A 57,671-nucleotide genomic window follows, 5' to 3' on the forward strand; every position below is an offset into this window, starting at 1 on the left:
TTGAACGTACTCGCCTACAATCTCACGCGAGTGCTGAGAATCCTGGGCTTTAAAAAGACAATGAAGGCGATGCGGCTGGTGGGTGCGTGAGAACCCCTTTAGGCCCTGAAAAAAGCCATAAACTCGTCTGGAACGCGTTGGAGAGGCTCGCAGTCTCGTCGTCCCATTGATGGCCGCAAAGGCAACCAAACGCACTGCGGCGGTCAGCAATCATGCGTCGCATTGCAATCTCCTCGGGTTTCCACACAGCCTGGGTCGATCACTGCCGGTTGCGTCGGCAGCCAGCGAGTGAACGGGCCGACGCAAGCTGACACCTTTGATGGCGCCATGCCGGCAGCAGGTTGTGTGAAACCATTTTGTCGCAAGATTTCTGGCTGAATCGCTGCGAAGTGGGTTTGTGTCGAACTTTATTTCTCCAGAGCGCAAGCCGTAACGCGTACGTGACACTGATCTCCGCGTGGTGTTCGTTGGCAAGCGCAACGCAGCGCCATAGTACCGACCAACCCTCTGCGCGCTCCCCAATTCGACACTTCAGAACACCTTGAAACGTCGCCACCCGCCGATCTTCATACTGACGTCATGGCAGTCCACACGTCCCTCACCCAAACGGGAGCCCGCCCATGGCGATTACCTGCTTCATCCGTTACCAGATCGATCCGTTCCAACGCGACGCCTTCGACGAATACGCGCGCAACTGGGGGCGCATCATTCCGCGCTGCGGGGGCCATCTGGTGGGTTATTTCCTGCCGCACGAGGGCACCAACGACATCGCGTGGGGCTTGATCGCGCTCGATAGTCTCGCCGCCTACGAGGCCTACCGCGCCCGACTGCGCGCCGATCCCGAGGCACGCGACAATTTTCGGCTCGCGCAGACGAAACGCTTCATCCTGCGTGAGGAGCGGACTTTTACCGAAGTGGTCGACGGCACGTTCGGAGTCGCGCCGCTATAACGCCTCGCCACGCGCCGAGTGCCGAGCGCCGAGCGCGACAGGCGGGCACGGCGCGCACCGTCCCGCCTATCGGCCTATCCGCCTATCCGCCTACCCGCCTACCCGCCTGCCCGTGCGCCCATCTGCGCGCCAAAGCCCCAAGACCGCCCCCCGCGCCGTCCACCAGGCCGGTTTTTTGCTGCCCGTGCTAGCCTGTCGGCTACCGCTTGTCGCCCGCCCGGCGTCGACGCCCGCCCAGCTTGCACAAGGCGGCCAACGACACCCGCCGCGAGGAACTTGTATGACCTGAACCGTGTCGGTTCAAGGTCACGCCGCCGAACCGGTCCACGCGTCCCGGCCCAGCCGTCCGCACCTGGAACCCGCCTTACACCCTATGCGCAAATTACTACTCGTCTGGTTGGTCCTCCTTTTCACCGTCGGCGCATCGCCGGCGTTTGCCGCTGCCGCGCAACCCGCGCCCGCCTCCTCGGCCTCCGGCGCCGGCGTCACGCTGACGCCCGAGCAGGCCCGCCAGGCGCTGGCCGTTCTCAACGATCCCAAACGCCGCGCGCAAGTCGCCGACACGCTGCAAGCCATCGCGGCCGCCGGCGCGCTCAGCGCGCCGCCCGTGGCTTCCGCTGCAACGGCCGCTTCGGCCCCGGCGGCGGCCAGTGCCGCCGCCCTCGTCCCGGCCGCGTTCCAGTCCAATGGACTCGCGTCGCAACTGGCTCGCCAGGGCGCGCATTGGGCGATCCATCTCGGCGGATCGCTGCGCGCGTCGGTCGCCGCGTTGCTCGATACGACGTCGGTGCGCGCATGGTGGAACTGGCAACTGACCAGCCCGCAAGCGCGCGCCGTGCTCGGTCATGTCGCGTGGTCGCTGCTGGCCGCGCTGGTGCCGGCGCTCGTCCTCGAATGGCTCGCGCGACGGCTGTTGCGCCGCGCTTATAAAGCGCTTGCCGCCCGCCGCGAACGAGGCACGGAAGACGAGTCGCCGCAAGCCGGCCTGCCGGTCGACGTGACGCCGCAACCCGCCGACGCGCCGAACGCCGCACCGCCGTTGCCCGTCATGCCGGTAACGGACCTACCGGTAAAGGACGCCGAGGCAAAAACCAGCGCGGCGGCCACAACGGCAAGTCCCGCCGCAGCATCATCGGCCAAAAGCAAACTCGACGAAGCGCAAGGCAAGCAACGCGCCGCGCATCACTGGACCCTGCTGCAGCGTTTGCCGCGCGGACTGTTGACGCTGGTGCTGCGCTTCATCCCGCTCGCGGTGTTCGTCGGCGCGGCCAGCGGACTGATGTCGATCGTCACCGACGACGGCACGCCGCAAGACCGCGCGCTCGATTCGCTGATCGACATCTACGTGCTCAGCCGCGTGATCGTGATCGTCGGCGGATTTTTCCTGCAGCCGGGTGCGCCGCGTTTGCGTCTGTTGCGCATGAGCGATGCGTGGGCCGCCTTCATGCAGCACTGGATCGTGCGGATCGTCAGCGTGGTGGCCGCCGGTTCGGCGATCGCGGAAATCGCGCAATCGCTCGGCATGAACGACGCGGCGCATCTCGCGCTGATGAAGGTGGTCGCGCTCGCCGGCCACGTGATGATCTCGATCCTGATCCTGCAATGCGCGACGCCGGTCGGCGAACTGATCCGCAAGCGCTTCGCCGCGCGCGAGTCGCTCGCGATGTTCGGCAACGCGCTGGCCGACCTGTGGGCGTGGCTGTCCGTGTTCGTCGTGATGGCGCTGTGGTTCATCTGGGCGCTCGACGTGCGCAACGGCTATCACGACCTGCTGCATCTCGGCGGTATTTCGCTGGCGGTGCTGGTCGGCGCGCGGATGGCGTCGATCGTGATCTTCGGCGCGCTGGCGCGGCTCTTCAACGTGCAGGACGAGGCCGACACGTCGCTCGTGCATCGGCACGCTTACCGCTATTACCCGCTGCTGCGACGCGTGGTGTCGTGGATCATCGGCGTGATCACCGTGCTGGCGCTGCTGCAGGTCTGGGGCGTCGACGTGATCGATCTGTTCCGCGCCGGCTCGATCGGCCACCGGCTGGCGTCCGCGCTGGTCACGATCGGCGTCGCGGCGGTCGTCGCGCTGCTGGTGTGGGAAGGCGTCAACGTGTCGGTCGAACAGCGTCTGGAGCGCTGGACCACCAGCGGCGACCTGGTGCGCGCCGCGCGCCTGCGCACCTTGCTGCCGATGCTGCGCAGCGCGCTGTTCTGCGTGATCGCACTAGTGGTGGTGCTGACCGGCCTGAGCGAACTCGGCGTGAACATCGGGCCGTTGCTGGCGGGCGCCAGCATCTTCGGCGTGGCGCTCGGCTTCGGCTCGCAGAAGCTGGTGCAGGATTTCATCACCGGCATTTTTCTATTGATGGAAAACGCCATGCAGGTGGGCGACTGGGTCACGCTCGCGGGCGTGTCCGGCACCGTCGAATATCTGTCGATCCGCACCGTGCGGTTGCGCGGCGGCGACGGCTCGCTGTACACCGTGCCGTTCAGTTCGGTGTCGACGGTCAACAACACCAACCGCGGGCTCGGCAACGCGGCGGTGAAGGTCAATATCGTGTTCGGCGAGGACGTCGATCTGGCGATCGGCACGCTCAAGGAAATCGGCGCGGCGCTGCGTGAGGACGAAAAATTCAAGGACGGGATCCTCTCCGACTTCAGCTTCTGGGGCGTCGACGGACTGGATGGATCGGCGGTCACGCTGGCCGGCCAGATTCAGTGCCGTGACAGCGCACGCTGGGGCGTGCAGCGCGAATTCAACCGGCGCATTCTGAACCGCTTCAGCGAACTGGGCATCGCGATCGCGAATCCGCAGCGCCATCTGCTGACGTGGGACCCGGAGAGCGGGCCCGCGCAGGTTGAAGCGGGCGGCGCGCCGACTTCCAATCCGCCGTCCGCAGCCGGGGCCGCCGCGCCGTCCGCTGAAACCGCCGAGGCCGCTAATGCCGCTGAGGCCCCTGACTCCGCCAAGGCCACGAAGCCCCCCGCTATCGATGCCGCCGCGCGCAAGGGCGACGCGCCCGTGGACGACCAGCTGCCCGTCGACCCTAAGCCGGCCGGCGGTCCAGGAACGCCAGCAAATCCTGGTTCAACCTCTCCGCATGCGTGAAGTAGAGACCGTGCGCGGCGTCTTCATACACATGGAGCGACGCGCCGGGGATCAGCCGCGCCGTGGGCCGCCCGGTCAGTTCAAGCGGCGCCGACACGTCGCGCTCGCCATGCACCACCAGCGCAGGCACGTCGACCCGCTTCAGTTCCTCGCGGAAATCGGTGATGGTCTGCAGATGCGCGAGTTCCAGCATGGCCTGATGCGAGGTCTGCAGCATCATCCGGATCGTCCAGTCGCACGGCGCGCGCGACACGCCCGCGCCGAAGTACGGCGCCGCGTTCGCTTCGATCCAGTCGGGGAACGAGCGGCGTAGCGCGGCGCGGCCCTGTTCGAACAAGACGCCGTCGATCCCGTTCGGGTTGTCGGCGGTTTTCAGCAGATACGGCGTGGCCGCGGGCGCCACGAACGCGACGCGGGCGATCCGCGACGAACCATGCCGCGTCAGATAACGCACCGCTTCGCCGCTGGCGATCGAATGCGTGACCAGCGTCACGTCGTGCAGATCGAGCGTACTCAACACGCTGTTCAGATCGTCGGCCAGCGTGTCGAAGTCATAGCCTCGGCCCGGGTCGCTCGAACGGCCGTGCCCGCGCCGATCGTACGCGATGCAGCGGCAATTCAACCGCGCCAGCGGTTCCATCTGATACGCCCACATGTCCGAATTCAGCGTCCAGCCCGACAAAAACACGATCGGCGTGCCTTGCCCCCAGTCGCGATAGAACAGACGCGTGTTGTCGGCTGCGCGAATGGTGTTGGGTTCGTCGGCGAGATGCGGTGCGGTTGCGTTCATGGCGGCCTCGTGGTCCGTGGAGGGGAATTCGTGATGCGATGGCGTCACTGTGCCGGGCGGCGGTACGCGCGTCGATTACGTGGCAGGTAAAGAAATTGGCTGCGGGACGCGTCCGCGAAGCGAGGCCGGTGTTAATGCGACGCGAGTTCGGAGTTCAATCCACCTGCCACCAGCGCGGCAGTAAGCGCCGCACCTCCGCACGCCGGTAGCGGTCGTCGATCAGATGCACCACGCCCCGATCCCGCTCCGTGCGGATCACGCGCCCCGCCGCCTGCACCACCTTCTGCAAGCCCGGATACAGATACATGTAGTCGTAGCCGCTGCCGAACTTCGCGTCCATCGTGCGGCGCATCTGCTCGTTGACGTCGTTGATTTGCGGCAGGCCGAGCGTCGCGATAAACGCGCCGATCAACTGCTGCCCGACCAGATCGACGCCTTCCGAAAATGCTCCGCCCAGCACCGCGAAGCCGACGCCCTCGTGGTGGGTGCGAAAGCGCGCGAGAAACGCGTCGCGCGCGGCTTCGTCCATGCCGGGCTCCTGCGCCCAGACCGGCACGTCCGGATGCCGTTCGCGCATCAGTTCGACCACGCGCCGCAGATAGTCGAAGCTGCTCAGAAAGCCCAGATAATTACCGGGCTGCCCCGCGTACTGCCGCGCGATCAGATCGACGATCGGCATGAGCGAGCGCTCGCGATCGCGCCAACGCGTCGACACGTTGCCGGCCACGCGCACCTGCAATTGCTCCGCGCGAAACGGTCCCTCGACGTCGAGCCATGAGGTCGACTCAGGCAAACCCAGTGTGTCGCGATAGAAGTGATAGGGATTCAGCGTGCCGGAGAACAGCACCGTGCTGCGCGCAGCGGCATAGCGCGGCGCAAGAAACGGCGCCGGAATCACGTTGCGCACGCACAGCGTGGCCGCGGTTTTATCGCGCGGCGCGAAACGATCGGCGCTGAGCGTGATGTCGAAAATGGAATGCTCGCCGAACTGCTCGGCCAGCGCGACGAAATGCATGGCGTCGAAGAAAAACCGCAGCGAGGCTTCGTCGATGGAAAGCGGCGCGTCGGCGAGTTGATCGGTCACCTCGCCGATCAGCTTTTGCGCCGCGAACAGCAGTTTGCTGGGAATCTCACCGTAGACCCGATACGTCTCGTCCTGCGCCCGTTTGAGCGCGTTCCATTCGCGCTGCAAGCGCTCCAGCGGCTTGCGCAACGCGGCCGGTGCGGTTTTGCGGGCGAGCCGCAACGCCGCCTGATCGAGCGATGCGGTGTACATGCCGCGCGCCCGGTCGAGCAGATTGTGGGCTTCGTCCACCAGCACGCCGACGCGCCACTGGTTGATCTGCGTGAGCGCGTACAACATGGCGCTGCTGTCGTAGTAGTAGTTGTAATCGCCGACCACCACGTCGGCCCAGCGCGCCAGCTCCTGCGCCAGATAGTACGGGCAGACCTCGTGTGCGAGCGCGACTTCGCGCACCGCCGCACGATCGAGTTTCGCGCCGGCCAGCGCCGCGCCGCGCGCTGCGTCGAGCCGGTCGTAAAAGCCGCGCGCGAGCGGGCACGACTCGCCGTTGCAGGCCTTGTCGGGATGCTCGCAGGCTTTGTCGCGCGCGACCAGTTCGAGGGTTCGCAAGGGCAACGCCGAACCGGCACAGCGATGTAATGTGTCGATGGCATCGAGCGCGAGCGCACGGCCCGGCGTTTTCGCGGTAAGGAAAAAGATGCGCTCGATCTGATCTTCCGCGCACGCTTTCAGCAGCGGAAAAATCGTCGCGAGCGTCTTGCCGATACCGGTGGGCGCTTGCGCCATCAGCGGCTTACCGTCGCGCGCGGCGCGATAGACCGACACCGCCAGCTCACGTTGGCCGCTGCGAAATTGCCCGTGCGGAAACTGCAACGCGCCGAGTGCGGCGTTGCGCGCGGCGCGATGCGCTTCTTCCTGCAAGGCCCAATCGAGAAACCGCTCGCATTGTTCGACGAAGAAAATCTCCAGATCGCGCGCGGTGTGAAACTCTTCCAGCAGCGTCTCTTTCTGGGTGCCGATGTCGAAGTACACCAGCGCAACCGTTAGCGCGGCAAGCCCGCGCGCGCGGCACAGCAGATGCCCGTACACCAGCGCCTGCGCCCAATGCAGCGTGCGATGATTGCCGGGCATTCGCGCAAGGTCGCCGCGATACGTCTTGATCTCTTCGAGCCGGTTCGCGAGTGGATAGAAACCGTCGGCACGGCCGCGCACGGTCAGCCCGCGATGCGTGCCGGTCAGCGTGATCTCGGTTTCGTAACCGCTCGCGCGACGGCCGGCCACCGCGACATGGCCCGCCATGCCTTCGAGCGATGTCGGCGCGGGCGTGAAGCGCAGGTCCAGATCGCCGCGCTTGGCGGTGAATTCGCACATGGCCCGCACGGCGACGACGTAGGTCATGTGAGGGACTCGGTGACGTGAATGCTGTCGAGTGTGGCGGCAGTGGCGTCATCCCCCGCCCAGCGCACGTCGACCACGCGCACTGGCATGCCGTGCTCCACGCAGTACGCGAGCCAGCGAATCTGGTTGTCCTGCAAACGGTCGCCCGGCCCCTTCACCTCGATCAACTCATAGCGGCGTTCGGCCGGCCAGAAGCGGATCAGATCCGGCAAGCCGCTGCGATTGCCTCGAACATCGCGCAACAAACGCTCGAACCACAGCTTCAGATGCGCGGCGGGCAGACAGTCGAGTGCGAGCGCCACCAGTTCCGGCGTCAGCAGTCCCCAGAACACGAACGGCGATTGCAGGCCGGCCTTGCTCTGAAGATGCCGCAGAATCGTCTCGCGATAGGCGCCGCTGTCGAGTTGCGCGAGACACGCGGCGAATTGCGCCGCGCGACGCGCGTGAAAATCCGGCGCGTGCAGATCGGCTGGACCGCGCTGGAACGGATGAAAAAACGCGCCCGGCACCGCGGCGAAAACCGGTTCCCAGCACAGCAAGCCGAATAGCGAGTTGATCAGCGCGTTCTCGACATAATGCACCGGCGCGGCTTCGCAGGTGAGATGGTCGCGCGTGACGTATTCGACCGGTAGCGCGTTTTCAGGTTTAGGCAACACCAGCGTGTTGCGCGCAACCGGACGCGCCGCCGTTACGCGAACCATCGGCTCGCCGAGCTTGCGCCGCAGACGCGGCATCATGCGCGCGACACGCTGCGCTTCCTCTTCGCTTTCCGGCGCGGCGCAGGCCTCGCCCGCCAGCGCGAACGCTTCGGCGAAACGCTCGCTGCGTTCCAGCACGCGCACCCGCCGATGACGCGCGCCCGGCCATGCGCAGGCCGCATAAACGGCGAGCGCGGCCGCCCAGTTCTGCCGACGCTCGCAATGCTGCCCGATCCGGAACAGCAGTTTCGCGCGACGCGTTTCGAGCCACGCGTTCGATGTCGCAATCGCGCGGATGGTCGCGACCAGCGTGCCGATTGCAGCGCTCTCGGCGTCGCCGTCCGGCAGCGAGTCCAACGCTTCACGGCACGCCTGCAGCGCGAGATAGACATCGACATCGGCCCGCTGCTGGAAGGCGCGCGACGACGGCGCGAACGGCACCTTTTCGTACTGGAACACGCCGAGGTCGGCGAGCACGAACTCCGACCAGTCCTGCTGCAAATTGCCGAAGAACATTAGCCGCAGACGCTCGCAGAGCGGCGCGATCGCGACGTGGAGAATGCGATCGGACGTGGCGCCGTGCCACGAGGAAAGTGGACGCACGGCCGGATTGTCGGCGTCGCCTTCAAGGTCGTTACCGCCATCGCCCGCATAAAACGGCCGCAACGTCTCCAGCAGATCGGCCTTACGCAACGCCTTCGCGCCGGGAATCAGCGCGATCGCCCCGGCAAAAATCTCCAGCAACTCAGGCCGTGTGGTCAGCGCGAACAGGTTATCGAGCGTGAGACCGGGTTCGGTATCGATCCAGCCGAACGCAGCCATTGGCGCGGCCGCTAGCAACGGGCAGCCGATTTCGTTGTAAGTGAGCCGGCTCGCGCGGAACAGCGTACCCTGGCGCATCAGCATGCGCACCAGCAGCGCACGCGACGCCTGCGGCAACCCCGCGAAAGCGCGCAGAAAGGCCTGTTCCTCGACGTCGAGCAAGTCGTCGTAGCGCTCGGCCAGCCACGCCAGCGCGCGTTCGAAGTTCAGCAGATAGTAAGGGACGTCAGACCGCGGATCTGACCGGGCGCCGGTTGCCAAGGTGCTTTCACGATACCTGTATGTTTATACAGTGATCATAGCAAAGTCCAAGGCGGTTTCACTACCTTCGTGTCAGCCGCCGACCTGGCTGAGCCGCAAGCGCAGCGGTTCGTGGGGCCTCAGCGACACGTTCAGCACGGGTCGCGGCGCTGTCATCCCGTGCGGCACGTTCAGCTCGAAGCGCTGCAACAGCATCGCCGCGATCACGGTCAGCTCGGTCATCGCCAGATGCTGTCCGAGGCACACACGCGGACCGGCGCCGAACGGCAGGTAAGCGCCACGCGGCGGCCTCGGCGCGTCCGGCCCGAAGCGTTCGGGCCGAAACGTCAGCGGCTCGGGAAACCAGCGCGGATCGTGATGCATCAATTGCACCGGCACCATGAACATCGTCCGGGCGGGTAATTGCCAGCGGCCCAGCGTGATCGCCTGCGTCGAGCGACGGCTGCTGAGCACCGGCACGGACGGGTACAGCCGCAGCGTTTCCTGCAGCGTTTGCGTCAGATACGGCAGCGACGTCAAGCTGTCCGGGTCGGGTTGGGCGCCCTGCAGCGCGCGCTGGACTTCGTCGCGCGCGGCCGTCTGCGTGGCCGGATTGGCGGCCATGCACCATGCCCACCAGATGAGTGTGGCCGCGCTCGTGTCATGGCCCGCGAGGAAGGTCGTCATGCATTCGTCGTGCACGGCTTGCAACGGCCACGCCGCCGGGTCGGACAGATGCAGCGTCAGCAGACGCGACAGCAGGTCGTCCGGCCACGCGTCGCGCGCAAGGCGCAACCTGGTTTGCAGATGACGTTCGATCAAACCGTCCAGCATTGCCTGCGCCTGCCGCGTGGCGCGCTTCCACGGCACCCAGCGCGGCGAACGCATCGGCCAGTAGAGGCCGGTGTAGGTCGATACGATCAACGTATGCGCGGCTTGCTCGGCCGTCCGCGCATCGCTGCCGATCTCGCTCGAAAACATCATCCGCATGATCACGTCCATGGCCAGCGACGTGAGCGCGCTCTCGATCGGCCACGCTTCCCCGTTCCGCGGCCATTGCGCGAACGCCGCGCCGGCCGCCGCGACCATGGTCGGCACGAACGCATGCACCGACGCCCGCGAGAAACCCGGCTGCAGCGAATGCCGTTTGTCTTTCCACGCATCGCCCTCGGCGATCAGCACGCTGTGTCCGTGCACTTCGCCGAACACGCGCATGCCGTGCTCCCAGCGGATCAGCGCGTCGTGGCGATCGACCAGCAGTTCACGCACCAGCTGCGGATCGCTGACGACAAGCTGATGCTCCGGCCAGATCCGCAGATACACGACGTCGCCGAACGCTTGCTGCCACTCGGCCACCGTCGCCAGCAGGTCACGCGACATGCGTCTCAACGCGCCCCAGCCGGTCAGGCCGACGGACGGTCCGGGCGGCCAGACGCCGGGAGCGTGAGGGACCGGGGGCGGAGGCGGCTCATCCGCGTGCAAGGGACAGTGGGAGGTCGGTGGGGTCGTCATGTCGCACATTGTTGGCCGGTGCGCCGCGCTCGTCTTGAACGCAAACGACATCGCGCGACAACCGGCATGCGGGCTGCGCCGTGACATGCGACGGTTGCTGACACCCGTACCGGTTTTACTTACACTCTGCCGCCATGACACTCGACCTGCTTGCGCACCAGGCGTCCTGCCCCGATCCGCTCGCGCGCGCCGCGCGACTCTCCCGTGCGAGCGACGCCGCGCATGGGCGGATTCATCTCGCGCCCGCCGTATTGCAAGGCGCTGTCGTCGCGGTAATCACGCGCGACACGCGCGGCGTGGAATTGAACGATGCGCAGCGTCTGACGCATTTTCCGGCGTCGCCGCTGGTGAGTCTGTCGGCGTTCCAGGACATGCAGGGCGGACTCGTGGAACGTACTCCCGACGGGCCGCGCTGGCAGCCGTTCGGTGCGTCCGTCACGCTATCGGGCAGCCAGTGCCAGCCCACCGCGAGCTGGTCGCCTACGGGCGGTCGTGGCTGCATGATCTGCTTCACCGCCGACACCGCGCGGTCGCTGTTCGGGCTCGACCCGGCCGCCGTGCAGGACCGTTGCGTCCCTGCGCAAACGGTGCTCGGCGAGGTCTGGCAGCCGCTGCTGCAAGCCTTGCTCGACGCCCCCGACGACGCGGCCACGCTCGCCGCCTTGCAGCAGCATCTGGCCGCGCGCTGGCAGGCGTTGCAGGGTCGCGCGTCGGCCACGCCGTCGTTGCGGCAGATCGGCCGGCATTGGGTCGCACGTCTCGGTCTGCAGGCGCATGAATGGCGCAATACGCACAGCGCGCGTCAGGTCGAACGGCGGATCAAGGCGCATAGCGGCCGCTCGCTGCGTGAATGGCAGTTGCTCGTCAAAACCGAAGGCGTGTTCTTCAACGCGCGGGACCGCTACGATGCGGGCGAATCCGTCGATTGGGCCGCGCTCGCCTTCGACGAAGGCTTCGCCGATCAGGCTCATTTGAGCCGCACGGCCAAACGTATCACCGGATTTTCGCCAGGCGAATTCGCGCAGCGTTTCGCCGAGGACGAGTCGTTCTGGTTGTACCGGCTGTGGGTTTGAGAGAAGCATGTCAGGGCCGCTTGTGCCGGTTTGCGCGGTTCGCCAGCCCCCACCATACTGTGATTTGAAATACGCCAAAAACCGCCATGACGAACGACTCGCATCACTGGATCACCACACCGATCACCCAAACCATCCTGCCCGGCGCGCTCGAACTCGAAACGACCGCGCGAGGCGTGCTTCCGCATCGGCTACCCGCGCGAGCGCGTGCGCAGTGCAACGACCCTCAACTGGCGATGGTGGAATCGCAACCCTCCGGCGTGCGCTTCGTATTTCGCACCACAGCAAGCACGATCGAACTCGACGTGCTGCCCACCCGCTACGTCTATGCCGGCCTTCCGCCTCGCCCGCCCGGCGTGTACGACCTGGTGGTCGATGGCCAACTGGTTCAGCAAGCCAGCGCGACGGGCGGCGACGTCGTGACGATCGACATGAGCACCGGCGCGGCTTCGAAGCAGTCGAACGAGCTGGGCACGCTGCGCTTCACCGGCTTGCCGAACCACGAAAAAACCGTCGAAATCTGGCTGCCGCACAACGAAACCGCCGAACTGGTCGCGCTACGCACCAATGCTCGCCTCGAACCGGGCCGCAATGAAAACCGCAAAATCTGGCTGCATCACGGCAGCTCGATCAGCCAGGGCTCCAACGCGCCCAGTCCGACGACAATCTGGCCGGCGCTGGCCGGGTCGATCGGTCATGTCGAACTGATCAATCTCGGTTTCGGCGGCAGCGCGTTGCTTGACCCGTTCACCGCTCGAACGCTGCGCGACACGCCGGCCGATATGATCAGCGTCAAACTCGGCATCAACCTGTGCAACACGGATCTGATGCGCGCGCGCGCTTTCACGCCGGCCGTGCATGGTTTTCTCGACACCATTCGGGAAGGTCACCCGGTCACGCCGCTCGTCGTGATCTCGCCGCTGTACTGTCCGATTCATGAAGACACGCCGGGCCCCGGCGCATTCGATCTCGACGCGCTGGCTGCCAGCAAGGTGTCGTTCAAGGCCACCGGCAATGCGTTCGAACGCAAGGCGGGCAAGCTGACGCTCACCTTCATTCGCGACGAGTTGCAACGCATCGTGAGGCAGCGTGCGACCGACGATCCACATCTGCATTATGTGGACGGTCTGACGCTATACGGCGAGAAGGATTTCGCCGAACTGCCGCTGCCCGATCAACTTCACCCGGACGGGCCGGCGCATCGCCGGATCGGCGAGCGCTTCGGCCAGCTCGCGTTTGGCCACGGCGGACCGTTCAGCGCCGCGCGCGGTAGACGTCGACATGTCCCCATCTAACACCGGACTCATCGACAGGAACTCACCGCCATGCCCTCTTCCGTTCGCAATTCGCTGGTCTGGATTTTCGATGCCTTCGAGCGCGATCCGACCTACCTCACCAAGCGGATGTTCGGCAGCGACGCCGCCTATCTGGACGGTCTGTTGTGTCTGATCGCCGCCGATCGCACCAGGCCGTGGAATGGTCTTCTGGTCTGCACGTCACATGATCGTCACGCCGCGTTGATCGACGAGTTTCCCGCTTTGCAACCGCATCCGGTGCTCGGCAAATGGCTTTATATCGCGCAGGATAATCCCGCGTTCGAAGCCGTTGCCGATAGCATGACCGCGCTGGTGCTGGCGCGCGATCCGCGAATCGGCGTCGAGCCGAAACCGCGGCGCGCCAGAAAGAAGTCCACGCTGCCGGATGCCTGAATACGCGCGGGCTTTGAGCTGTGCGCCTTGAGCTGTGCGCTAACGCGCAGCCACCCACACCACCATCAGCGAGCGCACCCCTTGCGCGCCGCGAATCAGCACGCCTTCGATATCCGCCGTCGCCGAAGGACCGGTGACCAGCGCCGCATAACGCGCGTCACGGAAATCGTCGCGCCGGTAGACGTCCTGCAATCCGTCCACCAACTCCGCCGGGTCGAGCAACACGATCAGATGCTGCACGATGTAGCCGAGCGCATTGACCACGTACTCGCGCTCGCTGAACCACACCGAGCCGGTCTCGGCGACACCGAAACGCGCCCGCACCACGCCGACGTCGATATCCTGCAATGACGCGGGTTCGGTCTGCGCCGTCAGCACACGCGTGCCCGCGACCTCCGGGGTAGCCGACGCCACCGACGCCGTATCGCCGAAGCGCTCGCGGATCAGCGCGCTTACGTCGGCAGCGGAGGCAACTTCGACACAAGTGCCGCCCATCGCCTGCAAAGCAGCGGTAAAACGCGCGCGTAAATCGCCACCCACCGCATCGAACAACGGCACCTCGGGCCGGGGCCGCGCAGCCGGTTGCGCTTGCCGCACCTTCTCCAGAAATGCCTCACGCGTTGCCATCTTTGCCTCCACGATTCTTCTTGTACCAGGCGTGGAAGGTCAGCTTCGGCGCCTCCGGCAACGCCCGTTGCTTGCCCCAGATATTCAGCGGGTTGTACAACATAAAATTCGGCAGCCCGCGCAATGCGCTGCCCATCGAGGACACCGTCGCACGGTACAAGGTCGGACTCGCCAGCAAGCGCCCTGCCATTTTCAGCACTTCCTGCTTCACGAACGGCACTTCGTGATGCTCGGCGATCACCGTGCGCCACTTGTAGATTTGCTCGTGAATATTGATTTTCACCGGACACACATTCGTGCAACTGCCGTTCAGTGTCGACGCGAACGGCAGCGCGCTATAGCGCTTCAGATCGTAGGTGGGATTGATGATCGCGCCGATCGGCCCCGAGTACGTGCCGCCATATGAAAGGCCGCCGCTGCGCCGGTACACCGGGCAGGTGTTCATGCAGGCGCCGCAGCGAATGCACTTGAGCGAGTACCAGAAGTCTTCCATCGCGAGCCGTTCCGAACGGCCGTGATCGACCAGGATGAAGTGCATCTCCGTACCCGGACGCGGCGCGCGGAAATGCGACGTGTACTGCGTGATCGGCGAACCCAGCGCGCTACGCGACAGCATGCGGATAAACACGCCGAGATCGGCGACTTTCGGAATCAGCTTTTCGATCCCGATCGACGCGATATGCAGCGACGGCACGTTTGCCGACAGATCCGCATTGCCTTCGTTCGTGCACACCACCACAGTGCCGGTTTCCGCCACCGCGAAATTACAGCCGGTCATACCCGCCGTTTTTTCGCGCACGAAGTACGGCCGCGTGTTCATCCGCTGGCTTTCCGCGAGATAGTGAATGTCGCTGTTCTTCGGATCGGTGCCGATGGTCCGACCGAACAGCTCGGCCACATCCGCGCGCAGCTTGTGCACCGCCGGCACCACCATATGACTCGGGTCCTGATGATCGAGTTGCTGGATGCGCTCGCCGAGGTCGGTTTCCATCACCGTGATGCCGCGCGGCTCCAGATACTCGCGCATCTTGCATTCGTCGGTGAGCATCGACTTGCTTTTGACGAGCGTGGTCATGCCGCGCCCGGACATGATCTGGTACACCAGTTCGTTGTGCTCTTCGGCGGTCGACGCCCAATGCACGGTTACGCCGTTAGCCTCGGCCGCGGCGGCGAACTGCTCCAGATACTCGGACAGATGCGACAGCGTATGTTCCTTGATGCCCGACGCCAACTCGCGCATCGTCTCCCATTCGGCGATGCCGTGCGCCTGCGCGTCGCGCTTCTCGCGCAAATCCCACAGACGCTTATCGTGAAACGCCACGTGCTCGGTCTTCTTGATGAAAGCGCCGGCGGCTTTCGCGTGATCGATGCGGCTCATGTGCGCGCTCCATTGAGCACCTGCGCGATGTGGATGAAGCGCGCCTCGGCCTTCATACGCTCCGCGCAACCTTGCTGATGCATCAGGCACGACATGTCGCCGGAAACGATGTATTCGGCGCCCGCCTGCAAATGGTCGCGGACCTTGTCTTGCCCCATGCGCACCGACACCGGTTCCTCGGTCACCGAGAACGTGCCGCCGAAACCGCAGCATTCGTCGGGCCGCGCCGGCTTGACGAACTCGATACCTTTCACGCCTTCCAGCAACGTGCGTGGCTTCGAGAACGGCGTGCCCGACACTTCGGAAATGGACGCTTCCTTCAGATGCCGCAACGCGCTGCAGCTATTGTGCAGACCCACGCGATGCGGAAATTCGGCCCACGGAAATTCACGCGCGCCGACCACGTCGTGCAGAAATTCGACGAGTTCATAGGCGTTGGCGCGAACCTGTTTCACCTCGTCGGTCTGCTCCAGCGCGCTCAGATGGTCGCGCACATGGTGGATGCAACTCGCCGACGGTCCGACGATGTAGTCGTAGCCCGCGAAGTTGCGCGCAAACACGCGTTCGGCACCGGCCGCGTCGGCATGCGCGCCGCTGTTGGCCATGGGTTGCCCGCAGCAGGTCTGCTCCTGCGGATAGTCGACCTCGATACCGAAGCGTTCAAGCAGCTCGAGCGTGGCGATGCCCACTTCGGGATAGAACGCGTCGATAAAGCACGGGATAAACAGGGCGACTTTCATAAGTTTTTCTAAAGAAAATCGGCAGCCGACGATTCACCTACTGTACTGCGGAATCGCGCCGATGAGCCGAACCACGGGTTTTGCCCGATCGGTCAGCGTGGTAATGTTGGTCTGACCACGAAATATAAGGAAGTCCCTGGGCGGTGTCAATCCGCGAATGGGCTTCAGGGGAGCCAGGCGGCGTGGCGGCCTTGCCTCAGCGGCGCTTAGGAGACGACATTCGCCGCGGGATTCGCGGCGTCGTCCTTGTAGATTTCGCGGACAAAGCTCAGATGCCGCTCGGCCGCCTTGCGCGCCTTTTGCGCGTCGCGCGCCATCACCGCGTCGTAGATTGCCTGATGCTGGGTCATCAACTGCTTTTCCATCGCCTCGTCGTAATCGATCAGCCGATGGTACTGGCGCATGCCCTCGCGAATCAGCGTATGGATGCCGTGCATCACATGCGCCAACGCGATGTTGTGCGTGGAGTCCGCGATCGCGAGATGAAACGCGGCATCCAGTTCCGCGAGATTCGCGCGGTCTTGCGACAGCGAACCGGCCTTCAATGCCTCGAACGCGCCGGTGATCTTGCGCTGATCGGCGGCCGTGGCGCGCTCCGCTGCGTACACCGTGGAAATCGCTTCGAGCCCCTGGCGCAACTCGAGAATATCGGCACTGGTGCGCGGATTCTGCGTCAGCAGTTCGGCGAGCGGTTTGGAAATGATCGGCGCGGTGACGTCCACCACCGTGAAGCCGCCCCGCCCCGAGGTTTCGATGTAACCGTCCGCTTCGAGCCGGATCAGCGCTTCGCGCAGCGAGGGCCGCGATACGCCGAGTTGCGTGGCCAGATCGCGTTCGGCCGGCAAACGGTCGCCGGGCATGAGCGTGCCGTCCGAGATCAGTTCTTTGATCTGGTCGGACACCACGTCGGAAAGCCGTTTGCGTGTGAAGGACTGGATCGGGCGAAAGGGCATGGGCAGCGCTGGAACAGTGGTGAAAGCCGGGTTGATGAGGCGGGATTCAAGGCACCCGGCGACCGCGCAAGCGAGACCAGATGCGAGTGCGTTGAAGCGTTGAATTATACCGGCCTACGGTTCGCGGTTCACGCCGATCCCGCCCTCGAAGCCTACTGCGCCGCCGCTCCCGCATAGAAGCTCGTCAGATCGCGCTTGAGCGCATGCAACGCCGCGTCGTCGAGATAGATCATGTGGCCGGTCGGATAGTGGGCGAGCCGCACGTTGGCGCGCAGCGGCGCATCCACGCCGAGATGCGCGAGTGCGTACTCAGTCGCGTAGAACGGCGTCGCGAGGTCGAAATAGCCGTTCAGCGACATCACGCGCAATTGCGGATTCTGCCGCATCGCCTCGGCCAGATCGCCCGCCGCGTACGGCACCGGCAGATGCTCGCCCCACCATTCGCGATGCTTCCAGTCCCATTGCGTCAACGCTTCGTCGTTGAAGACACGGTAGCGGTCGGTCGGCGTGAAGTGCAGGTCTTGCGCGAGGTGCTGATGCAGCGCGGCGTCGAACGTGCTCGACACGCTGGTCACCGACGCGTCGTAATCCGGGCGCTCGGACACGCCGTCGAATTCGAGCCCTTCGAAACGCGCGTCGTAACGACCGACGCTGCGCCCCTGATCGCGCAGCAATTCACTGCGAAAACGCGACGGATACAGGCGCAGCCGGCTGCGCTTCACATAGCCGACGTCGAGGCCCGTGAACTGCGCAATACGCGCCGCGATCGCATCGCGTTCGGTGTCGGGCAACGCGTCGCCCTGGGCGAGCGCTTGCGCGTACGGTCCGCGAGCGAACGCGCGAGCCTCGTCGAGAAACGCCGGCAGGCTGGCCGGCTTCGGATTGATCTTGTCGTGATACCACGCAATCGCGGCGAAGCTCGGCAGATAGCTTTCGCTCTGGAAATCGGAGCCCGGCGAAAAGTCGGCGGAATCGAGCACCGACGACATCAGGATCACGCCGTTGAGCCCGATATTGTCCTGCCCCAGCCGATACGCCAGCATCGCGGCGCGCGCGGTGCCGTACGACTCGCCGAGCAGATACTTCGGCGAATTCCAGCGCTGGTTCACCGTCAGATAGCGGTCGATGAATTGCGAGAACGCGTCGAGGTCCTTGTCCACCCCCCAGAAATCCTTGCCCGTGCCGTGTCCGACGACCCGCGAAAAGCCCGCGCCGACGGCGTCGATAAAGACCAGATCGGTGCTGGCGAGCAAGCTGTCGGGATTGTCGTCGAGCACGTACGGCGCGGGCGGCGTGATCGCGGGGCTTGCCGTGTGCGCCCGCTTCGGTCCGAACGAGCCCATCATCAGGAAGACGCTGCCGGCGCCGGGGCCGCCGTTGAACAGGAACGTGACCGGGCGCGTGCCGGGCGGTTTGCCGGCAACCGTGTAGGCCACGTAGAAAACGCTCGCGTTGGCCTGGCCGCTTTTGTCGCGCAGCAGCAGATTGCCGGCGCTCGCGGTGTAGTCGAGCTTGCGGCCGTCGAGGCGAATCGAATGCTGGGTCACCGCCGTGGTTTCCGGCGGCACCGGGATCGCCGCGGCTTCGGGTTTCGACGAATCGTGCGAGGAAGCGTTCGGCGTGCCGCTGTGCGTGGCGGCGGACGAACGTTGCGGGGCGTCGTTGCGCGGCGGGTTGCGATTTGCCTGCGCGTCGCCGTCTGGCCGGCTGTTGGCGTCGACGCGCGGGTTGGCTGCCGGCGTTTGCGCCGGTGGCACGCCCGGCCCCGAGGCGGCCATTTCGGCGCTGGCGGCTGAACCCGGCGCGTTATCGGTTTCGGCCGCCGCGCACGGCCGAGCGAACGCGAACATCGCAACAACACTCATGGCTGCCAGTGCGGGCGCCACGCAAGCCGACTTCACCGGCAGCACCGTGCCGAAGCCGCGCCACGAACAATCAAACCGAACGCCCATGGTGTCCCCGATGAATAAACGAGAGCCGCCGATCTATGCCGATACCCGGGCCGCCTTCAATCCGCCGACAAACGCCGCGATCCGCTCGCACGCATCGATCAGTTGCGCTTCGTCGACCACGAATCCGAGCCGCACGAAGCCGTTCGCGGTGTCGCCGAACGCGCTCGCGTCGAGCAGCGAGACGCCTTTCGCGCGAAACAGTTGCCACGTGAAATCGACCGTGTCGAGGCCGGTGCCGCTTACGTCGACCATCATGAACATGCCCGCTTCGGGCAGCAGGCAGCGCAGACCCGGCACACGATGCAGGCGCTCGAACACCACGTCGCGGCGACGCCGGTAAATCTCGCGCATTTCAGCGGCAATGTGCGCCTTGTGCTGCAACGCCGTCAATGCGGCCTGCTGGATAAAGCCCGGCAAACCATAAAGCATGGCAAGCGCAAGCCGCCCCCAATGCTCGATCAGCTCCGTCGGCCCAATCGCCCAGCCGACGCGCCAGCCCGCCATGGCATGCGATTTCGACAGACTACCGAGCGTCACGGTGCGCTCCGCCATACCGGGGAGCGCCCCAATGCTCACATGCTCGCGTTCGAAGGTGAGATCGGCATACACCTCGTCGGACAGCACCCACAGATCATGCTCGCAAGCGAGCCGTGCGATGCGCTCCAGATCGGCACGCGGCATCACCACGCCGGTGGGATTGCACGGCGTCGCAAAGAAAATAGCTCGGGTGCGCGGCGTGATGGCCGCTTCGAGCACGTCGCAGTTCACATGAAAGGCGCGCGCCGCGTCGACCGGCACGGCCACCAATGTGGCGCCGGCCGCGCGCACGCAGGCTTCGTAGGTCAGATACATCGGCTCGGGGACGATCACTTCGTCGCCGGCCTGCAGCAGGCACAGCGATGCGGCGAATACGCCGTTCTGCGCGCCCGCCGTGAGGATTACGTTGGCCGCGCCGGTCGCGCAGCCGGTCATGCGCGTGTGTTCTTCGGCGATCGCCACGCGCACGGGTTCGCGGCCCGACACCGCGCTGTAGTGCGTGTCGCCGCCGCGCAATGCCTCGACGGCGCGCTCGACGATCGGCGCGGGCGTCGCGAAATCGGGGTCGCCCACGCTCAGCACGATGACGTCTTCACCATTGGCCAGCGCCTGTTGCGCGGTGCGATGAATCTCCCACGCCGACGTGCGTCTGCCCTGCAGGCGCTCCACCAGATTCGAGTACTTCATTGCGTTCACCCCGTTTTCACTGGACCCGCCAATGTAATGGGGCAAGCACCAAACGTCCAGATACGAAGAAGCGCTACGCGAACGGACAGTTCGCGTAGCGCTTCTTCGACAACCAGTCAGCCCGGTTTTCGCGCAACCGGCACGCGCCGCCGGGTGGCGGCGACGACGCTTAAACCTGGCGACGCAACTCCGCCGGCGGCACCTTCATCAGATGGCGGTACTTCGCCACGGTACGACGCGCCACCAGCACGCCCTGATCGGCGAGCATCTTCGCGAGCGAGACGTCCGACAGCGGATCGCGCGTGTTTTCCGCGGCGATCATTTCCTTGAGCAGCGCCCGCACTGCGGCGGCCGAACAGGTCCCACCGCTTTCGGTACCGAGTTCGCGCGGGAAGAAGTGCTTGAATTCGAAAATACCGCGCGGCGTGGCCATATATTTGTTGCCCGTGGCACGCGAGATCGTCGACTCGTGCAAACCGAGTTCGTCGGCCACATCGCGCAACACCATCGGCTTGAGCGCGATCTCGCCATACTGGAAGAACGCTTTCTGATGCGCGACGATGCATTCCGCCACGCGCTGAATCGTGTCGAAGCGCTGCTGGGCGTTACGGATCAACCAGCGCGCTTCCTGCAACTGCTGCGCGAGCGGCGAGCGGCTGGCGCCCGCCGACTGTGCGAACAACTCCGCATACATGCGGTGGATGCGCGCGCGCGGCTGCACCGCCGGATTGATCGAAACCGTCCACTTGTTGCGCACCTGGCGCACGATCACGTCCGGCACGACGTAGTTGTCTTCGGTGCGGCCGTAGCAATTACCCGGCTTCGGGTCGAGCTTGCGCACCAGGGCGCAGGCCACGCGCAATTCCTCCGCGCTGCAGCCGATCTGCTTCTGCAGTTCGGCCTGCTCGCGCCGTGCGAGGCGTTCCAGATGATGGTCGACGATCTGCCGCGCCACCTCGCGGCCAGGCGTGTCGGACGGCAAGGCATTCACCTGCAGCGACAGGCACTCCGACAACGAACGCGCGCCCAAACCCGGACGGTCGAGCGATTGCACGAGTCGCAACGCGACCAGCAGTTCGTCTTCGGTCAGTTCCGGTTCGAGATCGACGCTGTCGGCGAGATCCGCGAGGTCCTGACGCAGGTAGCCGTCGTCGTCGAGCGCCTCGATGATGAATCGCGCCACCGCGCGATCGCGGTCATCGAGACGGTAGAGCCGCAGCGAATCGTGCAGTTGCTCGCGCAAGGTGGGTTGCGATCGCGCCCATTCCGCCGGGTCGCTGCTGTCGGAGTCGCCGTTCTGGCGCGACGAGCCGCGGCTGCCGTAGTCGCCGGAGAATTCGCCGCCGAAATCGCCGGAGTCGCCGGGCATGTCGTCCTGCCCCGCGCTTTCCATCGAGTCGCCGCTGGCCGCTTCGGCGGGCATGTTGTCGGGCTCGGCGGTCGAGACGGTGTCGGTTGCGGGTAGCGCGCCGGCGTCTTCGCCCGGCGAGTTGGTTGCCAGCGCAACGTCTTCCGTGTCCGACGAGTCATACTCGAGGAACGGATTAGTGTCGAGCGCTGTGCGCAACTCCTGTTGAAACTCGAGAGACGACAACTGCAACAGACGCACCGATTGCTGAAGACGCGGCGTGAGTGCGAGAGACTGCCTCGTGCGTAGTTCGATGGAAGGCATTGTAGTGAGGTCCCGTTAGTAGCCGAAGATTGGTTCGTGACCTTCTTAGAGCAACTGTCGTACCAGCTCGCGCAACACACTGTTTTTTATATGATTTGCGTTTTCAGGCCCGCCAATTGCGCAGGCGCCGCGCGACCTTTTTTACAAACACCCGGCAAATTCCGGACCCTGTCGGCGCGGGCCGCCGGGCGGCGCGTCGCGCCGCTGTCCCGTTCTATTCTTCAGGCGAAATGTCCGCCCCGTAAAGGCTTGGCGCATTTGCGGAACAACTCGACCAGATACCGGGCACAGCCCTTGCGGATGGGCACTATGTGGACGGACGCGGGTTTTTGCAGTGGCATTTTTGCAGTGGCATTTTTGCAGTGGCAATCAGCGGCAACGCAGCAGGGCAGCAATGCCGTGACACGCAGCAAACACCCTCGTCCGGTGTCGATAACGGGCCCTGACGGAACCGTAGCGGCAACGACCCCACGCGAGTCATCGGCGGCTTCGGCCGCGATCGTTCGCAGGCAACAAGACCGCCATTTTCATCAACACCCGAAGGAGAAACCCTATGAAGACGATCCAATTTCTCAAGGCAGCAGGTAGCATTGCTTGTGTCGCATTCGCACTGAACGCTACGGCGCAAACCAGCGCCTCGGCACCGTCGGCCGCGTCGGAAACCATCGGCGAGCACGTCGACGACGGCACCATCACCACCAAGGCGAAGGCCGATCTGCTCGCGGCCAAGAACGTCAAGTCGACCCATATCCACGTGAAGACCCGCAAGGGCGTGGTGTGGCTCACGGGCTCGGTGCCTTCGGCCGACGACAAGGCCGCGGCCGGCGAAGTGGTCGAAGCCGTCAAGGGCGTGTCGAGCGTGAAGAACCATCTGAAGATCGCCGCCGAATAAGGTCGGGCGATCCGAGGGGCGGGAGCCGGTCCGTACCGGTTTCTTCCCGTGGCGCTCCAGCGGAACATGGAAAAGCCGTTCGCCTTGTGCGAACGGCTTTTTCTTTGGCGCGGTGTGTTCGCGCTAAGTTCGCTGCGTTCGGCGCGTTCGCTGCATCCGGTCCGCTCAGCAGCCGGCCGCTCAGCCGGAACCCTTACGCCGCACGCCTCCAACCTGTATGGGATAATCATGAAGTTTGCCCGAAGCGCGGCTCAAAAGGTTGTTCGCACGGGCGCGTGAGGGGCCTTACTCCCGTGGCCCGCTACCTTTTCCGCGTTACTTTTCCACCATCACAATGCCCGCATACCGTTCCAAAACCTCCACCGCCGGCCGCAACATGGCAGGGGCGCGCTCGCTGTGGCGCGCCACCGGCATGAAAGACGAAGACTTTTCCAAGCCGATCATCGCGGTGGTCAATTCGTTCACCCAGTTCGTGCCCGGTCACGTCCACCTGAAGGACTTGGGCCAGCTCGTCGCGCGCGAAATCGAAGCCGCGGGTGGCGTCGCCAAGGAATTCAACACCATTGCCGTGGACGACGGCATTGCCATGGGCCACGACGGCATGCTGTATTCGCTGCCCAGCCGCGACATCATCGCGGACTCGGTCGAATACATGGTCAACGCGCATTGCGCCGACGCCATGGTCTGCATCTCGAACTGCGACAAGATCACCCCCGGCATGCTGATGGCCGCCATGCGGCTCAACATCCCGGTGATCTTCGTCTCGGGCGGTCCGATGGAAGCCGGCAAGACGCGCCTCGCGAATCCTAAAACCGGCACCATCGAGTTCAAGAAGCTCGATCTGGTGGACGCCATGGTGATCGCGGCCGACCCGAGCTACTCCGACGCCGACGTCGCCGAAGTGGAACGCTCCGCCTGCCCGACCTGCGGGTCGTGCTCGGGCATGTTCACGGCCAATTCGATGAACTGCCTGACCGAAGCGCTCGGTCTGTCGCTGCCGGGCAACGGCACGGTGGTGGCAACCCACGCCGACCGCGAGCAGTTGTTCAAGCGCGCCGGCCGCCGCGTGGTGGAACTGGCACGCCAGTATTACGAAGAAGAAAACGCGTCGATCCTGCCGCGCGCGGTGGGCTTCAAGGCGTTCGAGAACGCCATGGCGCTCGACATCGCGATGGGCGGCTCGACCAACACCATCCTGCACTTGCTGGCGATTGCCCGCGAAGCCGAGATCGACTTCACGATGAGCGACATCGACCGCCTGTCGCGCGTCGTGCCGCAGTTGTGCAAGGTGGCGCCGAACACGAACAAGTACCACATCGAAGACGTGCATCGCGCGGGCGGCATCATGGCGATCCTGGGCGAGCTGGACCGCGCCGGCAAGCTGCACACCGACGTGCCCACCGTGCACACCGCCACGCTGAAAGATGCGCTGGACCAGTGGGACATCGTCCGTACGCAGGACGAGGCCGTGCGGACCTTCTACATGGCAGGCCCCGCCGGAATCCCGACGCAGGTCGCGTTCAGCCAGAACACCCGCTGGCCGAGCCTCGATCTCGACCGTGCCGAGGGTTGCATCCGCTCGTACGAACACGCGTTCTCGAAAGAAGGCGGCCTGGGTGTGCTGACCGGCAACATCGCGCTCGACGGTTGCGTGGTGAAGACGGCGGGCGTCGACGAGAGCATTCACGTGTTCGAGGGCACGGCCCATGTGACCGAGTCGCAGGACGAAGCGGTCGAAGACATTCTCAACGACAAGGTCAAGGCCGGCGACGTGGTGATCGTGCGCTACGAAGGCCCCAAGGGCGGTCCCGGCATGCAGGAAATGCTTTACCCGACGAGCTATATCAAGTCGAAGGGTCTGGGCAAAGCCTGCGCGCTGCTGACCGACGGCCGCTTCTCGGGTGGCACCTCGGGCCTCTCGATCGGCCACTGCTCGCCCGAGGCCGCAGCCGGCGGAGCGATCGGTCTGGTACGTAACGGCGACAAGATCCGCATCGACATTCCGAACCGCACGATCAACGTGCTGGTGTCCGACGAAGAACTTGCGCGCCGTCGTGAAGAGCAGAACGCGAAGGGGTGGAAGCCTGCGAATCCGCGTCCGCGCAAGGTGTCCGCGGCGCTGAAGGCGTACGCCAAGCTGGTGATGTCGGCCGACAAGGGTGCAGTGCGCGATCTGTCGCTGCTGGACGACTAATGCCGTAGCGGGCCGCCGGCCCGCTCGTGTCGAAGCCGCTCTGTCGAGCGGCTTTTTTTTGGCGCGAGGTTCACGGCGATGTGCAGTGCAGTCGGCGCGCCGGTCATCGCGGAACATCACGCTCAATGCAAAACAGCCTGGCGCTTTTACAAGCACCAGGCCGCCGAACTGCTCGACTCACTAGCTCATGCAGCCACGAACACTAACGCGTGGCCGCACATTGAGCCGCTATCAACGCTTCGCCGCCGCGTACTGATCGCGCAGATCGCGCACGCGGTCATGGTTTTGCAGCACGCCCTGATACTGCCGTTCGACGATCGCGCGTACATCCACCGGCAAATCTTTTTCGAGCGCTTCGTGATAGTGCTTCTTCGCGACGTCTTCGCCCTTTTCGCAGTCGGCCAGAATGTCGTGGTCGCTACGGTCCGTGACGGCCGACTTCAGATCGACCCAGCCGCGGTGCAAGGCGCCGCTCACGCTGCCGCCCGTGTCGGGCTTGCCGCCCAATGCCTGCACGGCGTCCTGCAACTCGCGCGCGCCGCGTGTGCAGTCTTCGGCACGCGATAGAAACATCGCCTTCAACTGCGTATCGTGCGCGTCTTCGGACGCTTTGCGAAAGCCCTTCTCGCCGTCCTTCGACGTTTCGACCAGATCGTTCAGTACGGAAACAACGTTCGTAGCCATGCAATACCTCCAAGGGGTTTCGTTGATCGTGGAATCCGTCGGCCAGCAGGTGCAGCCCACCGACGGTCTTCGTAGGGATAACCGCATGACGCGTGCCCGGCATGCGCACGCCAAAGATCAGGCGAATCGACGTGAAACAGACTGCCGTGGCCGCTGCCATTCTTGCCAAGCCACGTAAATGTTGCGTGCCGCCCTGGTACTGCGAGCGCTGGGCGCCCTCCTGCGCGGTGCTTTTATGAATGGCACGCGGGTTGCTTAATCTGCTGCGCCCGCACGACACCGAAAACGGCAGCGAAAAACATCCGGCTAGTCGTGCGAAGGAATTCAGAACAACAGGCAGGCAAAAACGACAGGGAGTGTCACCATGAAAATCAGACGCACGGAATTTCTGGTCGCCGTTGCAATCGTCACCTCGGCCGCCGTGATGCAGATTCGCGAGCATCTCCTGCAACACGAAACACCGCCGACAAGCATGCAAAATATGTCGGCGGCTTGTGGCGCGACGGACGAAGGTCTGGTGCCCGCCGGATGCGAAGCGACCGGCGACAATCGCCAGGTGGATCGTGCACCGCTAGCGCCGCACGATACGCCGCGAATCTGGGTGTGAATGCGGCAACGCTGTCTCAAGCAACGCGCTTCAGCAACGCAAACGGCCCGACAACTGTCGGGCCGTTTGCTATCCAGGGCGTCGTCCAGATCGAATCCGGAACCGCCTCACCGGCGCTGCATCAAGCGTGTCTTTCCTTGAACTCGTTCAACGGTTCAGGTTGCTTCAACGGATCGAAGTCCGCCCAGCGACCCTGCTGCCAGCGGCCGGTCGCGCGCTCAACCGCCGCGCCGCCCGCTTCGCGCAGCACGCGCGCGGCGTCGAACTGATTGTCCGGCGACACATGGACCGCCACCAGCACGCCCGAATCGCGCGTTTCCTCGTGAAAAGGCGAACGATGACCCGGTTTGCCGCCGCCCCGCGTGCGCATCATTGCGCCGGCCAGCGAGCCGATATAAGCGCCGACCCCGGCTGCGATCAGCGACACGAGAATCGGCGCCGAGAATGCCGCGAAAATACCGACGCCCACCACTGCCCCCGCTACCGCTCCGATCGTGACACCGAGGCCTGCGCCCTTCGGCGCGTCCCTCGCGCTCGCATCGGTGGCGGTATCGCCGCCAAGCGGATAACGCGCGTGCTGGCCGCGCGGATTGACGAAAAACAGCGTGACGTCTTCTTCGACGAAACCTGCGTTGAAGAGCTTTTGCGCCGCGTCTTCCGCAGTCGGAAAAGTCGTGAAACGTGCTGCGACGATGAGTGACATGAGGCCTCCTTGCATCGTTGATTGGCGTTCGCAAACTGCGCGGTCGTGCACTGCCGCGCTGCAAGACACACCAGCCACCCACAAAACACACCCAGGCAGCCGCGCGCAAGCCGGCACACGACAACGTCGGCGCTACGCCGTGGCGCCGCGATCCGGTTCCATGCCTTCCACCCTGAACAGTCCGCTATGCAACACTACGCCTTCGCCGGCGTTCAGGTCGAGCGCTTCCGCGCAAACCGAACGGATGCGATGACGGCCTTTGTCGAAGGCGGACATCAACGCGGATTCGAGCGCGGAATCGGCGCCGAAATGATCTTCCAGCGCCTCGGCGGTGATCGCGCACGACACCGCTTCGCCATCCACGCGCGCCATGAAGCGCACCATCAGATTCGCGCCGTCGAAGGCCGGCTCGTCGTCGGAAAAAGTGATCTGCATAAGAGAGTCCTCATAGGCCGGACGCGGCAGGATCGCGTTCATGACGAACCCTTCAAGGCGCCGGCGAGTTGCTGCGCCATCGCGAGATGATGTTTGATGGTCGGCAACGCGTGCGCGGCGGCGGCCTTCAACTGCGAATCCGTGCCGCTTTGCGCTTCCTGCTGGAACAGGTCGACCGCACGCTGATGGGCTTCGAGTCCGATCTGCTCGACGTACGCCTGATCGAACGCGTTGCCCTTCAGCGTTTGAAGCTTGCCGACCAGCGCGGCATCGGCCGACGGCGTGGTGGTGAAGCCCTTCTTCGCGACCAGCGCCGCCATGCCGTGCGAGAGTTTCGTGTGATCGACGATCATCTGCTGCGCGAATTTCTTCACGTGCGGATCACTGGCATTCTTCAGCGCGATCTTGCTGGCCGCGATTTCGGTGGCATCGGCTTGCGACGCGTCCTGCACGAATTGCTGGTCGGCCGGCGAGAGCTGTGTGCCGCCGACCGGCGCATCGCTGGCCGGCGCATCGCTGGCTTGCGCGTACACCGCGCCGATCGACGCCACGCCCAGCCCCAGCGCGGTCGTCATCACTTGTAGGGAATACCGGAGTTTCATGCATTTTCTCCCTGGTCGACGGGGTCACCGACGCGCGGCGTCGATCGCTCGCGCTTATGCCGCTTTGCGCTTCGATAGTTGCGCAATCAGCGTTCTGTTGAATGCGGGCAGATCGTCGGGCTTGCGGCTCGTAATCAGGTTGCCGTCCTCGACCACTTCCTGGTCGATCCACGTGCCGCCCGCATTGCGAATGTCGTCCTGCAAGCTCGGCCAGCTCGTCACCGTGCGGCCCTTGATGATCCCCGCCGACACCGGCAGCCAGGCGCCGTGGCAGATCACCGCGATCGGCTTCTTCGCGCTATCGGCCGCTTTGACGAAGGCTTGCGCCTGCGGCAGCAAACGGATCGCGTCGCCGTTCACCACGCCGCCGGGCAGCACCACGGCGTCGTAGTCGGACGCGGTGACGCGGTCGAAGGTGGTGTCGACGTCGACGGTGTCGCCCTTGTCGACATGTTTGAAGCCCTGGATCTTGCCGGGCTTCGACGAAATGACGTGCACGGTGGCACCCGCGTCGGCGAGCGCGCGTTTCGGCTCGATCAATTCGGCCTGCTCGAAGCCGTCCATGGCGAGGACCGCGATCTTGCATCCGTTCAGCGTATTGCTCATTCGTGCTCTCCTTCAGAGTGCCGGGACCGGGTGCATCAATCACATTAGCCGGACCCTGCTGTTTGGGGATATCAGCAAAAGACGTGCCTATGTCGCGTGCGGCGAATCACAGTCCATGCGGGTCGTCGTCGAGACCGTCGTCGTCACGGGCCAACGGGTCCATGGGATCGATCACGCGGTCCGGTTCGATATCGCGATCCGGAGTTAGCGTCGAGTCGCCGTCGGCTGCGGCGCGCTCGCCCGTGCCCGCCCGATCGGTATCGCTGCCGAGTTCGCTGTCGCCGGTTTCGAGCGCGTGGTTGTCGAGTTCCGAATCGACGTCGAAGGCATGACGCTTCGCGCCGGCCACGTCGCTACCGCTGTCGGACGAATCGCTCGGACCGAGCGCGCCGGTCGTGCCCGCTGTCTGCTTGACGACCTGTTGCGGCTCTTCATCGGGGTTTAACGTGCTGCTCATGGCGTGCTCCTTGAGGGTGAGGTTCGAGGTGATGTCGCTAGCGAGAAAAGCTGCGCAAGGACCGTTCCGCTCGCGTCCCGGCGGTGCAACCACGGTGCACCGCAGCAAGCGCCGGGCACTGCCTTTGCTTGATGCGCAGGCATCGGCGCGTCCGTGCCCCATCAGCGCCTCATGCTTGAAACCGCTTGAAACTTCTACCTGCGACCATGACCGACACGCCCACTTCGAATCCGCGCCGCGCGGAACGTCCCGGCGACAGCGCAACCCGCGCCGCGCCGCAAACCGTGTCGCCTGCCATGCCGCCCGGCCTGCGCCACGCCGACGACGCCCGCCCCGGCTACACGCGCAAGCGCGAGTCGGAGAAGGACGGCTTCAGCTACTTCGACACGGCGGGCAAGCGCATCGACGACGAAGACGAGATCAAACGCATCAACGCACTCGCCATTCCGCCGGCCTATGAAGACGTGTGGATCTGCCCCGACGCGCGCGGCCATATTCAGGCGACCGGCCGCGACGCACGTGGGCGCAAGCAGTACCGCTATCACCCGCGCTGGCGCGAGACGCGCGACGCCGACAAGTACGAGCGCATGGCCGAGTTCGGTCGCGCGCTGCCGAAGATCCGCGCCCGCGTGGCACGCGATCTGAAACTGCCCGGCATGCCGTGCGACAAGGTGATCGCCGCGATCGTGCTGTTGCTGGACACGACGCTGATCCGCATCGGCAGTGTCGAATACGCGCGCGATAACCAGTCGTACGGTTTGACGACGCTGCGCAAGAAGCACCTGAAAATCGAAGCCGGGCAATTGCGTTTCAGGTTTCGCGGCAAGAGCGGCATCGAGCACGACGTCACGGTGAACAATCCGCGCATCAAGCGGATCGTGCGACGCTGTGCGGAACTGCCGGGTCATGACCTGTTCCAGTATCTCGACGACGACGGCTCCCGCCGCACGGTCGGCTCGGCCGATATCAACGACTACCTGCGGCGCGCGAGCGGCGCGGATTTCACCGCCAAGGACTATCGGACGTGGGCCGGCAGCGTCTATGCGCTGGCCGCGTTGCGTCGCCTGATCTGCGACAGCGCGGCGGAAGCGCGCCGTCATCTGGTGGCGACCGTCAAGGACGTGGCCGCGTTGTTGCGCAATACGCCGGCGGTGTGCCGGCGTTGCTACATTCATCCGGCGGTGATCGGCGCCTTCGAAGCCGATGAGTTGCAGACGCTGCCGTCCGGTCGGACGCGGCGTGGCTTGCGTGTCGATGAAGTCGCGTTCGCGGCGCTGCTCGCGCAGGCGGAAAAACGCGCGGCAAAATTGGCGCGTCAGGCTGGCGCGAAGGGACGCAAGACGCGCGAGGCGGTCGTCGCGGAAAGCGTCGACGATACGCTGACGAGCTTGCTGAAGAAATCGCGCGTGGTGCGTAAGGGGATGGCGGCGAAAACGAAGGCGAAGACGAACGGGAAAGCAGGTGGAGGGACTTCGACGCGAGCGACGGCGGCCTGACGCAGCACAACTTCGGCGCAACCACGCGATCGACCAATAAAAAACGAGGAACGCCGGTTGCTGCAGTTTGCGTACACCCAACCTGTAGAGGAGTCACACCATGTTGAACCAGATACAGACGCAAGCCGGCATGAGCCAGGGCCAGGGCGCCCGCATCGTCGGCAAAGGCAGCGCCACCGCGGATGGCCCCGGTCCGGACGTGATGGCTGCAGCCACTCTCGACGGCAACAAGGTGCTTAGCAGCGACGGCGAAGACATCGGCAAGATCAAGGACATCATGCTCGATGTCGGCTCGGGCCGCGTCGCGTACGCGGTGCTGTCGAGCGGCGGTTTTCTCGGTATCGGCGACAAGCTGATGGCCATTCCATGGCACGCATTGACGCTCGATACCGAGCAGAAGTGCTTCACGCTCAATATGACCGCGGAGCGCGTCAAAAACGCACCGGGATTCGACAAGGATCATTGGCCGGCCATGGCGGACCAGACCTGGGCTACCTCCGTGCACCAGTACTACGGCAGCGAACCCTACTGGGGCCGCGGTGCGTACGACACACGCGACGATCTCGGCGTCGGCGACATCCCGGCGGGCTCGTCGGATGCGCCTGAAGCGGGCGGGCTGAAGCTGTAAAAGTTCTGCCCGGCTCGATGCGCCGGCTTGCCGCGCTTGCGGCGGCCGGCGCGTTTCACTTTGGCAGCGGCGCGCGGCGGTCCGCCATGTCGATGCTGAATTTCTACCTCAACCGCACCGGCAAGAATCTGCCCAGAACGCGGCGCGCAACCTTGCAGCAGGCCAAACGCAAATTACGCGAAGCGTTCGGCCGCGAACCTTGACGCAACGCCTGCAGCCTTGCGCCCTTCTCAACCGGTCAAGCCTGCGCCACGCGCATGCCGACCTTCACCGGATGCTCATGCACGAAACACTGTGGTTTCTTATCGTCGGTGCCGTGCTCGTTTTCATGGGCGTGGCGGCGACGACCCTGCGGCGCCTGCCCGTCAGCGCCGCCATGTTCTACCTGTTGACCGGCTACCTGCTCGGGCCGCCCGGCTTCGATCTGTTGCGCCTCGATATGGTGGCCGACGCGCACGTGTTGCGCATGGTCACCGAAATCGCGCTGCTCGTCTCGCTGTTCGCCATCGGTTTGCGCCTGCGGCTCGGCGTATTCGACAAACTGTGGACCGTGCCGCTGCGTCTCGGCTTCGTCGCGATGCTGGCAACCATTCCACTTTTGACGCTGTTCGGCGTGTACGTTCTGCAATTGGCGTGGGGACCGGCCTTGCTGCTCGCGGCGATCCTCGCGCCGACCGACCCGGTGCTCGCGCACGACGTACAGGTCCACAACCCCGGCGATCACGATCTGTTGCGCTTCGCGCTGTCCGGCGAAGGTGGCCTGAACGACGGCATTGCGCTGCCTTTCGCGGCGCTTGGCCTCGCGGTCTGCGCCACGCCGGCCGGTCACGCGGTCAGCTTACTGAACCTCGCGCTCGTCGGCGGCATGGTGTGGGGGGTGGCCGGTGCGATCGCCATTGGCGGCGGGCTCGGCTGGGCCACCACGCACGCGGTCGCCTGGCTGCGCACGCGTCACGCGCAGGCGCTCGGGCTGGAAGGTTTTTTCGCGCTGGGCCTGATCGTGTTGTCGTTCGGCGCCGCACAGCTTGCACACACGTACGGGTTTTTGGCGGTGTTTGCAGCGGGCGTCGCGATGCGCCGCGTCGAGCATCGTGCGAGCGGCGGCATCTCGCCCCGCAAGGCAATCGGCACGGTCGATTCCGAAGATGTCGACGCCACCGCCGCGCATCCCGACAAAGCCCACGCATATATGACGGAGTCGGTGCTCGGTTTCACGATCGAACTCGAACGCATTGCCGAAGTGGCCGTCATGGCGATGGTCGGCAACGTGCTCGCCAATCTGACGGCGCCGCTCTTCACGTGGCAGACCATCGCGCTGTGCGCCGCGTTGTTCGCGATCGTGCGACCGGTCGCCGTGGAACTGTCGCTGCTCGGCTCGAGCGCGACGCCGACGCAACGGCGTTTGATGAGCTGGTTCGGCATTCGCGGTATCGGCTCGTTCTACTACCTGGCCTACGCGCTCGAAAACGGCGCCCCCGCCGACGTCACGCGACTCGTGCCACTCACGCTCGCGGTGATTGCAGCCTCCGTAGTGATTCATGGTGTATCGGCCACGCCGTTGATGAACTGGTATCACCGCTTGCGCAGCCGCGAGACCTGATAAGCACATCGCCCCGGGCACGCGAGCGAACGCCTACCGGCGGCAATGCAAACGGCATGCATAGCGGCCGGCAAAGCCCGTTCGGTTTTTCCACCGCTTTTCAAACAATGCGTTGAAGAATCCGCTAGCAATCCGAATACCGATGCGCAATGCATTTTTTGAAAATAATTACCACTAGTCGGCAATCAAAGAAAGCAAAAAACCCAAAATCGAGTCTAGTCGCTTTAAGCATTCTTAACTAAGATAACCGCTAACTCATTGCTGAGAGCGCGACGACATCAATGCCAAAGTACCGGGTCATTATTGCCGTTCCATACGAATGCCACGTATAAATGACGCAACTTGGCCTGCGTTATTCGCCCAGGGTTTGGCTTCGGCCGGCAGCACGTGAGCCGATGTCCGCGCGGCCGCAACGCGCGGCCTCACACGTCGCGCGGATTGCGCTCGGCGCGCTCGTTGCGGTAGCGGTCTGGCTGCATGGCGCAGCCGCCAGCGCCGCGACGGATACCGCCAATGCGACAGATCCGCGCGCGCTCGCGTCGCAGACCTCCGCCGCTGCCGAGGCTTCCGCCGCCGCCCCGCGCCAGCCTTCCTTCGCGCTGTACTACGGCAAGAATCCACCCGTCGAACTGCTGTCCGCCTACGACGCCGCGGTGGTCGAACCCGACAGCGAATTCAATCCACTGGCGCACGCGCTGCCTCACACCACCTGGTTCGCTTACGCGAGCGTCGGCGAGGTACTGCCTTCGCGCAGCTACTACGCGGCCTTGCCCAAAACCTGGCTCGCGGGCCACAACGAAGCATGGGCCTCGCGCGTGGTCGATCAAAGTCAGCCGGGCTGGCCGGCCTGGTATGTGGAACACGTCATTGCCCCGCTCTGGGATAAAGGCTATCGCGGTTTTTTTCTCGACACGCTCGATTCATGGCAATTAGTCGCCAAAACGGATACGGATCGCGCCGCGCAGCAAGCCGGCCTGGTGGCGGTGATCCGCGCTATCAAACAGCGTTATCCCAATGCGAAATTGATTCTGAATCGCGGCTTTGAAATTCTGCCGCAAATTCACGATCTCGCTTATGCGGTCGCATTCGAATCGCTATATCGCGGCTGGAATCAGGCGCAGCAGCGCTATACCGAAGTCCCGCAAGCGGATCGCGACTGGCTGCTGGGCGAGGCGAGGACGATCCGCGAGCAATACCGTCTGCCGGTCATTTCGATCGACTACTGCCCGCCTGCCGATCGCGCCTGCGCACAAGACGCCGTCGGCAGAATCCGTGCGCAAGGCGTGGTGCCGTACGTGACCGACGGTGCGCTCGTCACCGTGGGCGCGGGCGCGGTCGAACCGCAGCGCCGCCGCATTCTCGTGATTCAGGACCCGCCGGCGCGCACCGATCTGAACGTGTCGCCCGGCGTACGTTTTCTGGCCATGCCGCTGAACTACCTGGGCTACCGGATCGACTACGCCGACGCGCGCGAGCCGTTGCCGCAAGGCGATCTGCGCGACCGCTACGCCGGCATCGTGCTGTGGATGAACAACGACGTGCCGCGCGCCACGGAATATCGCGCGTGGCTCTCCGCGCAAATCGACGCGGGCTTGCCGATCGCGGTGTTCACCTCGTTCGGCGTGCAACTCGATCCGGCGCTCGCGCAAAAGCTCGACTTGCAGGTCGTGCCGGGTCAACCGTCGAACGGCAAACTCGAGGTCGAATCGTTCGATCCGAAACTGATGGGCTTCGAAATGAAGCCGCGCCCGGACCCGCACGATTACACCGCGGTGCGCGTCGGCCCGCATAGCCGCTCACTGCTGCGACTGCGCTCGGGTCACTTCGTGATCGACGGCGCGGCGCTTACGCCGTGGGGCGGCTATGCGATGCGGCCGTTCGGCGTGTTCGACCTGGGCGCGGTCAATCAGGCGCGCTGGGTCACGCAGCCGATTGCGTTTCTGCAAGCCGCGCTGCGCCTGCCCGCCGACCTGCCGGTGCCCGACACCACCACCGAGAACGGCCGCCGCCTGCTGATGTCGCATATCGACGGCGACGGTTTCGCGTCGCGCGCGGAATTCAGCGACCACGGCACGACGAACACCGACGCATCGCCGCAATATTCCGGCGACGTGCTGTTCCGGCTACTGCGCGACTCGGGCATGCCGACCACGGTCTCGCTGATCGAAGGCGAAGTCAGCGACGATGGCCCGTATAAGGCGTTCGCCGCGCATTTGCGGCTGCTCGGCCGGCGTATTTTCGAATTGCCGAACGTCGAAGTCGCGACCCACACTTACACGCATCCGTTGCAATGGATGCGCGTCACCGGCCTTGGCATTTCCAACGACAAGGACGTGCCGACCGAAGGCGGCAGCCAGACCAACAGCACGGGTCTGTCGATCGACATTCCGGGCTATCGCTTCAACATCGACCGCGAGATCGGCGGGTCGATCGGCTATATCGACAAACGGATCACGCCGCTGGCGAAACCGGTGCGCATGGTGCTGTGGAGCGGCGACTGCCAGGTCCCCGCGCCGGTGCTGAAGGCCGCGTACGAAGCCGGTGTGCTGAACATGAACGGCGGCGACACGCTAATCACGAAGAGCTATCCGAGCTGGACCGCGATCGCGCCGCTCGGCGTGATGAAAGACGGCTACTTCCAGGTGTTCGCGCCGAACCAGAACGAGGAGTTGTACACGGACCTGTGGCATGGACCGTACTACGGCTTCACGCGCGTGCTCGAAACCTTCGCCATGACGGACCAGCCGCTCCGTTTCAAGCCGATGGACATCTACTACCACATGTTCTCCGGCACCAAGTTCGCGTCGGTGCAGGCGCTGCAGCAGATTTTCGACACCGTCTTGCGGCAGCCGGTGAATCCGGTGTTTTCCTCCGAATACGCCCGCAAGGTGCTGGACTTTCTCGACCTGAGCATTGCACGCGAGGGCGCGCGCTGGATAGTGCGCGACGCCGGTCAACTGCGCACCGTGCGGCTGCCGGCCGGCCGGGTGCCGGACATGGCGAGCGCGACCGGCGTGGCGGGTTACCTGCCCGGTCCGGGCGGCACCTATGTGCATCTCACCGGCGGCGAAGCGAGCTTCACGGTGATCGATGCGGCCAGCGCGCCGCGCGTGCCGTATCTCGCCGACGCGAACGGCCGCATCGACCATTTCGAACGCACGGCGGGCGGCTTCTCGTTCGATCTGCGCGCGCGGATCGCGCCGCAGTGGCGCCTCGCAAATGCGGGTGCCTGCCGCGTGAGCCGCCGACCTCTTTCCAACGACGCCCACCAATTGCATGTCGACGTCGCCTGCGACACCTGAACGGCAACGGCTGTTTTCGCCAGCCGTCATCCTCGTGCTCGGCGCGCTCACCGCGCTGATGCTGGTGCTCGCCTATCCGCGCGACAAGCTGGAGGCGCGGCTGCTGCGCGGCACCAACACGGACGGCCTGACGATCGCGTATCTGGAAGCGTGGCTGCGGATCGATCCCGACAATCCCGACGTGTTGTCGGAACTGACGCGCGAGTATCTGAAGGGACAACGCATCGCCGAGGCGTCGCGCGTGCTTGACCGCTTGCAGCAGTCGCACGATCCGGCCGCGCGGCAAGGCGCGCTGGCGATTCGCGTGTCGATCGCACAACAACGGCTATACGCGCTGAAAGCCGACGATCCCGCGCGGGCCGCGAGGCTGCGCGAACTCGACGCGTTGTTGCGCGAGGCCGCCCCGTACACGTGGGACAACGAGCAGCTTGCGTTGCTGGCGCGTCAGGCGCGTGGACTCAATGACAGCGAACTCGCCGCGCGTTACTACCGTCAGTTGATCCAGCGCGATCCCGCGCATGCGAGCGGCTGGCTGGTCGATCTCGCGCAGACCGAACTCGGCAACGGCCGCTATGCGGCGGCGGCGAATGCGTGGTTCGAGGCGCAGCAGCACGCCGACGACCGGGACCAGCGGCGCGCGCGTTTCATTGCGGGCGTGCAGGCGCTGCAGGCGGGCAACGATCCGCTCGCGGCGATTCAGGCGGCGAACGCGCATCTCGGCGATCTCGCCGACGATCCCGCGACGTTGCGCTATCTCGCCAATCTGGCGCTCGCCGCCGGCCGCCCGGATCTGGCCGAAGAGTATGTGAAGCGGCTGCTCAAGATGTCGGCGGTCATGCCGCGAGGGATGCGCGTGGTTGCATTTGCGAGAGGCACTGCGGGCGATGCGCATGCCGCGGCCTCGGCCGCCGACGCAAACGCAAACACAAGCGCGAGCCCGCCGCACGCGCGGACCGCCGCGCTGGCCGACACCACGCCCGGCGAATTTCGCAACGCCCACGGCATCTGGTTACGCGCCGCATGGTATCGACCTGAGCATCAAGCGCGTGGTTTGCAACATGTCGTGCTGACGTTCAATGCCTGCGCAACGACGAACGGAGCCTGCAACGGCAAACACGCGCGTGGACCGCGAAACGCCCACTCACCGATCGATCAGCGCGGCAGGTTCATCAGAATCGCCACGACGACGGCAAGCGCACCTACACCTACACCGGCAGCCACGAGCACAACCTCGGCCGCCACGCCAACGCCCACCGGCGCTTCCGCCGAATCCGACAACGAACTCGCCTACCGCGTGTTCCTCGCCAATGGCGACGTCGCCAACGCCCAACGCATCGCTCAGGCCGCGCTCGACCAGGACCCGCAATCCGCCCTCTGGCGCGGCCGTCTCGCGCAGGTCGCGGAATGGAATCATCAACCGCAGGTGGCGCTGCGCAATTACCTCGCGCAAGCGCAGGCCACCGGCGACGCCAACGCCTGGCAGCAGGTCGCGCGGCTGGCGCCCGGCCTGAACGACAACGCCGCCGTGCTGGCCGTCACGCTGCATCAGTCGGAACAGCAGCCGGACAATCTGAAGCTGATCGACGCCGTGGTGTTCTCTTACGAACAACTCGCCGACCCGGACAGCGCGCTGCGCTTCCTGCAAGCGCGCATGCACGGCGCGCAGCGTCGCGCGGTCATGGAGCGTTACGCGCTGATCGCCGAGCGCAAGGGCGACGACGATCTCGCGCTGCACACCTGGCGCGACCTCGAACGCGAGTTCGGCCCGAACGGCGCCTATGGCCTGAAAATCGCCACCCTGCTCTACACGCGAACCCAGTTCGATGCCGCGCTCGCCGCGATGAACGAAGCCAAGGCCGCCGCGCCGAACACCGACGGCGACTTCTGGCGCTTCTACGCGCTGCTCGCCAACACGGTCCAGCATCCGCACGAGGCGAACCTGGGCTATCGCGCGCTGATTGCCGGCGGCAAAGCCGACGCCGACGACTACGAAGCGATGACCGGTTTCTACAACGACTCGCCGCTCGACGCCGGCCGCCTCGCCGAATACGCGTATCGCCACGGCGGGCCGCCGCGCGCGCTCTCGCAGGCGCTTTACCACTATCAGCGCGCGCGGGCCTGGGGGCGGATTCGCGTGTTGCTTGCATCGCTCTCACCCGAGGAACGCAGCGCCGCCGAACAGTCCGCTACCTTCCTGCTGGCGCGGGCCGAATACGAACGGCAAACCGGTTCGGTGGAGGACGCGGAGCGCGATATCAAACGCGCCGCGCGCCTCGCGCCCGACAACGCCGAAGCGCGCGCCGCGTATCTGTGGATGCTGACCGACCGCGGCACCGACGCCGAGTTGCGCAACGCCCTGCGCAGCTACGCCGGCGACGCCGAAAACGACCCGCAACTGTGGTCGCCCTACGCCGCGGCGTCGATGCGTCTCGGCGACGGCCGCGCGGCGCTGCACTATCTGCACAAGCAGTCCGCGCAGGCCGCGCAGAGTCCGCTCTGGCGGCTGACTTATGCTGACGCGCTGGAGCTGAACGGCCGCATCGACGAGGCGTGGCAATTGCGCCGCAGCGTCTGGCTCGAACTCGCGCGGCGCCGCCGCGATCCGGCGCAGGCGAGCGCGCTGCCCGCCGCGGAGCAGGACGATTTGCGCGGCCGCTATGTCGCGCTGAGCACGCTGTTCGACAACGGCGACCGCTCGCGCGCCGTGCTGATCGACATGCTGCGCGCGGACCAGGCGAGTCAGACCGAGGCGCCGTCCGCACAGACCTCCGGGCTCGGCGACATTGGCCTGCTGCCGCCCGTGCAACAGGAGGCGATCCGCAAGGAGCGGCGCGTTTATACGGCCATTGCACGCGAGGCGGCGATTTCGTGGGCACAGGTGCAGGACGCCTCCGATATGGAGCGCGCGTGGCTCGAAAAGCAATACATTCAACGCAGCACGCGGCCGGTGTATGCCGAGGCGCAACTGGCCATCAACGAAGGCGACGTGAACGAATTGTCACGCCTGCTCGACACGCTGCCCGATCTGATTCCCCGGCAAAACAAGGTGGATGCGCAAACCCTGACCGGCCGCAACGCCGACGCGCAAACCACCGCCTTCGAGTCGCTCACGAGCCTGCCCAACGACAGCGTGATGCACGGCCAGTTGCACGACCGGCTGCTCAGCAACGCGCAGGCGGTCGCGCCGTCGGTGCGCTACAGCGACCAGGGACCGTTGCGCTTCAGCGAGGAATCGATCACCGGCGGCGTGCGGCTGACCCCGTCGCAAGCCCTGCAATTGCGCTACCGGCAGCGCGACCAGAGCACCGACGCCGGGTCGCTGCCCAACGCGCCGAATCACGACCGCCTGCTCGAAGGCGTCTACTCGCACAAGGGGCAATACGACGAAGAACACGTGATTGTCGGCCGCCGCGAAGCGTTGAAGGACTTCGTGACCGCGCGCGTGGAAGGGACCTATGCGGTCAATCCGCAACTCACACTGACCTATGCGGCCGGCTATAACCAGTCCGCCACCGAAACCACGCAACTGACCGTGGCCGGCGTGAAGGACCTCGCGTCGGTCGGCTTCAACTACCGGCTCGACTCGCACTGGTTCGGCGGCGGCCGTTACGAGTACGACCGCTTTCACGGCCAGGACCGTTCGTCGCTCGGCGACGGGCATCTGATCGAATTGAACGCCGGTTACAAAATCAAGGCCGACTACCCCGACTACACGATCCGCGCGGTGTTCTCGCACGGCCAGTACAGCGCCAACGGCACGCCGGGCGCCGCGCTGCAGAACCTGCTGCCGGCCGGCACCCCGTTCAACGCCCAGGCCTTCATGCCGCAAACCTTCACGCAGGGCGGCCTGCTGTTTTCGTTCGGCGACGACCTGCCGGAGAACTACTCGAAAGGCTGGCGGCCGATGTTCTCCGCCGGGCCGCTGCGCGACTCGCGCGCGGGCTGGTCGGGCCAGGTGATGGCCGGCTTCGTGGGGAGTCTGTTCGGCGGCGATCAGGTGCTGATCTACGGCTTGTATCAGGGGGCGTCGTCGAATCACTCGACCTCGGTGAAGGAAATCGGCGCGCGGTATCAGTGGCTGTACTAGAAGAAGACGTCGGCAAGCCGTGGCTTGCCCGGTGAATCGAATCAAGCCTGTCTGACTGGAGAGCAAGATGGACCAAGCAAAACAAGCTCAAACGAAGCGGCCGCGCGGGCGCGCCGCCGTGCTGTCGATCGTGCTCGGCGCGGCGCTCGGGGTGACGCTGGGCGGGTGCTCGGTGATCGACCGCAGCAGCGCGCCGGCGTTCTCGAAGAGCGACACGTGGGTGATCCTGCCGATCGCCAACAACACCGAGACGCCGCAAGCCGGACAGCGCGCCGCATCGATCGCGCAAAGCCTGTTGAGCGCATATGGCTACGCGAATCTGACGCGCTATCCGTCCAGCGCCGACGACGAAACGCTGTTCGATCCGGCCAAGCCCGACGCCCAGCAGAACGCGCTGAACTGGGCCCGTCAGCAGAATGCGCACTATGCGCTGAGCGGCGCGGTCAACGAGTGGCGCTACAAGGTCGGCGTGGATGGCGAGCCGGCCGTCGGCATCACGTTCGAGGTACTCGACGTGCAAAGCGGCAAGGTCGTCTGGACCGGCACGGGCAGCCGCACCGGCTGGAGCCGCGACGCGGTGTCGGGCGTCGCGCAGAAGCTCGAGCGCGAGTTGCTGAGCCCACTGGCGCGCTGACGCCGAGCCGGGATCATGCCGATGCGCCCGGCGCCGCCTCAGCGTTCGCTGCGTTCACGACGAACGTGCGGGCCAGGCGCTCACGCCGGCGGTCTTTCAACCGATATCAGGAAGCCCTCGCCATGAACACGCGTGCTCCGGATCAATTCGCGCCGCGCTCCCGCTTCAAGCGTCGCCAGGCGCAAAGCATCGGCGCGGGCTCGTGGTGGGCGCGGCTGGTCGCGCCGCCGCGCGGCACGGCGCGTCGACGCGCCGTCACCACGCTCGAATCGGTCCTCGCGACGCTGCTCGCGATCGGCCTGTGCTGGCTGTTCCGGCCACTCAACCCGTTACTGATTCACGTCGGCTTCGTGTGGATCTGGAGCGTGCCGATCGTGCTGGCGTTGCGCTACGGTTCGATTGCCGGGACGTTCTCCGGGCTGATTCTGCTCGGCGCGTGGTACGTGCTGTATCCGGGCGCGGACCCGTCGTCGCTCGGTTCGATCGCGCATGCGCTGGGTGAGCCGCACATGGAGCCGCAGCCGTTTCCGGTCGGCTTCTTCTTCGGCGGCTTCGCGTTCACGCTGCTGTGCGGACAATTCGGCGACGTCTGGATCACGCGGCTCGGCCAGGCGCGCATGGCCAACGACTACCTCGCCGAGCGGCTGTCGATCCTCACGCGCAATCAGTTTCTGCTACGGCTTTCGCATGAACGCCTCGAACAGGATCTGCTCGGCCGCCCCGCGACGTTGCGCGATTCGCTGGCGCGTATGCGGGCGGTGACGCTGACCCAGGAGCCCGGCAACGCGCAACGCGGCGTGGTGGATCTGCGTGGCGCGCAACAGTTTCTCGATACCGCGGCGCAAGCTTGCCAGCTGGAAGGCGCGCGTCTTTACGCATGGCGCGACGGCCATCCGCATCACGAAGCCGCTGCGTGGATCGGCACCACGTTCGAACTCGACGCGGACGATCCGCTGGTGCGCGAAGCGCTCGACGTCCGCACGCTGGTGCATATCGAATCGGCAACCCAGCAAAAGGCCGCGCAAAGCCGCTATATCGCCTGCGTGCCGTTGATCGATGCGCTGAAGCAACCGGTGGGTCTGCTGGTGATCGAACGCATGCCGTTTCTCGCCTTGACACGCGATAACCTGCAATTTCTGCTGGTGCTGTGCAACTACTACGCGGACGGCGTGCAGCATGCCGACGTCACGCGCGATCTGCTGCAGGCGTTTGCCGATTGTCCCTACGATTTCGCGCTCGATTACGCGCGGCTCGTGCATCTGTATCGCGATACGCGGGTGCGTTCGTCGCTGGTCGCGCTGGTGTTCGACGAACGCACCGCCAGCACCACCTGGTACGACCACGTGCTGCGCACGCGGCGCGCGCTGGACGTGCAATGGGCGCGCAACACCGGGCCGCTGCGCGCGATTCTGACGCTGATGCCGCTGTCGGGTGAAGGCTCGATCGACGGTTATCTGCTGCGGATCGAAGACAATCTGCGCGCGCAATACGGCGTCGATTTCGAGTCGGCCAGGATTGCCGTGCACGCCATGGTGATCGCCGATGCGGAGCCGGTGAATGAATTGCGGCGTTTGCTGGAGCGCTGCGATGCGCGAGTCTGATGCGGATTCGGCGCGGGAAGCGAGGGGCGTTGGCGCGGCGCGGGGAGTGGCTGGGGTGGCTGGGGTCGCGGGTGTGGCTCATGCGGGATCGGCTTCGGCTTCACGCTCCGGCATGGGGTCCGCGCTGCTGGCCATGCTTGCCGGACTCGCCGGCATCGCGTTGCAACTTGCGGTCTTCTCGATCGCCGCCCATGGCGCGCCGGATACATCCGCGCAATGGCTCGGCGGCCTTCCCGACGACGCACCGTCCGGCGACGCCGCGCGTCTGAACACGCACACGCTGCTGCTCTGCCTGCTGGTCCAGGCGCTGGCCGCGCTGCTGATCTCGCTCGCCATTGCCCGTGCGCTGCCGCGGCGTTACCGCGCGCCGCGCAAGGGCGTACTCGCCGCACTGTGGTTCCTGAACTTCGCGCTGCCGATCGGCGGCGTGGCCTGCACGCTCGGCGCGCTCGCCATTGCAAGAATCCTGCCGCGTCCGCCCGAGCGCTTGCCGGTTACGCAAGTCGACGAGCCCGAATTCGCCGCCAATCTGATCGGCAACGTGTCGTACGGCCGTGGCGCGCGGCTGAAGGCAGAGTTGCAGAACGCCGACGCCGGCACCGCGTTCCGCATGACCGCCCTGCTGGCCATGCAATCGATGCCCGCGCGCACCGTTTCCCCGTTGCTGCAAGGCATGCTGGCCGACCCGCTCGACGACATCCGCCTGCTGGCGTACGGGATTCTCGACAATCGCGAGAAGGCCCTTACGCAGCGGATTCTGCTGGAACGGCCCAAGCTCGACCGCAAGCTGCATCCGGCGTTGAACGACACCGACCGGCGGCGCGCCAACAAAACCCTCGCCGAGTTGTACAGCGAGTTGATCTACGAGCATCTGGTCACCGGCGACGTCTATCGCAACGCCGCCGATCAGGCGGACGGTTTCGCTATCGCGGCGCTCGACGCCGATCCCGACGACGCCTCGCTCTGGCGCCTGCGCGGCCGTCTCGCGCTCGACCGCCGCGAACTCGACAACGCCGACACGATGCTGCAACGCGCTATCGACTGCGGTTTTCCGCGCGAACGGATGCTGCCGTATCTCGCCGAAGCCGCTTATTTGCGGCGCGATTTTGCGCGCGTGCGCCGTTTGCTGCGCGAGATGGACAGTCACGCGGGCGGCTCGACGCTGCACGCGGTGCTGGCGTTCTGGCAGGGGCGCGAGGCGGGTGCAACGAATAGCGCTGCCGGCCCGCGCGATTCAGGTGGCCCGCGCGCGGTCGACGCCGACGCCAAAGCGCCCGACGCGCCCGACGCGTCCAACTCGTCTAACGCTTCCGACTCATCGGCCCGCGACGCCATGCACCGTGCCATGCCCGACCACCTGTCCGCGCCGGACGCACCGCCGAGACGCCCAACATGAACGCTCCCAAAGCCGCCACCGCTACCGTCCCGCACGCCCCACACGCCGCGCCCAAACTCCCGCGCGCGGCCTCCGCCGATATCGCGCTGCTACTCGAAGGCACCTTCCCGTATGTGAGCGGCGGCGTCTCCAGTTGGGTCAACCAGATCATCCGGGCGTTCCCGGAATACACCTTCGCACTGTGCTTTCTCGGCAGCCGTCCGCAGGACTATCCGAAGATGTCGTATGCGTTGCCCGACAACGTCGTGCATCTGGAGAATCACTATCTGTACGACTTCGCGCCGCCGCCGATGATCCGTCATCAGCCCGGCGACCCCGCCGCCTTCATGCAGGCCGGCCAGATGCACGAGAAGTTGCGCAACCCCGCCATGCGCCAGGCGGCCGGCCGGATGCTCAGGGACATGCTCGACGATCTGCGTCCCGGCGGCGCACTGGGTGAAGAAGCGTTTCTGTATTCGAAGGAATCGTGGACTTACCTGACCGATCAATACCGGCAGTACTGCACGGACCCGTCGTTCGTCGATTATTTCTGGACCGTGCGCATCATGCACAAGCCGCTGTGGCAGTTGGCCCGCATTGCCGAGGGACTGCCCAGGGTGAAGATGTTCCATACCGTCTCGACCGGCTATGCGGGTTTTCTGGGCGCATTGCTGCGTTACCGGCATGGCCGTCCGCTGCTGGTGTCCGAACACGGCATCTATACGAAGGAACGCAAGATCGATCTGTTCCAGAGCCAATGGATTCGCGACAACCGCAGCATCTTCGAACGCGACGTGTCGCAGATCGGCTATTTTCGCGACCTGTGGGTGCGTTTCTTCGAAACGCTGGGCCACGTTTGCTACGACGCCGCCGAGGACATCATCGCGTTGTACGAGGGTAACCGTCGACGTCAGATCGTCGACGGCGCACCCGAACACAAAACCGCCAATATTCCCAACGGCGTGAACCTGCCGCGGCTCGCGCCGCTACGCGCGCAACGCGGCGCGCAGATCCCGAAGACGCTGTGCCTGATCGGCCGCGTGGTGCCGATCAAGGACATCAAGACCTTCATTCGCGCGATGCTGACGGTGGTGCGTCAGATGCCGGAGGCCGAAGCCTGGATCGCCGGTCCCGAAGACGAGGACGAGTCATATGCGAACGAATGCCGTGCGTTGGTCGAGAGTCTGGGCTTGCAGGACAAGGTGAAGTTTCTCGGCTTCCAGAAGATCGACGAATTGCTGCCCAAATGCGGCGTACTCGTGCTGAGTTCGATTTCCGAAGCGCTGCCGCTCGTCGTGCTCGAAGGGTTTGCGGCGGGCGTGCCGTCGGTGACGACCGATGTCGGCTCGTGCCGCCAGTTGATTTACGGACTCGACGGCGAGGACGCCGCGCTCGGCGCAGCGGGCCGCGTGGTGCAGATCGCCGATCCGCGTGCGCTCGCCGAAGCAGCGCTGGACCTGCTCGACGAGCGCAACTGGCACGCGGCGCAACAAGCGGGCATTGCACGGGTCGAGCGGTTTTATACGCAGGATCAGATGGTGGGCTCGTATCGCGAGTTGTATGCGCGCCTCACTGCGCTAGCGGATCTGGAGCCGACAGCGCAGCAGGCGCTGTCGTCCTGACGCGGCACTGAGCCACCCCACACTCAACGCAAACGGAACGGATCGCCATGGCCGGAATCGGGTTCGAACTGCGCAAGATGCTCCGCCGCGATACGCTGCTGGGGCTGATGCAGGCTTATACGTACGCCGGGTTGATCGGCGCGGGGCCATGGGTGCTGTCGATCGTCGGCATTCTGCTGATCGGTGTGCTGAGCCTACCGTTCGTTTTGCCCACCGGGCTCATCACGCAGTTTCAGGTCTCGGTGACGTATCTGATCTCGTTGTCGCTGATCCTCACGGGTCCGTTGCAACTCGCTTACACCCGTTTTACCTCCGACCGTCTGTTCGAGAAGCGCGACGATCTGGTGCTGCCGAACTATCACGCGGTGGCGTTCGTGGTGACGGTGGCGTCAGCCGTGCTCGGCACGCTGGCGATCGTGCTGCTATTTCCGCAGCAGACCGTCGCGTACCGGCTGCTCATGCTGGCCGGCTTCGTCGTGATGTGCAACATCTGGATCGCGACGATTTTTCTGTCGGGTATGAAGCAGTATGTGTCGATCATCGTGGTGTTCTTTATCGGCTATTCGTTCACCACCGGCGCGGCGCTCGCGCTCAACCGCTTCGGCCTGACCGGGCTGCTGTCGGGCTTCGTAACGGGCCAGACGATCTTGCTGGTCGGCCTGCTCGCACTGATTTACCGCGATTACCGCAGCGATCATTTCATCTCGTTCGAAATGTTCTGGAAGCAGTACCGCTATCCGTCGTTGATGCTCACCGGCCTGCTGTATAACCTCGCGATCTGGGTCGACAAGTTCATGTTCTGGTATTCGCCCGGCACCGGCCAGCCGGTGATCGGGCCGCTGCGGGCGTCGCTCATCTACGACATTCCCGTGTTTCTCGCGTATCTCGCGATCATTCCAGGCATGGCGGTGTTTCTGATGCGGATTGAAACCGACTTCGTGGAGTACTACGACGCCTTCTACGACGCGGTGCGCGAAGGTGCGTCGCTGCAGCATATCGAACGCATGCGCAACGCGATGGTGGAGGCACTGCGCAACGGCATCTGGGAAATCATCAAGGTGCAGACCATCGCCGCGATGGTGCTGTTCGCCGCCGGCACCGTGCTGCTGTCGTGGCTGAAAATCTCGACGCTGTATCTGCCGCTGCTTTATATCGACGTGATCGCCGCCAGCATGCAGGTGGTCTTCATGGGCACGATCAACGTGTTCTTCTATCTCGACAAGCGCAAGATCGTGCTGTGTCTGGTGGCGGGATTCGTCGCGCTGAACGTGATTTTCACGGCGCTCACGCTCGCGCTCAACCCCGCTTTCTACGGATACGGTTTCGCGGGCGCGCTGCTGGTGGTCGTGCTGGCGAGTCTTTACCTGCTCGATCGTAAATTGGAATCGCTAGAATACGAGACCTTCATGCTGCAATAAGGCCTCTTCTTTCGATGACCGTACCCGACGAATCGACACGTCATGCGCGAGCGAGCGCCGCCAATTCGCTGTTTGCTTTTCTGAAGGCGTTGCCGCTCGGCGAGCGGCTGATCGAAGGCGGTTTCATGGCGGTGCAGGCGGTGGCCGGTGCGAGTCTCGCGTTCGGGATCGGCCGCCTGCTGCATACCGAGCAGGCATTCTGGGCCGCGATCACCGCGATCGCGGTCAGCCAGCACAGCTATATCGACACGCGCAATCTGTCGCGCGACCAGTTTATCGGCGCGATGGTAGGCGGCGTGTGCGGGTTAGGTGGCGCGCTGCTCGGCGGTGGGCATTTCGCGGCTTATGCGGCTACCGTGGGCGTCGCGATCGTCGCCTGCTGGATTCTGAACGTGGGCAGCGCGGCGCGGCTGGGTGGGATTACCGCGACCATCATGCTGCTCGTGCCGGGGATGGGGCCGCCTTGGGATAAGGCGTTGCTGCGGCTGGGTGAAGTGACCTTGGGCACGGTCTGCGCGTTGTTGACGGCGTGGCTGATGTCGAAGGTCGAGCAGCGGTGGTTTGGGAAGCCGCGGAATACGTGAGGGAAGGAGGCGTTGCGGGGAATGGCGGCATTTTCACCCGCTTGTTCGCTTGGCGGCACATCGCTCTCTTCGCACTAAATCATTCGCCTTGCGCCGCCTCGCCCTCTTGCGGCCGACGCCGGTAACGCCCAGGCGTGTCGCCGATACTTTGCTGAAACGCCTTGCCAAACGCGGCTTCCGATTGATAGCCCACCATCTCGCCGATCTCCGCCGCGCTGCGCTGCGTGCGCAGCAGCAGATCGCAGGCGATCGTCATGCGGATCTGCGTGAGGAAGTCCATTACCGTCATGCCCGCCCGTTCGTTGAAATGACGTGCGTAAGTGGCCCGGGACATCGCGGCGAGGTCGCCCAGTTCGGCGATGGTCCATGCACGCTCCGGCGCGCTCAACATGCTTTGTACGGATGCGCCCAGACGCGCGTCGGCGAGTAGCGTCAGCACGCCCGAGGTCGACGCGTTCTGTTCGCCATGCACGCGCAAGGCCATCGCGAAGAGCGCGTGACTCAGCGCGGTGACGATGGCCAACGCGCCCGGCTGACGATGCTCCGCCTCGGCGCGCATCAGCGCGATCACCGTTTGCAATGGGCCGAGTGCCTGCGCACCGCCGAGCGAGACGTGGAACGGATCGGGCAGCGCATTCAGCAGTAACGCGGATGACCCCGGCGAGTGGACAAAGCGGCCGCAGAGCAGATCGACATCGGGCTGCGCCGCGGGCGCGTTGCCGGCGTCACCATTGTTGCTGTCGTGGCCATCGTTGCGTCGTACGGGCAGCATGCCGTCATGACTTAGCGTCAAGGGCGCCGTGGCGCTACTCCTTGCCACATTGCGCACGCGATGCGCTGCACCGTGCGGAAACAGCACGAAATCGCCCGCGCGCAGCGCCACTTCCCCGCCGCCGGTGGTTTCGATCAGGCAGGCGCCGCCGAGCACCAGATGAAACGGCGCGATACCCGTTTCCATCGGCGCGTGATCGATGTCGAAGCCGCCCGAGAGAAGGCAACGCAGATCGAGGCTGGCTTGCGGGCGGGCAAGGTCGATCAATCGGCTGAGCATGTCCATGAGACGATCGCGCTAAAAGTTGAGCAAATCGAGTATTCAGGATATCGCGGCGCAGCGCAATACTTTGTCTCACGACGCCGGCACCCGCCGACGCGCAATAAAGACGAAGGAGCATGGCCATGTTGAACTGGATCGGATACCGCAAAGAATTGTTCGGCCGCATCGGCGAAATCGGCAAACTGTCGCCGGATACCGTCCGGGCTTATCAGACGATGTCGAGCGCCGGTCAGAAAAGCGATCTGCTGGGCGCGAAGACGCGTGAGCTGATTTCGCTGGCTGTGGCGGTGAGCTTGCGTTGTGACGGTTGTATTACGGTGCATACGGCCGAAGCGCTGAAGCAAGGCGCGACGCGCGATGAAATCGCCGAAGCGCTGGGCGTGGCGGTGGCGATGAATGCCGGCGCGGCAATGGTGTACTCGGCCCGGACGATGGATGCGGTCGCGGCTTATTCGAGTGAAGCGGCGGATGGGGGGCGGTAACGGGTGACGTGTGTGGTCAGCGATGTCGACGTGCGCGGAAGGCGGCTGAGTGAGCAAAAAATCACACTGCCGCCTTTTTCTTTTCAGTCAGAAATTCACAGGTCGAGTCGACGACCCTTATACACGCCCATTCTCAATCCATGCTGCATAGTCTGCGGACCGACATCGGTCCCGCATAAAATCGTTGATTTTCCTGGTTAAAATCGGCGCTTTTTAGTTTTAGGAAGCAGTCGATGCCTGTGTCCTGCTCTTTCCGCCTCAACGGCAAACGAATGTCCATCTTGCTTTGCCCCGGTTTGGGCGGCGTTGCAGCCTTCTCAGGTGATGGTGAGTCCATTGATGACCCGAACGCAACCACGAAGCAGGATGAGGGTCCCCTTCCGGCCGGCACTTACTTTATCAACCAGCGACATTTATTCCTGGTACAACCATTCGCTATTACGGAACGGTGAACGTGCGATGAAAGGCTTCCTGACCAGGCTCTTTCTGGCGGTCGTGCTGACCGTACCCATCGGTTGGGTGCTGGGGTCTTTTGACTGGTTCTGGGCACTCGCCAAAAGCCCCTTGGGGCACAAGGTGCTCGGATGGGCCTCACTCCCGTTCGAACCACTCGACGGTGAAAGCTATGACGATCCGGTTGTAGCTGTCATGCTCGTCGTGAGCTTCATCATCGCAGCGCTGATGGTATGGGGCGGGCCAGTCGCCGTGCGCGCATTTCTTCGGAGAAGCCGGTGGCGGTTCCCGTCGTGACATCGAACAGCCCGTAAGGACAAAAAAGCCCGCTGCCAGAGCGGGCTTGGTGCCGTCAAGAATGCCTGCATCTTCACGTCACGAGCGGCCCTGTAAAGATCGTCCTTCGCTGCAATTACACCGCGTGCCGCGCCTCTTCCAACTGCTTGCGACGCACCTCGCCCTGCCGCTCCAGCATCCAGCCCGGATACTCGGCCGGCAGCGTGCTGACCTGGTCGAGTTTCGTCAGTTCATCCGCGCTCAGCGCGACGGCGGTCGCGGCGATGTTGTCGTCGAGTTGCTCGACCTTCTTCGCGCCGACGATCACCGACGTCACCACCCGCTGGTGCAACAACCACGCGAGCGCGATCTGCGCAACCGATACCTGTTTGGCCTCCGCGATGTCGCGCATCACGTCGATGCAGTCGTACGCGCGCTCACGGTCGACCGGCGGAAAATCGAACGTCGTGCGCCGGCTGCCCGTCTCGCCCTGCTGTTCACGTCCATATTTGCCGCTCAGCAAACCGCCCGCGAGCGGACTCCACACCATCAGGCCCAGGCCTTCGCTGTGCAGCATCGGCACGAGTTCGCGTTCGAGGTCGCGCCCCGCCAGCGTGTAATACGCCTGCAGCGATTCGAAACGCGCGAGCCCAAGGCGCTCCGCGATCCCGAGCGCCTTGACGATCTGCCACGCGGCCCAGTTCGACACGCCGACGTAGCGCACGTGGCCGTGCTGAACCAGCGTGTCGAGCGCGCGCACGGTTTCCTCGATCGGCGTGGCCGGATCGAAACCGTGGATCTGATACAGGTCGACGTGATCGAGTTGCAGGCGTTTCAGGCTAGCCTTCACACCGTCGATGATGTGATACCGCGACGCACCGCGTGCATTCGGAAACTCGCCGGTCTGGCCGAACACCTTGGTCGCCACGACGACCTGGTCGCGCGGCACCTTGAGGTTTTTCAGCGCCTGGCCGGTGATCTGTTCGGACAGGCCGCCCGCGTAGACGTCGGCCGTGTCGATAAAGTTGATGCCCGCGTCGAGCGACCTGCCGACCAGCCGCTCCGCGTCGGCCTGCTGCAGATCGCCGATCTGCTTCCAGATGCCCTCGCCGCCGCCGAAGGTCATCGTGCCCAGACATAGCTCCGAAACAAACACACCGGTGCGGCCTAACGGGTTGTAACGCATTGCGCAGACTCCATCGTGAAGGGGTGGATGGGTGAGGCGTAGAGGGTACTGCAATTGGGGGAAGTCGGCTGGGGGCGCGGCAATGGTCATCGGGTACGTTCTATGACCGGCCGAAAGTTGGCGCTGTTGATTGCGTGGGATTCTGACAAACGGCGGGGGCTGTGGGATTAGTCGTGATGTATTCCTGGCTCAGAGAGGTTTGACGATATAAATATGAGTTCCGTATAGGACTAAACTGATTCGCGGTTATATCAGGCCAGGCAGCGGATTTAACGTCAGAACTCGAAGATGTAAAATTTTGCTACGGCATCGGAATCAAATTCCCGATGCATAAAATCGATTCTATTCCTCATTTAGAATTGGCGTTTTCAGCTTTGGGGCAGCCTCATGCCGTGGACATTTCAGCAAAGCACCGGGAAACTTTCGTTTAATGGCGAGCCCGTCGAAACGGGTTATTCAGGTGCTGCCACCGGTAAGAACAATCCGGCCATGCAGTCAATTCAGAACGTGGGGCCGATCCCACGCGGTAGCTGGCAAATCGGTGCGCCTCACAGCTCTCCACACACCGGAAGTTTCACGCTCAACCTCGCGCCCATGGTGGGAACGAATACCTTCGGGCGAAGCGCTTTCCGAATCCACGGCGACAGCACAGCTCATCCGGGGCAGGCATCTGACGGATGCATCATCATGGGCGTTCATACTCGCCACCGTATTTGGTCAAGCGGCGACCGACGCCTGGAGGTCATCCAATGAAGCGCGTTTCTGGTTTTACATTGGCACTCGTATTCGCTTGCTCAGCCGCACCTGCAATTGCAGATCAACCAAACGCGTCCGTTCTCGTAAATCAGCTTGAAAACAAAGGGGCAAAGGCCACGGTGAGCGGGATGTCTGAGTCTGAGTGGAACAACGTCCTGACTCGTATCGATTCCGGTAACACGGCATGGGTTGCGCTTGCGCCCAAGCTAGCCGAAGGGACGGACGGCGGATATTCCGAAGACCTTGGAATCGGGTTGGCTTACGCTCTTCCAAAGAACCCCAAAGCGGTACTCAAGGCCATTGATCCGAATAACGGGCCGGTGCTTGGCGTTGGTCGCGTCTGCTCTGCTCCGTTCATCGAAGATACGGTTAAAGACATTCCGGCGTACATCAGGCGCGCCAAAGCCGCGTTGCGCGACGTGCATGATCCGGCATTGCAAAACGTGAAGGATGCCTGTCTGGCGGAGCTGGCGAAACCTTAAAGTGATTCGGGTCACTCGATACATTGCAAACGTGGCAGCAACGCTGGTGCCGGGCGTGCTGCTCGCCCGGTGTGTTGCTAATCTGCCTGTCGGATGACCATGGTTGAACGGGTCTATCCGGTTCGCGCTACGTCTGCCTGGCCTTCCCGCGTACGACAATCCCGACGATATGTTTGATCTTGTCGGGGTCGTGATTTTCTTCGCCTGCCTGATCGTTGGCGGTTGGTTGTGTGGCTCTTCAACGTCGGCGAACGGCACTAGTCATAAGAGTCGGAATTACAAGAATCGGAACAGCCCCCCGCTGGCGCCATCTGAACCTGAAAAAACATCCTCGCCGACAAATTCACCATATCGTCCCACTGCTTACCAGGAACCCGTCGCGCATAACGGCCATCCCAATATCGGAATCGCATAAATTGGAATAATTTGCCCGCTAAAATCGCGGCCTTATACCGGAGAATGCGATGAGCGATAACGAGAACGTTTATAGATATGGCCTCCATACCAACCTTCGCCCCGTAGACCTGTTTTTCTTCGTGGCTTTGGACGAAACTCGAAAGCAACTTGGTCTCGATGACCTTGCCAGCGCGGCAGCTATCTTGCTGGGTAACAATGACATACCCGTTGCAGGAAAGCTTGGAGGTGCGGTGACTGGCACATCAGTCGCCTCGCTAGCAGCGCGGCGAATCCTCCCCTTCAACGTGGCAATCCGTCTACCTACCATTACCCGAGACGGAATCGGCGGTCTTCGAATTGCGATGACCAGAAGTCTTGGCGCTTTCGTCGGGAGAGCGATTCCGGTGATCGGCGTGGTGGTCCTGGCTCGCGATGTCTTTCTTATCATGAGACACTCGGTGATGATGTTTAACAGGCTGGTAAAACCCGAAGACCGGATATTCTGAAATGGCTGATGTAGCTTGGGATCAACTTGAAGCGTTTGCCCGCAAGGAATTGGGGCGGCCGATTTTCGGCGGTCCACTTAAATTGACGCCGGCTAGCAGGCTTGAAGAAGACCTCCGGCTAACTGGGCTTGATGCTGTCGAATTTATCGACAAATGGGCCGAGACTTTCCACGTCAAGGCTTATGGTTTCCCATATCGTCGCTACTTTGGCCCCGACAGCCTCGACGTGATCAAGTCAGTTCTCGGCGTGTTCTCGGAGAAATTCCGCGATCCAGACCTCGTGCCCCTTACCTTGGGCATGCTCGCCGAAGCGATGCGACGCGGGAGATGGGACACCGACGAGATCGAAGCAACGTGCAATATCGACCTTCGCCGGCAACCCTAGATATCCCGTTCCTTGGCCCAGCGCGGGGGTTTTATTTCGTGCCGCAATCGCTTCATTGCAATTGATTGCATCGACCACCCGGCTCGCTCGCGCGCACGGTCATCCGCCTCACGTCCCCCCAGCAAACCCCGCCTAAACCTGCCAGACTGACCGAAACCACGCCTCTAGATATGGCCCCCAACGCCCCCATCTAAGCCCTCATGACTTCGGCAAAGACAAAGCCCACTGCCGCGCTAAACGCGGCTCGCCCATCCAAAGCGTCGCGCAAAGCGGCGGGCACGGCGTCGGCCAAATCAAACACGTTCACCGCCCTAACCCCCTTCCACCCCGCCGTCTCCAACTGGTTCAAAAAAACCTTCCCCGCGCCCACCGACGCCCAAACCGCCGCATGGCCGCCCATCCGCAGTGGCCGCTCCACGCTGGTCGCCGCCCCGACCGGTTCGGGCAAAACCCTCACCGCTTTCCTCTCCGCACTCGACGATCTGGTCCAGCAAGGCCTCGCCCATGGCGGCGCCCTGCCCGACGAAACGCTGGTGGTCTACATCTCGCCGCTGAAAGCCCTGTCCAACGACATCCGCATCAACCTGCAATCCCCATTGCAAGGTATCGCCGAAGAACTCGCCGCGCTCGGCCTGCCGCCGCTCGATATCCGCACCGCCGTGCGCACCGGCGACACCACCCAGCAAGAACGCAACACGCTAAAAAAGCGCGCGCCGCATATCCTCGTGACGACACCCGAATCGCTCTACGTGCTGCTCGGCTCCGACTCCGGCCGCCGCATGCTCGCCACCGTGCGTACGGTGATCGTCGATGAAATTCACGCGCTCGCGGGCAGCAAGCGCGGCAGTCATCTCGCGCTCAGTCTCGAACGGCTCGACGCGCTGTGCCAGCGCCGCTTGCCGCGGATCGGCCTGTCGGCCACGCAAAAGCCGGTCAGCGCGGTCGCGCGCTTTCTGGTGGGCGGCGCGAGCCTCGCGAGCAGCGAACCCGCCGACTGCGCGATCGTCGACGTCGGCCATATCCGCGCCCGCGATCTCGCGCTGGACATCCCGCCGGTGCCGCTCGAAGCGGTCATGTCGAACGAAGTATGGGAACGCGTCTACGACCGTCTCGCCGAACTGGTGGCGATGCACCGCACCACGCTGGTTTTCGTCAACACGCGCCGCATGGCCGAACGCGCGGCGCGTCATCTGACCGAGCGGCTGGGCAAGGACGCGGTCGCCGCGCATCACGGCAGCCTCGCGAAAGAACATCGCTTCGACGCCGAGCAGCGCCTCAAACGCGGCGAGTTGCGAGTGCTGATCGCGACGGCATCGCTGGAACTCGGTATCGATATCGGCGACGTCGAACTGGTCTGCCAGATGGGTTCGCCGCGCGCGATCGCACCGTTCCTGCAACGCGTCGGACGTTCGGGCCACCAGGTCGGCGGCATGCCCAAAGGCCGGCTGTTTCCCGCCTCGCGCGACGATCTGATCGAATGCGCGGCGCTGCTCGATTGCGTGCAGCGCGGCGAACTCGACGCGCTGCGAATTCCGCGCGCGCCGCTCGACGTGCTCGCGCAGCAGATCGTCGCCGAAGTCTCCAGCGCCGAATGGAACGAAGACGCATTGTTCGACATGATGCGGCGCGCCGCGCCCTACGCGGACCTCGAGCGCGAGCAGTACGACGCCGTGCTGCGCATGCTCGCCGAAGGCTACACGAGCCGCAACGGTCCGCGCGGCGCCTATATCCACCGCGACGTGGTGAGCAGGACGCTGCGCGGCCGGCGCGGCGGCAAGCTGGTGGCCGTGACCTCGGGCGGTACGATTCCCGAAAATGCCGACTACGCGGTCGTGCTCGAACCGCAGGCGATCAACATCGGTACCGTCAACGAAGACTTCGCGGTCGAAAGTCTGGCCGGCGACGTGTTTCAACTCGGCAACGCGTCGTACCGTATTCTGCGGATCGAGAGCGGCCGCGTGCGGGTCGAGGACGCGCAAGGCCAGCCGCCGAATATTCCGTTCTGGCTCGGCGAGGCACCGGGACGCAGCGACGAACTCTCGTTCGGCGTGGCAAGGTTGAGAGAGCAGATCGGGCATCGGCTCGGAGCGCAAACCGAAACCGATCCGGCAACCGGATCAGAAACCCCACCCGCACGCCTCGACCACGCGATCGACTGGCTCATCGACACGCTGCATCTCGACGAAGCCGCCGCGCGTCAGATCGTCGACTATCTCGCCCGTGCCCGCGCCGCGCTCGGCGTACTGCCGACGCAAAACACGCTGGTCATGGAACGCTTCTTCGACGAATCCGGCGGCACCCAGCTCGTGATTCACGCGCCGTTCGGCAGCCGCGTGAACCGCGCGTGGGGCCTCGCGCTGCGCAAGCGTTTTTGCCGGACCTTCAACTTCGAACTGCAGGCCGCCGCCACCGAAGATGCCATCGTCCTGTCGCTGACCGGCAGCCACGCGTTCGCGCTCGACGAAGTGTGGCGTTATCTGCATTCGAACAGCGCCGAGCATCTGCTGATCCAGGCGCTGCTCGACGCGCCGCTGTTCGGCGTGCGCTGGCGCTGGAACGCGACCACCGCGCTCGGTTTGCCGCGTTACACCGGCGGCCGCAAAACCGCGCCGCAACTGCAGCGCATGCGCAGCGAAGACCTGCTCACGAGCGTGTTTCCGGAGCAGGCGGCGTGTCTGGAGAACCTCGTCGGCGAGCGCGAACTGCCGCGCCATCCGCTCGTCGACCAAACGGTCGACGACTGTCTGCACGAAGCCATGGACAGCGACACCTGGCTGGCGCTGCTGCGCCGTATGGAACAGGGCGAGGTGCAACTGGTGGCGCGCGATTTGCCCGCGCCGTCGCCGCTGGCCGCCGAAATCCTGACCGCGAAACCGTACGCGTATCTGGACGACTCGCCGATCGAGGAGCGCCGCACCCAGGCGGTGATGAATCGCCGCTGGACCGATCCCGCCAGCGCCGACGACCTCGGCGCGCTCGACGCCGATGCGATCGACAGCGTGCGCGACGAAGCCTGGCCGCAAGCGCGCAATGCCGACGAGATGCACGAAGCGCTCACGGGCCTCGCCTGCATCACCGAGGCCGAGGCGCAGACGCACGAAGGCTGGCCGGCGTGGCTCGCCGGGTTGGCCGGGTCCGGCCGCGCGACGCGCCTGCAGGTCAGCGACACTGTCGCGCTATGGCTGCCCGTCGAGCGCCTCACCTGCTTTCAGGCGCTCTACCCCGGCGTCCCGGCCACTCGCTACGCGCCGCCGCTCGTCGCACCCAAAGGTTACGCCGACACCTGGACCGCCGACGACGCCCTGCTCGACGTCCTGCGCGCGCGCCTGACCGGCTTCGGCCCGCTGCCCGTCGAAGCGATCGCCCAGGCGCTGGACCTGCCGGCGGCATCGGTCGAACAGACGCTGACACGCCTCGAAGCGGAAGGCTACGTGATGCGCGGTCGCTTCACGCCCCACGCCGACCTGGAAGAATGGTGCGAGCGCCATCTGCTGGCACGCATCCACCGCTACACGGTGAAACGCTTACGCCGCGAAATCGAGCCGGTGGAACGGCACGACTTCATGCGCTTTCTGTTCAGCTGGCAGCACCTGACACCGGACACGCGCAGCGAGGGCCGCGACGCGCTCGCCGCAGTACTCGACCAGATGGAAGGCTTTCAGGCCGCTGCGGGCGCATGGGAAGACGAGATTCTGCCGGCTCGCGTGAAGGCCTATTCGAACACTTCGCTCGACGAACTATGCCGCGCCGGCAAGATCGTCTGGACCCGTCTGAGCGACCGCGCGCGCAGCGGCGCGGGACCGATCCGAAGCACGCCGATCGTGCTGTTGCCCCGCGCTCAGGTGCGCGTGTGGAACGCGTTGATCGACCCGTCGAAGCAAGCGGCGTTGTCGGCGCGCGCGCAAAGCGTCTACGACGCGCTGGCGCGACACGGCGCGATGTTCTTCGACGAATTGCTGTCGGAAGTCCGCGTTTTGCGGATGGAACTGGAGAACGCTTTAGGCGAACTGGTGGCCGCCGGTCTCGTGAACTCGGACAGTTTCGCGGGTCTGCGTGCGCTGCTGAAGCCCGTGGCCAAACGCAATGCGTTCCCCAGCAACCGGCGCGCGCGATCGAGCGCATTGATCGGAGGAATGGACGACGCGGGCCGCTGGGCGCTGGTCAGCCGCCCAACGGCCGCTGCCGAGCCCGAGCCCGTACCCGCAACTGAGCGCCGCAGACAGTTGCCGCCCGACGTGCTCGAGCATGTCGCCATGACACTGCTGCGTCGCTATGGCGTCGTGTTCTGGCGTCTGCTCGAACGCGA

At 64.5% G+C, this 57,671-nt stretch carries 46 protein-coding genes and 1 pseudogene (1 of these 47 running past the window's edge); 28 read left to right on the plus strand and 19 right to left on the minus strand.

Going from position 1 to position 57,671, the window contains the following annotated elements:
• Positions 1-620 precede the first annotated feature (620 nt).
• Positions 621-950, plus strand: a complete 330-nt coding sequence (locus tag BX591_RS13585) for an NIPSNAP family protein (RefSeq protein ID WP_111931969.1) — start codon at positions 621-623, stop codon at positions 948-950.
• A 373-nt stretch (positions 951-1,323) separates the two neighbouring features.
• The gene (locus BX591_RS13590; RefSeq protein WP_111931970.1) at positions 1,324-4,050 is read left to right on the plus strand and encodes a mechanosensitive ion channel family protein; all 2,727 of its coding nucleotides are present in this window, start codon (positions 1,324-1,326) and stop codon (positions 4,048-4,050) included.
• Here BX591_RS13590 and BX591_RS13595 read toward each other — a convergent pair.
• From BX591_RS13595 to BX591_RS13610, 4 genes are all read right to left on the minus strand, one after another.
• Positions 3,989-4,840, minus strand: a complete 852-nt coding sequence (locus tag BX591_RS13595; RefSeq protein ID WP_111931971.1) for an alpha/beta fold hydrolase — start codon at positions 4,838-4,840, stop codon at positions 3,989-3,991. The genes BX591_RS13590 and BX591_RS13595 overlap by 62 nt on opposite strands.
• A 154-nt stretch (positions 4,841-4,994) precedes the next feature.
• The gene (locus BX591_RS13600; RefSeq protein ID WP_111931972.1) at positions 4,995-7,262 is read right to left on the minus strand and encodes an ATP-dependent DNA helicase; all 2,268 of its coding nucleotides are present in this window, start codon (positions 7,260-7,262) and stop codon (positions 4,995-4,997) included.
• On the minus strand, positions 7,259-9,043 hold the full coding sequence (locus BX591_RS13605) for a VRR-NUC domain-containing protein (RefSeq protein ID WP_111931973.1): 1,785 nt from the start codon (positions 9,041-9,043) through the stop codon (positions 7,259-7,261). Before BX591_RS13605 ends, BX591_RS13600 begins: the two co-directional genes overlap by 4 nt.
• 72 nt (positions 9,044-9,115) lie before the next feature.
• Positions 9,116-10,534 (minus strand): cytochrome P450, encoded by a 1,419-nt coding sequence (locus BX591_RS13610; RefSeq protein ID WP_111932155.1) that lies wholly within the window; start codon positions 10,532-10,534, stop codon positions 9,116-9,118.
• A gap of 134 nt (positions 10,535-10,668) precedes the next feature.
• Between BX591_RS13610 and BX591_RS13615 the strand changes: the two genes are divergently transcribed.
• The 3 genes from BX591_RS13615 (at position 10,669) to BX591_RS13625 (ending at position 13,316) form a co-directional block, all read left to right on the plus strand.
• The gene (locus tag BX591_RS13615) at positions 10,669-11,607 is read left to right on the plus strand and encodes a helix-turn-helix domain-containing protein (protein ID WP_111931974.1); all 939 of its coding nucleotides are present in this window, start codon (positions 10,669-10,671) and stop codon (positions 11,605-11,607) included.
• Positions 11,608-11,693: 86 nt separating this feature from the next.
• Positions 11,694-12,902: an SGNH/GDSL hydrolase family protein gene (locus tag BX591_RS13620; protein ID WP_111931975.1), complete on the plus strand. Its 1,209-nt coding sequence runs from the start codon at positions 11,694-11,696 to the stop codon at positions 12,900-12,902.
• Positions 12,903-12,932: 30 nt separating this feature from the next.
• Positions 12,933-13,316 (plus strand): hypothetical protein, encoded by a 384-nt coding sequence (locus BX591_RS13625; protein WP_111931976.1) that lies wholly within the window; start codon positions 12,933-12,935, stop codon positions 13,314-13,316.
• 39 nt (positions 13,317-13,355) lie between these two features.
• On the opposite strand, the gene BX591_RS13630 is transcribed toward BX591_RS13625, so the two are convergent.
• The 7 genes from BX591_RS13630 to BX591_RS13660 all read right to left on the minus strand — a co-directional run bounded on the left by BX591_RS13630 (position 13,356) and on the right by BX591_RS13660 (position 21,862).
• Positions 13,356-13,943 (minus strand): LutC/YkgG family protein, encoded by a 588-nt coding sequence (locus BX591_RS13630; RefSeq protein ID WP_111931977.1) that lies wholly within the window; start codon positions 13,941-13,943, stop codon positions 13,356-13,358.
• Positions 13,930-15,321 (minus strand): lactate utilization protein B, encoded by a 1,392-nt coding sequence (locus tag BX591_RS13635; RefSeq protein ID WP_111931978.1) that lies wholly within the window; start codon positions 15,319-15,321, stop codon positions 13,930-13,932. Before BX591_RS13635 ends, BX591_RS13630 begins: the two co-directional genes overlap by 14 nt.
• Positions 15,318-16,061 carry a (Fe-S)-binding protein gene (locus tag BX591_RS13640; RefSeq protein ID WP_111931979.1) on the minus strand — a complete coding sequence of 248 codons (744 nt, stop codon included), beginning with the start codon at positions 16,059-16,061 and terminating at the stop codon, positions 15,318-15,320. The genes BX591_RS13635 and BX591_RS13640 overlap by 4 nt, the downstream gene beginning before the upstream one ends.
• Before the next feature lie 206 nt (positions 16,062-16,267).
• A complete protein-coding gene (locus BX591_RS13645; protein ID WP_111931980.1) occupies positions 16,268-17,014 on the minus strand; it encodes a FadR/GntR family transcriptional regulator in 747 nt (248 codons plus the stop codon).
• 152 nt (positions 17,015-17,166) lie between these two features.
• The gene (locus tag BX591_RS13650; RefSeq protein WP_111931981.1) at positions 17,167-18,966 is read right to left on the minus strand and encodes a S10 family peptidase; all 1,800 of its coding nucleotides are present in this window, start codon (positions 18,964-18,966) and stop codon (positions 17,167-17,169) included.
• Between the two features lie 33 nt (positions 18,967-18,999).
• Positions 19,000-20,190, minus strand: coding sequence for a pyridoxal phosphate-dependent aminotransferase (locus tag BX591_RS13655; protein WP_111931982.1), 1,191 nt, complete (start codon positions 20,188-20,190; stop codon positions 19,000-19,002).
• 169 nt (positions 20,191-20,359) lie between these two features.
• Complete coding sequence (locus tag BX591_RS13660) at positions 20,360-21,862, minus strand: RNA polymerase factor sigma-54 (protein ID WP_111931983.1); 1,503 nt, start codon at positions 21,860-21,862, stop codon at positions 20,360-20,362.
• A 553-nt stretch (positions 21,863-22,415) separates the two neighbouring features.
• Between BX591_RS13660 and BX591_RS13665 the strand changes: the two genes are divergently transcribed.
• Both BX591_RS13665 and ilvD read left to right on the plus strand, forming a co-directional pair.
• A complete protein-coding gene (locus tag BX591_RS13665; protein ID WP_111931984.1) occupies positions 22,416-22,754 on the plus strand; it encodes a BON domain-containing protein in 339 nt (112 codons plus the stop codon).
• Positions 22,755-23,088: 334 nt separating this feature from the next.
• Positions 23,089-24,948 (plus strand): dihydroxy-acid dehydratase, encoded by a 1,860-nt coding sequence (gene ilvD / locus BX591_RS13670; RefSeq protein WP_111931985.1) that lies wholly within the window; start codon positions 23,089-23,091, stop codon positions 24,946-24,948.
• A gap of 231 nt (positions 24,949-25,179) precedes the next feature.
• Here ilvD and BX591_RS13675 read toward each other — a convergent pair whose 3' ends face one another.
• Positions 25,180-25,632: a ferritin-like domain-containing protein gene (locus BX591_RS13675; protein ID WP_111931986.1), complete on the minus strand. Its 453-nt coding sequence runs from the start codon at positions 25,630-25,632 to the stop codon at positions 25,180-25,182.
• A gap of 364 nt (positions 25,633-25,996) precedes the next feature.
• Here BX591_RS13675 and BX591_RS13680 point away from each other — a divergent pair, with 364 nt between their 5' ends.
• Positions 25,997-26,239, plus strand: a complete 243-nt coding sequence (locus BX591_RS13680; protein ID WP_111931987.1) for a hypothetical protein — start codon at positions 25,997-25,999, stop codon at positions 26,237-26,239.
• A 121-nt stretch (positions 26,240-26,360) separates the two neighbouring features.
• Here the strand turns inward: BX591_RS13680 and BX591_RS13685 are convergent, their stop codons facing one another.
• The 5 genes from BX591_RS13685 to BX591_RS13705 form a co-directional block, all read right to left on the minus strand.
• Positions 26,361-26,942 (minus strand): hypothetical protein, encoded by a 582-nt coding sequence (locus BX591_RS13685; RefSeq protein WP_111931988.1) that lies wholly within the window; start codon positions 26,940-26,942, stop codon positions 26,361-26,363.
• Positions 26,943-27,074: 132 nt separating this feature from the next.
• Positions 27,075-27,419: a DUF1488 family protein gene (locus BX591_RS13690; RefSeq protein ID WP_105506416.1), complete on the minus strand. Its 345-nt coding sequence runs from the start codon at positions 27,417-27,419 to the stop codon at positions 27,075-27,077.
• Positions 27,416-27,979, minus strand: coding sequence for a DUF4142 domain-containing protein (locus tag BX591_RS13695; RefSeq protein WP_111931989.1), 564 nt, complete (start codon positions 27,977-27,979; stop codon positions 27,416-27,418). Before BX591_RS13695 ends, BX591_RS13690 begins: the two co-directional genes overlap by 4 nt.
• A gap of 54 nt (positions 27,980-28,033) precedes the next feature.
• Positions 28,034-28,585 carry a type 1 glutamine amidotransferase domain-containing protein gene (locus tag BX591_RS13700; protein ID WP_111931990.1) on the minus strand — a complete coding sequence of 184 codons (552 nt, stop codon included), beginning with the start codon at positions 28,583-28,585 and terminating at the stop codon, positions 28,034-28,036.
• Between the two features lie 106 nt (positions 28,586-28,691).
• Complete coding sequence (locus BX591_RS13705) at positions 28,692-29,042, minus strand: chemotaxis protein (RefSeq protein WP_111931991.1); 351 nt, start codon at positions 29,040-29,042, stop codon at positions 28,692-28,694.
• Between the two features lie 206 nt (positions 29,043-29,248).
• Between BX591_RS13705 and BX591_RS13710 the strand changes: the two genes are divergently transcribed.
• The 12 genes and pseudogenes from BX591_RS13710 to BX591_RS13765 all read left to right on the plus strand — a co-directional run bounded on the left by BX591_RS13710 (position 29,249) and on the right by BX591_RS13765 (position 47,389).
• Positions 29,249-30,538, plus strand: coding sequence for a DNA topoisomerase IB (locus BX591_RS13710; RefSeq protein ID WP_111931992.1), 1,290 nt, complete (start codon positions 29,249-29,251; stop codon positions 30,536-30,538).
• Positions 30,539-30,638: 100 nt separating this feature from the next.
• Complete coding sequence (locus BX591_RS13715) at positions 30,639-31,166, plus strand: PRC-barrel domain-containing protein (RefSeq protein ID WP_111931993.1); 528 nt, start codon at positions 30,639-30,641, stop codon at positions 31,164-31,166.
• 77 nt (positions 31,167-31,243) lie between these two features.
• Positions 31,244-31,369: pseudogene (locus BX591_RS13720) on the plus strand (DUF3175 domain-containing protein); the annotation flags it as partial.
• 77 nt (positions 31,370-31,446) lie between these two features.
• Entirely contained in the window at positions 31,447-32,766 is a 1,320-nt protein-coding gene (locus tag BX591_RS13725; RefSeq protein WP_111932156.1) for a cation:proton antiporter, read from the plus strand.
• 395 nt (positions 32,767-33,161) lie between these two features.
• Positions 33,162-36,068 (plus strand): bifunctional glycoside hydrolase/polysaccharide deacetylase family protein, encoded by a 2,907-nt coding sequence (locus BX591_RS13730; protein WP_111931995.1) that lies wholly within the window; start codon positions 33,162-33,164, stop codon positions 36,066-36,068.
• On the plus strand, positions 36,043-40,155 hold the full coding sequence (locus tag BX591_RS13735) for a tetratricopeptide repeat protein (RefSeq protein WP_111931996.1): 4,113 nt from the start codon (positions 36,043-36,045) through the stop codon (positions 40,153-40,155). Before BX591_RS13730 ends, BX591_RS13735 begins: the two co-directional genes overlap by 26 nt.
• Positions 40,156-40,222: 67 nt before the next feature.
• Complete coding sequence (locus BX591_RS13740; protein ID WP_111931997.1) at positions 40,223-40,789, plus strand: penicillin-binding protein activator LpoB; 567 nt, start codon at positions 40,223-40,225, stop codon at positions 40,787-40,789.
• Between the two features lie 122 nt (positions 40,790-40,911).
• Entirely contained in the window at positions 40,912-42,390 is a 1,479-nt protein-coding gene (locus BX591_RS13745; RefSeq protein WP_111931998.1) for a PelD GGDEF domain-containing protein, read from the plus strand.
• 112 nt (positions 42,391-42,502) lie between these two features.
• Positions 42,503-43,786 carry a sugar ABC transporter permease gene (locus BX591_RS13750; RefSeq protein ID WP_244146957.1) on the plus strand — a complete coding sequence of 428 codons (1,284 nt, stop codon included), beginning with the start codon at positions 42,503-42,505 and terminating at the stop codon, positions 43,784-43,786.
• The gene (gene pelF, locus BX591_RS13755) at positions 43,783-45,387 is read left to right on the plus strand and encodes a GT4 family glycosyltransferase PelF (protein ID WP_244146958.1); all 1,605 of its coding nucleotides are present in this window, start codon (positions 43,783-43,785) and stop codon (positions 45,385-45,387) included. The genes BX591_RS13750 and pelF overlap by 4 nt, the downstream gene beginning before the upstream one ends.
• A gap of 47 nt (positions 45,388-45,434) precedes the next feature.
• Complete coding sequence (gene pelG / locus BX591_RS13760) at positions 45,435-46,805, plus strand: exopolysaccharide Pel transporter PelG (protein ID WP_111931999.1); 1,371 nt, start codon at positions 45,435-45,437, stop codon at positions 46,803-46,805.
• Positions 46,806-46,819: 14 nt separating this feature from the next.
• Positions 46,820-47,389 (plus strand): FUSC family protein, encoded by a 570-nt coding sequence (locus BX591_RS13765; protein ID WP_111932000.1) that lies wholly within the window; start codon positions 46,820-46,822, stop codon positions 47,387-47,389.
• A 79-nt stretch (positions 47,390-47,468) separates the two neighbouring features.
• Here BX591_RS13765 and BX591_RS13770 read toward each other — a convergent pair whose 3' ends face one another.
• Positions 47,469-48,446, minus strand: a complete 978-nt coding sequence (locus BX591_RS13770; RefSeq protein WP_111932001.1) for an AraC family transcriptional regulator — start codon at positions 48,444-48,446, stop codon at positions 47,469-47,471.
• 119 nt (positions 48,447-48,565) lie between these two features.
• On the opposite strand from BX591_RS13770, the gene BX591_RS13775 reads away from it, so the two are divergent.
• The 3 genes from BX591_RS13775 to BX591_RS13785 all read left to right on the plus strand — a co-directional run bounded on the left by BX591_RS13775 (position 48,566) and on the right by BX591_RS13785 (position 49,675).
• Positions 48,566-48,925, plus strand: a complete 360-nt coding sequence (locus BX591_RS13775) for a carboxymuconolactone decarboxylase family protein (protein WP_111932002.1) — start codon at positions 48,566-48,568, stop codon at positions 48,923-48,925.
• A 272-nt stretch (positions 48,926-49,197) separates the two neighbouring features.
• On the plus strand, positions 49,198-49,377 hold the full coding sequence (locus BX591_RS13780; protein WP_244146959.1) for a tlde1 domain-containing protein: 180 nt from the start codon (positions 49,198-49,200) through the stop codon (positions 49,375-49,377).
• Positions 49,378-49,384: 7 nt separating this feature from the next.
• Positions 49,385-49,675, plus strand: coding sequence for a hypothetical protein (locus tag BX591_RS13785; protein ID WP_111932004.1), 291 nt, complete (start codon positions 49,385-49,387; stop codon positions 49,673-49,675).
• A 115-nt stretch (positions 49,676-49,790) separates the two neighbouring features.
• Here BX591_RS13785 and BX591_RS13790 read toward each other — a convergent pair whose 3' ends face one another.
• Positions 49,791-50,840 (minus strand): aldo/keto reductase, encoded by a 1,050-nt coding sequence (locus tag BX591_RS13790; RefSeq protein ID WP_111932005.1) that lies wholly within the window; start codon positions 50,838-50,840, stop codon positions 49,791-49,793.
• 387 nt (positions 50,841-51,227) lie between these two features.
• Here BX591_RS13790 and BX591_RS13795 point away from each other — a divergent pair, with 387 nt between their 5' ends.
• From BX591_RS13795 to BX591_RS13815, 5 genes are all read left to right on the plus strand, one after another.
• A complete protein-coding gene (locus BX591_RS13795; protein WP_111932006.1) occupies positions 51,228-51,593 on the plus strand; it encodes a tlde1 domain-containing protein in 366 nt (121 codons plus the stop codon).
• On the plus strand, positions 51,590-52,078 hold the full coding sequence (locus tag BX591_RS13800) for a hypothetical protein (RefSeq protein WP_111932007.1): 489 nt from the start codon (positions 51,590-51,592) through the stop codon (positions 52,076-52,078). The genes BX591_RS13795 and BX591_RS13800 overlap by 4 nt, the downstream gene beginning before the upstream one ends.
• A 464-nt stretch (positions 52,079-52,542) precedes the next feature.
• The gene (locus tag BX591_RS13805) at positions 52,543-52,980 is read left to right on the plus strand and encodes an STM2901 family protein (protein ID WP_111932008.1); all 438 of its coding nucleotides are present in this window, start codon (positions 52,543-52,545) and stop codon (positions 52,978-52,980) included.
• Between the two features lies 1 nt (position 52,981).
• A complete protein-coding gene (locus BX591_RS13810) occupies positions 52,982-53,365 on the plus strand; it encodes a DUF1493 family protein (protein WP_111932009.1) in 384 nt (127 codons plus the stop codon).
• A 200-nt stretch (positions 53,366-53,565) separates the two neighbouring features.
• A protein-coding gene (locus BX591_RS13815; RefSeq protein ID WP_111932010.1) for a DEAD/DEAH box helicase crosses the window boundary here: on the plus strand, positions 53,566-57,671 show its 5' portion. 385 nt of this gene lie beyond the right edge of the window; only the first 4,106 of its 4,491 coding nucleotides appear in the window; the start codon lies at positions 53,566-53,568; its stop codon lies beyond the right edge, outside the window.

The organism is Paraburkholderia bryophila (genome assembly GCF_003269035.1).
GTDB classification, from domain to species: domain Bacteria; phylum Pseudomonadota; class Gammaproteobacteria; order Burkholderiales; family Burkholderiaceae; genus Paraburkholderia; species Paraburkholderia bryophila.

Excerpts from the sequence above, each read along its gene's own strand:
- BX591_RS13770 (WP_111932001.1), bottom strand. The coding sequence starts at position 48,446 with ATGGACATGCTCAGCCGATTGATCGACCTTGCCCGCCCGCAAGCCAGC.
- BX591_RS13745 (WP_111931998.1), top strand. The coding sequence starts at position 40,912 with ATGAACACGCGTGCTCCGGATCAATTCGCGCCGCGCTCCCGCTTCAAG.
- BX591_RS13700 (WP_111931990.1), bottom strand. The coding sequence starts at position 28,585 with ATGAGCAATACGCTGAACGGATGCAAGATCGCGGTCCTCGCCATGGAC.
- BX591_RS13650 (WP_111931981.1), bottom strand. The coding sequence starts at position 18,966 with ATGGGCGTTCGGTTTGATTGTTCGTGGCGCGGCTTCGGCACGGTGCTG.
- BX591_RS13790 (WP_111932005.1), bottom strand. The coding sequence starts at position 50,840 with ATGCGTTACAACCCGTTAGGCCGCACCGGTGTGTTTGTTTCGGAGCTA.
- BX591_RS13805 (WP_111932008.1), top strand. The coding sequence starts at position 52,543 with ATGAGCGATAACGAGAACGTTTATAGATATGGCCTCCATACCAACCTT.
- BX591_RS13780 (WP_244146959.1), top strand. The coding sequence starts at position 49,198 with ATGTCCATCTTGCTTTGCCCCGGTTTGGGCGGCGTTGCAGCCTTCTCA.
- BX591_RS13795 (WP_111932006.1), top strand. The coding sequence starts at position 51,228 with ATGCCGTGGACATTTCAGCAAAGCACCGGGAAACTTTCGTTTAATGGC.
- BX591_RS13665 (WP_111931984.1), top strand. The coding sequence starts at position 22,416 with ATGAAGACGATCCAATTTCTCAAGGCAGCAGGTAGCATTGCTTGTGTC.
- BX591_RS13655 (WP_111931982.1), bottom strand. The coding sequence starts at position 20,190 with ATGAAGTACTCGAATCTGGTGGAGCGCCTGCAGGGCAGACGCACGTCG.
- BX591_RS13725 (WP_111932156.1), top strand. The coding sequence starts at position 31,447 with ATGCACGAAACACTGTGGTTTCTTATCGTCGGTGCCGTGCTCGTTTTC.
- BX591_RS13775 (WP_111932002.1), top strand. The coding sequence starts at position 48,566 with ATGTTGAACTGGATCGGATACCGCAAAGAATTGTTCGGCCGCATCGGC.
- BX591_RS13585 (WP_111931969.1), top strand. The coding sequence starts at position 621 with ATGGCGATTACCTGCTTCATCCGTTACCAGATCGATCCGTTCCAACGC.
- BX591_RS13810 (WP_111932009.1), top strand. The coding sequence starts at position 52,982 with ATGGCTGATGTAGCTTGGGATCAACTTGAAGCGTTTGCCCGCAAGGAA.
- pelG (WP_111931999.1), top strand. The coding sequence starts at position 45,435 with ATGGCCGGAATCGGGTTCGAACTGCGCAAGATGCTCCGCCGCGATACG.
- BX591_RS13675 (WP_111931986.1), bottom strand. The coding sequence starts at position 25,632 with ATGGCTACGAACGTTGTTTCCGTACTGAACGATCTGGTCGAAACGTCG.
- BX591_RS13625 (WP_111931976.1), top strand. The coding sequence starts at position 12,933 with ATGCCCTCTTCCGTTCGCAATTCGCTGGTCTGGATTTTCGATGCCTTC.
- BX591_RS13705 (WP_111931991.1), bottom strand. The coding sequence starts at position 29,042 with ATGAGCAGCACGTTAAACCCCGATGAAGAGCCGCAACAGGTCGTCAAG.
- BX591_RS13765 (WP_111932000.1), top strand. The coding sequence starts at position 46,820 with ATGACCGTACCCGACGAATCGACACGTCATGCGCGAGCGAGCGCCGCC.
- BX591_RS13600 (WP_111931972.1), bottom strand. The coding sequence starts at position 7,262 with ATGACCTACGTCGTCGCCGTGCGGGCCATGTGCGAATTCACCGCCAAG.
- BX591_RS13685 (WP_111931988.1), bottom strand. The coding sequence starts at position 26,942 with ATGTCACTCATCGTCGCAGCACGTTTCACGACTTTTCCGACTGCGGAA.
- BX591_RS13590 (WP_111931970.1), top strand. The coding sequence starts at position 1,324 with ATGCGCAAATTACTACTCGTCTGGTTGGTCCTCCTTTTCACCGTCGGC.
- BX591_RS13800 (WP_111932007.1), top strand. The coding sequence starts at position 51,590 with ATGAAGCGCGTTTCTGGTTTTACATTGGCACTCGTATTCGCTTGCTCA.
- BX591_RS13640 (WP_111931979.1), bottom strand. The coding sequence starts at position 16,061 with ATGAAAGTCGCCCTGTTTATCCCGTGCTTTATCGACGCGTTCTATCCC.
- BX591_RS13595 (WP_111931971.1), bottom strand. The coding sequence starts at position 4,840 with ATGAACGCAACCGCACCGCATCTCGCCGACGAACCCAACACCATTCGC.
- BX591_RS13715 (WP_111931993.1), top strand. The coding sequence starts at position 30,639 with ATGTTGAACCAGATACAGACGCAAGCCGGCATGAGCCAGGGCCAGGGC.
- BX591_RS13615 (WP_111931974.1), top strand. The coding sequence starts at position 10,669 with ATGACACTCGACCTGCTTGCGCACCAGGCGTCCTGCCCCGATCCGCTC.
- BX591_RS13680 (WP_111931987.1), top strand. The coding sequence starts at position 25,997 with ATGAAAATCAGACGCACGGAATTTCTGGTCGCCGTTGCAATCGTCACC.
- BX591_RS13710 (WP_111931992.1), top strand. The coding sequence starts at position 29,249 with ATGACCGACACGCCCACTTCGAATCCGCGCCGCGCGGAACGTCCCGGC.
- BX591_RS13730 (WP_111931995.1), top strand. The coding sequence starts at position 33,162 with ATGTCCGCGCGGCCGCAACGCGCGGCCTCACACGTCGCGCGGATTGCG.
- BX591_RS13660 (WP_111931983.1), bottom strand. The coding sequence starts at position 21,862 with ATGCCTTCCATCGAACTACGCACGAGGCAGTCTCTCGCACTCACGCCG.
- BX591_RS13740 (WP_111931997.1), top strand. The coding sequence starts at position 40,223 with ATGGACCAAGCAAAACAAGCTCAAACGAAGCGGCCGCGCGGGCGCGCC.
- BX591_RS13610 (WP_111932155.1), bottom strand. The coding sequence starts at position 10,534 with ATGACGACCCCACCGACCTCCCACTGTCCCTTGCACGCGGATGAGCCG.
- BX591_RS13635 (WP_111931978.1), bottom strand. The coding sequence starts at position 15,321 with ATGAGCCGCATCGATCACGCGAAAGCCGCCGGCGCTTTCATCAAGAAG.
- pelF (WP_244146958.1), top strand. The coding sequence starts at position 43,783 with ATGAACGCTCCCAAAGCCGCCACCGCTACCGTCCCGCACGCCCCACAC.
- BX591_RS13630 (WP_111931977.1), bottom strand. The coding sequence starts at position 13,943 with ATGGCAACGCGTGAGGCATTTCTGGAGAAGGTGCGGCAAGCGCAACCG.
- BX591_RS13645 (WP_111931980.1), bottom strand. The coding sequence starts at position 17,014 with ATGCCCTTTCGCCCGATCCAGTCCTTCACACGCAAACGGCTTTCCGAC.
- ilvD (WP_111931985.1), top strand. The coding sequence starts at position 23,089 with ATGCCCGCATACCGTTCCAAAACCTCCACCGCCGGCCGCAACATGGCA.
- BX591_RS13735 (WP_111931996.1), top strand. The coding sequence starts at position 36,043 with ATGTCGACGTCGCCTGCGACACCTGAACGGCAACGGCTGTTTTCGCCA.
- BX591_RS13695 (WP_111931989.1), bottom strand. The coding sequence starts at position 27,979 with ATGAAACTCCGGTATTCCCTACAAGTGATGACGACCGCGCTGGGGCTG.
- BX591_RS13620 (WP_111931975.1), top strand. The coding sequence starts at position 11,694 with ATGACGAACGACTCGCATCACTGGATCACCACACCGATCACCCAAACC.
- BX591_RS13750 (WP_244146957.1), top strand. The coding sequence starts at position 42,503 with ATGGGGTCCGCGCTGCTGGCCATGCTTGCCGGACTCGCCGGCATCGCG.
- BX591_RS13785 (WP_111932004.1), top strand. The coding sequence starts at position 49,385 with ATGAAAGGCTTCCTGACCAGGCTCTTTCTGGCGGTCGTGCTGACCGTA.
- BX591_RS13690 (WP_105506416.1), bottom strand. The coding sequence starts at position 27,419 with ATGAACGCGATCCTGCCGCGTCCGGCCTATGAGGACTCTCTTATGCAG.